Below are 57,671 nucleotides of genomic sequence, written 5' to 3' on the forward strand. Positions count from 1 at the left end.
AAAGCCAGCCGAAAAAGAAAAACAAAAATAGCAAAACAAGCTGAAAAGCCTATAAAAGAGAACTCAGGGGATTAATTGGTAAGATAAAAGCACTACTCATCCTGTACTTTGGAATCAAAGTTTATCATAAAAAATCATTGCCGACGTAAGTCGGCAAAAAAATGAGGAAAATTTAAGATACGGTCCAAAACCCAGTTATATTAACTTTATCCTGCTGCAAAACAGCACGAATAGGCATTTGATTAACATCATTATTTTTTTCGGCTTGTTCTAATACACACAATTTGCTTTCACCAACTAAATGTAGGTAGATATTTTTGCTATTTAAAATAGCTGGCAATGTTAATGTAATACGATCTAGTGGTGCTGTTAATGGTGTCATACCAACAACTTTCCGTCCAGATTTCATATCTAAACCGTTAGCCAAATTAGCTGCGCCTGGGAATAATGAGGCAGTATGCCCATCTTCTCCCATACCTAAAACAATTACATCAAATGGCATCGGAACTTTATCTAAAAGTTTATCTGTAACTTCTGCACCATCAAATGGATTATTACAACTGTTTTTTAAACCAACAAAATTAGCCAATTTAGCATTATTTTGTAATAGATAAGTGTTCACTAACTTTTCGTTACTAGCATCATCAGTATCATCAACCCATCTATCATCCACCAACGTAATAAAAACTCGGCTCCATTCTATATTTTGTTTACTTAGTGAAACAAATAATGGAATAGGTGTTTTACCACCAGAAACCGCAATTGAAGCATGTCCTTTTTGTACAATGGCCTGTTTTAATTCATTGACGATATGTGAGGTTAAATCTTCGATCAATAATTGACTATTTTGATATTTATTTAACGTAAACATAGTTATTTTTCCTTTATTCAAATTCGTGCCATGAATGCCCATCTTTAGTGATTAAGGCAACGGATGCGACTGGTCCCCAAGTTCCGGCTTGGTAGGTTTTTGGGGCATCATTTTCTGATTCCCATGCACTAATAATTGAATCAACCCATTTCCATGCAGCTTCAACTTCATCACGATGAACAAATAATGCTTGGCGACCACGCATAACTTCAAGTAATAAACGCTCATAAGCATCAGCACTTTGTTGGTGAAAAGTTTCGCTGAAACTTAAGTCAAGTTTAGTGGTTTGTAAATTATGATTACTATCCAACCCTGGTACTTTATTTAGGATTTCAATATCCATACCTTCATCAGGTTGTAAACGAATCGTCAATTTATTTTGTGGCAATTCTGGATAAAATTCACTAAATAAATTAAGCGGTAATGGTTTGAAATAAACTACAACTTCAGAACATTTACTTGGTAAGCGCTTACCAGTGCGTAAATAAAAAGGAACACCTGCCCAGCGCCAGTTATCAATATCAACTCGAATTGCAACAAATGTTTCGGTATTACTTTTTGGGTTTGCGCCATCTTCTTCTAAATAGCCTGGCACATTAACACCATTAACAAAACCTGCTGTATATTGCCCTCGAACTACTTTTTCACGAATATTGGATTTGTTAATTGGTCTAAGCGCATTAAGTACTGCTATTTTTTCATTACGCAAACTATCATCTTCAAGATTAGCAGGTGGGGACATGGCAATCATGGTTAATATTTGTAATAAATGGTTTTGTACCATATCACGCATTTGACCGGCTTTATCAAAATATCCCCAACGGCCTTCAATACCTACTTGTTCAGCTACCGTAATTTCAACATGATCAATTGAATTACGATCCCAAAATGACGCAAACACTGTATTAGCAAATCGTAAGGCTAATAGGTTTAATACTGATTCTTTACCTAAGTAATGATCAATACGATAAACTTGCGACTCACTAAAGAATTTAGCCACCGAATCATTGATTTCACGAGATGACTTGAGATCTGTTCCAAGTGGTTTTTCCATCACAATGCGGTTTTGCGATTGATTTAATCCTGCAGCAGCTAAACCTTGACAAATAGTCCCAAAAGCACCCGGGTGCATTGCAAAATAGAAAATAGCTGGATGATTCAAATCAAGTTTATTTTTCAATCCTTCAAAACCAGCACTATCATTAACATCTAGTTTATGAAAGTCCAATCGTTGGCTAAATCGTTGCCAAATATTATCGTCTAACGGTTCTGGCATAAACGAGATTAGTGCTTCTTTTGCTACCTCACAATAAGCGGCATGATCCCAATCAGCACGCCCTACGCCTAAAATCTTTGTTTGTTCTGGTAGTTTTCCGTACTTTTCTAATTGATATAAAGACGGTAATAATTTACGTCTTGTCAAATCCCCTTTAGCACCAAAAATAACTAAATCGCAAGCTGGGATATCAGACATGGTTTTCTCCTACGATGGTATAATGTAATTATTCTATTATGTTGAATGGTTGGTGTACACCCGATTAATAGGATAAATCATAGTAATAGGCATTATCCTTTGTTTACTCTAAAACAAAAAGGCCACCTCTGGGTGACCTTTTGCTTGAAACAAGTTATTGGGTAATTTCCCAATAAGCAAATTATGCTCGTACAAAATCCATATGAACTAATTTTGGTTTAAATGCATGACGTTGTACTGCTTGCACTTTTACTTTAACTGCTTTTCCGTCAACTTCAATAGTTAACACTTCAGAATAAAATTCTGGTTTTTCTTGCATATTAAAAACTTGGTTGTGATCAAGCACAACAGAGATTGCAGGTTCAGTTCCACCATAAATAATGGCTGGGAATTTACCAGCGTGACGCAGGCGGCGGCTCGCACCCTTACCATGCTCTTTTCTAACTTCAGCTTTGAATATAAACATATTAATTTCTCTTAATTATTTAAAATAGAAACCAATTACAGGCGACCCAGTAATTGGCTATCAAACTAGTACTTTAAAAAGCGTTGGAGATTATAAAGTGTTATCCCTCTAAACGCAATCAATTAATCATATTACAAATCAGTAAAATATTGATTACGTATATGGAATATTATATGCACACTTAGATCAATTCTATTTTAAAACCATAAGTTGATTTTTTATTCGGTAATAACTTTAATGGTTTTGTGATACAACCTGCTTCGACACAAACCATAGATTTATACTCATCATCACCAAAATCTCCCATTGATTTAGCTTTATTTATCCATGGATTCCAAGTAACAACATCACTTACATTAGTATTGGTTAATTGAATTATTCGAGTGCCATCAGTAACAGTGATTTGATTACTTGCATTGGTATAAATACGATCGACCTCTTGATTAAATGTCAATTGGCCTACAGTCGCTGGTTTGTTTTCAGCAGCAAGTCGTTCTTGATAAGCTTCACCTAAACCTTTGACTACAACACTATCAATATTATCAACTCCAAAATAAGTATGTAGAGCACTAGTTACATCAAAGTCTGCTAAGCAGCTTAAAGAAACTTCACAAGTTTTACCTAGATGAAGATTTAATGATACCGAGAAAGGTTTGCTACAATAAGATTCTGTCTGCGGATTATTAGTGAGCGATAAAACAAGGGTAACACCTTGCTCGTCCTCTTTACATGAATCTAATGTCCATTCGACAATGCGTGCAAAACCATGAGAAGGATTGCCTAACTGACCAAACCAAGGCCAACAAACAGGCACTCCACCTCGAATAGCTACGCCTTTTTTAAAATTTGTTTTGTTACTCAGCCAAACAACTGGTGTTTGTTCAGTAGATGGTTGCCAAAATAATAAGTGTGCACCTTGTAATGCAACGGCAGCACAACAAGTGCTATGATTAATAACTAAAATTGGCAGTTCACCATAAATTGATTGTTTAATTGATGGGCTTAAGGATACACCTGATAAGCTACTATCTAAAATCTCTTTATATATACTCATATTTACTCCTAAATAATAAATTTAACAACTTATTGATAATTGTATACTTCTTAAGTTAATAATAAAAACATAATAGATTGCAAAAGCATTTTTTAAAGAATTGGAGTAAAATAAAGCACTATAAATAGTGAAACAACACTATAATTTTTTAGTCAAAAAGTTTCAGGTAACACTACATTTATGTATAAAATCCCATTAAGTTTATATATTCATATGCCATGGTGCGTACAAAAATGTCCCTATTGTGATTTTAATTCACATACCATAAAAAAAACGCCAAATTATGAATCTTATGTAGAGCATTTGCTTAAAGACCTACAAAACGATACTATTTTCTGTTCAAACCGCTCAATTCATTCAATCTTTATCGGTGGAGGTACACCTAGTCTATTTTCAGCCGAGTTGATTGATAAATTATTATCAAATATAAATAAGATCATCCCTATACATAAGGATGCTGAAATCACCATTGAAGCTAACCCAAATTCTGTTGATATAGAAAGATTTAATGGCTATCAGCAAGCGGGTATAAACCGAATATCAATTGGCGTGCAAAGTTTTCAAACCGATAAACTTGTTAAATTAGGACGGGTACACGATCCCAAAGAAGCAATCACAGCCGGAAAAATTGCCAAAACATTAAATTTAAGAAGTTTTAATTTAGATTTAATGCATGGTTTGCCAAATCAAAGTATTGATGATGCTCTATATGACCTAAAACAAGCCATTGCTATTGCACCACCGCATTTATCTTGGTATCAATTAACGATTGAGCCAAATACGCTATTTGGTTCAAAACCACCTGTTTTACCTGATGATGATAAACTTTGGGAAATTTATCAACAAGGTAATCAATTATTAACTAAAAGTGGTTACCAACAATATGAAACTTCTGCTTATGCTAAAGAAGGATTACAATGCCAACATAATTTAAATTATTGGCGATTTGGAGACTATTTAGGCATTGGATGTGGCGCTCATGGTAAATTAACGCAACCTGATGGAAAAATTATTCGCACTATAAAAACTCGTCACCCAAAAGGGTATTTAGATGGCCGTTATTTAGATAAATATTATACAGTTCCAAAAGAGGAATTACCTTTTGAATTTTTTATGAATCGTTTTAGACTTTTTGAACCAACACCTAAACATGAATTTGAACAACGAACTTATTTACCTTTACACTCAGTTGAAAAACAAATAGCGATTGCCATTGAAAAGAACTATTTAATTGAGGATAAACAAAACTGGCTGGTAACTGATCATGGCAAGTTATTCTTGAATTCGTTATTAGAGATGTTTTTATAGATAACATTTTGAAATACCTATATTTATCTAAAAAAACTTATCCTTTACGTTTATTTAACATGATAGATACGAACTATTTAATCAATTATTCACATATCTTTACAGACTTTCTTCAAAAAAAAGTACATACTATGTCTCGACAATGCATTATTTCATTGTTTTCCTATTCCTTATGTTTTCCCAATAACTTTTGTTATTGGGTTTTTTTTGCCTATAATTCCGATAATCACATTAATTTTAATAACTATTCAATTGAAGTATGAAAAAGGAAATGTTTTAGTTCAGCTAATGTAGAAGTTCCTTCCATCGGACCCTTTTTAGATACGGCTAAAGCACCACTAGCATTAGCATATTGCAAAGCTTGTTCAACAGAGTAACCTGCTAACATTAAACTGACAAATGTTGCTCCGAAACAATCTCCCGCACCGGTTGGATCTATCGAGTTGACCTTGTATCCATCAACATGAAGTTTTTGTAAATGCCCTTGTTCATCAAGTCCATAATATTTAGCTCCTTTAGCCCCCCCTTTTACCACAATATGTTTAATACCTTTTTTAAGCAACTTAAACATGGTTTGTTGTTCATTTTCATTATTGTTAATAAAATAGCTAACTTCGCTTTCACTAGGTAAAAATATATCGGTATACTCCATAATATAATCGAAAGATTGTTCCATTTCTGGTATATCAAACATTTCTTTGCGTAGATTAGGATCAAATGAAATTGTACCACCTTTACTTTTGATGATATCCAATGCTTTTCTCATAGCATCAATCACACGAAATGAATAAAGCGATGACCCCATTACATGCAAATGAGTACAATCTCTTAATAAGTTTTCATTAATATGGTTAAACGAAAGTAAACCACATGCACTATTTGGAATGTTAAAAATAAAATCTCTTTCATTAGAACCTTTATAAGTAACAAACGCACTACCTGTATTGGCCTTATTATGTGGAGTAATACCATCAATAATGACACCATCACTTTTAAGACGATGGGTGCACATTTTTCCAAAAATATCTTTTCCTACACAACTAAAAAAAACAACAGGAAAACCTAATTTTGCAACTTGATCTGCAAATATTGCAGGGGCGCCACTAACAAAAGGGCCGATAAACTCCCCAGCTTGATCGAAACGCTGATTTTGTTCTTTTGCTAAAAACTCAACTAGCAGTTCGCCTATCGTGCAGATTTTAAAACGCATATTATGTCTCCAATTTGTTTTGATAAGTTACACAATATTTATTTGAAATAAGCTGCTCAAAATTAGCATCTAATAATTGTTGATGATACTCGGTTACAGCAGATCTTGATAACATCACCATATCAATATCAACTAAAGTTCCAATACTATTATCATTATTATGAATAATACGTTGCGGTAATATGCCAATTGTATGTGCTGCTTTTTTCATTATTTGTTGATAAATTCTAACCTGTTCTAAACTTTCAATAATCAATTGATTATCAGTATTGATTGAACTTAATTCGATAACAAAATGCGATATAGAAAATTGGTTCAAAATAAAATTGATCATTTTGTTATCTAACAAAAGATTCCCTTCCAGTATGGCTCCACCAACAAGCACTACTTCAGCATCGGTAAACTCTTTCGCTAATTGTGCATTGCTAATGTCATTCATAATAAGTATTAATGATTTTTTGCAATGTAAAAACGGAATCAACTTTCTTATCAAATTTCCATGGCTTAAAAACAATATATCGCCATCACTAATATAACTTAAACAGGTTTTAACTAATTCAATATCACAACTATTACTTTGTATATAACTTGGTGTATTAACACTTAGCTGATTAAACACACCTTCAGGGGTAACATAAATTGCACCACCAAAAGAACGCTTTAAATATCCTTGCTGCTCTAAATAAGTTAAATCTTGACGAATAGTCACATTTGAGACCTGAAGCAATTCAGATAATTCATCAACTTTAACTTCACCTTGCTTACGAACAATTTCTGCAATTTGTAATCGTCGTTTTAATAAACCTGAAGATGCTCTAGCCAATTTTATTTCCTACGCCATAGATAAAAATTAAGGATAGTGATAATAGAATTAATCATATATTAGGTCAACATCAAACTATGATTAGAATTTTATCTTATAAATCATACCATTAATAATTAGCATTTTTTATCCCACAGCGTTTTACATATACATGTTAACTATCAAAACGAAAATTTATCAATCTTTTTTATTTCGTTTTAAAAGTAATGTTAATTTTTGTGATCTAACTCACGCGATTATTACTAGCTTAACTTTCGTTTTGAAATCATAATTAATGGAAATAATTTTCAAAACAAAAGTTACTAACATAATACAAAGTGAATTAGATTATTAAGGAGAAGTTATATGACTATTATTTCAAGTAATAACATGCTAAAAAAGGCTCAAACAGAACATTATGCTGTGCCTGCCTTTAATATCCATAACTTAGAAACTATGCAGGTCGTTGTTGAAACAGCAACAGAATTACAATCGCCCGTTATTTTGGCTGGTACACCTGGTACATACAGTTATGCAGAAACAGAAAATATACTTGCTATAGCAAATGCTTTATCAAAAAAGCATAACATTCCATTAGCTGTCCATTTAGATCATCACGAAGAATATAACGATATCACCAGTAAAATTAATGCTGGAGTAAGATCGGTCATGATTGATGGATCCCATTTTCCATATGAAGAAAATATCGCCATTGTCAAACAAGTAGTTGAATATGCTCACCGTTACGATGTTAGTGTTGAAGCTGAATTAGGTCGCCTTGGTGGCGTTGAAGATGATTTAATCGTTAATGATAAAGATGCTTTATATACTAATCCAAAACAAGCTTTAGATTTTATTGAAAAAACAGGAATTGACTCCCTCGCTATCGCCATTGGTACAGCACATGGTCTTTATAAATCAGAGCCAAAACTGGATTTTGATCGTTTATCAGAAATTCGCTCAATGGTTGATATTCCTCTCGTATTACATGGCGCTTCGGGTGTTCCAGAGAAAGACGTGCGTGAGTGTATTAAGCGTGGAATTTGTAAAGTAAATGTTGCGACAGAATTAAAAATTGCATTTTCAGATGCATTAAAACAATACTTTATTGAACATCCCGATGCCAATGATCCCCGCCATTATATGAAACCTGCAAAAGCAGCAATGAAAGACATTGTCAAAAAAATTATTACAACATGTGGATGTGCAGGCAAATTATAGAGGCCAAGATAATGATCTATACATTAACACTTAACACTGCAATCGATATGAATATTCATTGTCAAGGGCTTAACCCTAATGCAGTTAATCGAACCTCTCATACTGAATATAGCCCGAATGGCAAAGGAGTCAATGTTTCAATCGTATTGCATAAATTTGATAGCCCCACTTGTGCATTAGGATTCTTTGGTGGATTTTCTGGTAAATATATTATTGATGAACTAACGAAAATACAGGTCAAGACAAAACCCTGTTTTATTGATGATATCACGCGTATTAATGTTTTTATCAATGATAATGAAAACGAATATAAATTAGTCAGTAAAGGTCCGTTTATACCTAATGATAAAAAAACAGAAATGCTAACTATTATTGAATCACTGGTTAACAATAGTTATTTAGTCATCAGTGGTAGCTTGCCAAATAATATTGAATCTGAATATTACGAGGCTATTTTAAATTTATGCAACAAAAAAAATATTCAAGTTATCCTTGATATTAGTCACCCAAAATTAAGTGATTTACTCTCCTATAAACCACTATTAATTAAACCTAATGATGATGAAGTAAAAGAGATTTTTGGCTTTGAAACGAAAACAAAACCACAAGTCATTGCTGCATTAGAAAATATTCATGCGCAAGGAGCGAGAAATATTTTATTAACCATGGGCGCTAAAGGGCTTTACTTTTCTAATGGGACAAATATTTGGTTTTGCAATGCTGTAAAAATCAAATTAATTAGCTCGGCTTGTGCCGGTGATGCGTCACTAGCAGCTTTTCTTAGTGAATGGCTACCTGAACAACAACATATTGAAAAAGCCATAAAAAAGGCATCAGCAACAGGCGCTAACGTTGCAGAATCAGACGGATTAGGTTTACTAAATAAAATCAATATTTATATGGATCAACTTGAAGTTACCCTAATCAAGTAAAGGAGATTGTTATGAAAAAAATATTAGCCGTTACAGGCTGCCCAACCGGTATCGCGCATACTTATATGGCTGAAGAGGCCTTAAAATCAGCGGCCCAAAAGGCTGGAGTCGAAATAAAAGTGGAAACCAATGGTGCTGGTGGTATTGATAACGCCATTACTAATGCTGATATTGTCAATGCAATTGGCGTTATTATTGCAGCAGATAAAGATGTCAATCCAGATCGCTTTAATGGTTTACCCGTGCTTGAAGTACCGGTTAAAGACGGTATCCATAAGGCTGCAGCACTAATCGAAAAAATTATGTCAGGTACAGTTCCTGTTCGTAAAGGCGCCCAAAATAGCACTAATAACACAGTTTCATCAAACCAAGTAGAAGTAAAAGAATCGATTGGACGCCAAATCTATAAGCACTTAATGAGTGGTGTGTCAAACATGCTACCATTTGTTGTCGCTGGTGGAGTACTAATTGCTTTATCATTTTTATGGGGAATCTATTCAGCCGACCCTAATAATGCCCAATATAATGAATTTGCTGCATTGTTAATGAAAATAGGTGGGCAAGCATTTGGCATAATGGTACCAATCTTTACTGGATTTATTGCCTATTCAATAGGTGGAAAACCTGGTATGGTGGCTGGTTTTGTTGGTGGCTTAATTGCCAACATTACTGGTGCAGGATTCTTAGGCGGAATTATAGCTGGCTTTGCAGCAGGCTATTTAATGCTTTATGTCAAAAAAATGTTAGATGGATTACCTCGTTCATTTGAAGGACTTAAATCGATTTTTATTATGCCATTAATTGGTGTATTTGTTATCGGTGCAGGTATGTTTTTACTTGGTGGTCCAATTGCAAGTATTAATAATGGAATGAAATCTTTCCTTGAATCATTACAATCTGCAAATCCTGTTTTACTCGGTATTGTTATTGGAGCAATGTGTTCGTTTGACTTTGGTGGTCCTGTTAATAAAGCAGCGTATGTTACTGGCACTATGTTGTTAGGTGAAGGAAATTTCTATTTCATGGCAGGTGTGTCTGCTGCTTGTATAGTACCACCCTTTGTTATTGCATTCTCTACCACTATTTTCCGCAGCAAAGCTTTCACAGAAGAAGAACGTGCTGCTGGACTTGTTAACTATGTTTTAGGTTCGACACACATTACAGAAGGTGCAATCCCATTTGCGGCTAAGGATCCTTTGCGAGTAATTCCAATTATGATGTTATCTTCTGCAATTGCATCAGTATTGACATTCATATGTCAAATTCAAGTTCCAGCGCCACATGGAGGATTTTTAGTTCTGCCATTGGTTAATAAACCATTTTTATGGGTAGGCTGTATCTTTGTAGGAGCACTAGTTGGCGCTATTTTATTAGGTTTAGTACGTATTCATCAAAATCGACAATTAGTTGCCCAAAAATCAGTTTAATCAATCAAGAAATATACCGATTTATTTCGGTATATTCATTTTAGTAAGGAATAGAAATGAGCACATTAAATTTGACAGTACATGATATTTCAATCGTAACTGGATCCTATTCTAAAAAAGAAGCAATTAAAGATGTATCAGAAAAGATGATCCAAGCTAAGTTAGTCAAAGATGACTATACCCAAGCAATGTTTGATCGTGATAAACAAATTTCGACTTTTTTAGGTAACGGAATCGCCATTCCACACGGCACAACGGAAAAACGTGATAGTGTTATCCAAACTGGAATCAAAATCATATATTATCCTGAAGGAATCAATTGGGACGAAGATAATAATATAGCTTATGTTGTCATTGGTATTGCTGCAAAAGCCAATGAACATTTAGATATTTTACGTCAACTAACCCGAGCTGTAATTGCTGAAGATACGCTAACACGAATTCACGCAGTTAAAACTTCGGAGGATTTATTAGCAATTCTTCAAGGTAATTAAAAGATCTTGAGTTTGTAATAAAAAGAAAAGGCATAAAAATGTTGTTATGATATAATCTCGATAAAATCTATTAATAACAAAGCATTATGCCTATAAAATGTTAATAGGCGCCTACTTAAAAAAGCTACAAAAATACATTATTTTAAAAGCATATTTAATATAACGTAATGGGAATAATATTGCCTTTTCAGAATCAGAACGACAGCAGTTGATGGAGCTTAAATTCGTGGATGCCAAAATTATTGAAAGACTTGAAGATATGCACTTCGATTCTTTCGATAAATTGCGTAATGCTAGTTTAGATGAAATTCTTAACAAAAGTACGTTATTATCAGGTTCAACTTGTTGGAAAAACAGTCATCAAGCAAAAACGGTAATAATTCATATTTTGAGTTTAGCCAACAATACATAATATTTCTTTTATGAGTGGTAAGTACATCCAACTTTTCAATTGAACAATGATAATCGTTTTTTTGATTTCTTATCTATTTTCAAGATATTTATACTGAAACGTATAGTTACCTGAAACTTTTTCACAAAAAGATAGCTGTCAATATATCCCAATTTATGTAAGGCATAGTTAATCATATTGAAAAATATAAAATGTATAATTGATTCAATATAGCTTGTTTAATCTAAAAATAACGGTATGCTTTTCGCTAACATTATCATTTTATATAAACTTTATTAATTAGTTTTTGCTCATTTAGTTGAAGTTTGGCAAAATAGACACCCTAGCTAGGCGATGATGATTGTCTTAAATGATTTGAATTTGTTAATAATAAATAAAAAGTAATATAAACATGTTATTGTTAAATAAAAGCAGGAACGGAATTAGGATGATTAGTCGAATTAAACAACCTACAAAAATATTATTCATCTTGAGTTGCCTAAGTGGTATAGCCATTTGTTCTGCACCTGCTTTTGCCGATGAAGAAAAACAAATTTTACCGCAAACAATTTCACCTCAAACTGAGGAAGAAATCGATGTTAATATTCCTGTTCAATCATCTCAGGATAAACAAATTGATATCGTTATTCCTACTGAAAAACGTGAGGTAATTTACCACAAAACCATCTTTTCACTTTCAGGTCAACCAAAGTATCATGTTGACTTTCAACATGTTGATTATGTAAATCCTAATGCACCTAAAGGTGGAGTAATTAAACTGGCTGAAGTTGGCTCTTTTGATAATTTGAATCGCTATGCTAGCCGTGGAGCACCTGAGCGAAATTCGGGAGCGTTATATGACACGCTTTTTACCAATACGGCTGATGATATTACTAGTTTTTATCCACTTATTGCGACATCAATAACTTATTCTGATAGTTATCGTTGGGCTGAGGTTACTATTAATTCCAACGCTCGTTTTCAAGATGAGAAACCAATAACTGCCCATGATGTTGAGTTTACCTTTCACAAATTTATGACCGAAGGCGTGCCTCAGTATCGTGTTTATAATAAAGGCATTACAGTTAAGGCAATAGATGATCACCATGTGCGTGTTGATATTCCCGATTCCGATCGGGAAAAACTCTTTTCATTCGTTGGTAGTATGCGAGTTATGCCGAAACATTTTTGGAAAGATCATGATCTTTCTGAACCACTAACTACACCACCAGTTGGTAGTGGTCCATACTACATTAGCGAATATAAATTAGGGCAATATGTTGTTTATCGACGTAATCCGAATTATTGGGCACGTAATTTACCTATTAATAAAGGCTTAGATAATTTTGACGAAAAACGTATTGATTATTATATGGATGATAACGTTTCGCTAGAAGCCTTTAAAGCTGGCGAATATGATTTGCGTGCTGAAGATCAACCTAAAAACTGGTTTACTCAATATCAAGGTAGATATTTTGATTCTAACCATATTATTAAACAAGAAAAACCAGTTCAAACAGCTACCGACACTAGATGGCTTGCGTTTAATTTACAAAAAGATCTATTTAAAGATATTAAAGTTCGTGAAGCCATTACCTTGGCATTTGATTTTGAATGGCTAAATCATGCCTTTTATTATGACAGTTACAAAAGACCTTATAGTTTTTTTGAAAATACCATTTATGCCGCAATCGGCACACCTAGTGAGCAAGAATTAAAATGGCTTAATGCTTATAAAGATATTATTCCAAAGCGTGCTTTCGGCAATGCCTATTATGTGCCAAAAAGTGATGGTCAGGGCTTTAATCGTGATAATTTATTAAAGGCAGCAGAATTATTAAAACAAGCGGGCTGGGAAGTTAAAGACGGTAAGCTGATTAACACTAAAACACAGCAACCATTTGAATTTGAACTGATCAGTTACCTCGGTAGTGATATTAAATATGCCATTCCCTTTCAACAAAATTTAGCACGTTTGGGGATCACCATGAATATTACCTTGCTAGATTCAGCACAACAATTACGACGTGTTCGTGAACGTGATTATGATATGGTTGCACGTGATTATTATGCCGTAAATTACCCAAGCTCTAATTTGCTAGTGCTTTGGGGAAGCGAGTATCTTAACTCATCATGGAATGCTTCGGGTTTGCATAATAAGGCTATTGATGCCATTATTGCTGAAATCACCAAACACGTGGATAATCAAGAAGAGTTAGTCCCGCTAGGACGAGCGCTTGATCGTATTTTAACGCAAGAATATCCAATGATTCCAATGTGGTATAACAGTAAAACGTATTATGCATACTGGAATAAATTTGGGCAACCAGCTATACAACCTACTTATGCAATCGGAGTTGATAGTTGGTGGTATGATGCAAACAAAGCAGCTAGCCTACCTAAAAATCGGAAACATTAATATGATCAATTACCTTATTCGTCGACTGTTGCTGATTATTCCAACATTGTTTGTGATTTTAACTATCAACTTTTTTATTGTACAAGTTGCGCCAGGTGGACCCGTTGATCAGGCGCTTGCTATGATTGAAAACGGACCGCAAGCAGGGCAAGGGCTATTGCCTGGGAGTGGTGGCTCATCTACGCCAGTGCAGCAATATAAAAATGAATCAAATTATCGCGGTTCACGCGGTCTTGATCCCCAAGTTGTCGCAATGATAGAAAAGCAGTACGGCTTTGATAAACCGATATTTGAACGTTATATCGAAACACTAAAGAAATATATATTATTTGATTTTGGTAATAGTTTTTTTAAAAGTGAATCGGTACTAGGTTTAATTGCCAAAAGTTTACCTGTTTCAATTTCATTAGGATTATGGAGTACTTTGATTGTTTATCTAATTTCAATCCCGTTAGGCATTCGCAAAGCAGTGAAGGATGGCTCTGCATTTGATTTTTGGTCAAGTACCTTAATTATTATTGGCTATGCGATACCTGCTTTTTTATTGGCAGTTTTATTTATTGTATTATTTGCTGGCGGTAGTTATTGGGATATTTTTCCTCTACGTGGGCTAATATCGAACCATTTTGATCAACTCGATTTTTGGGGCAAAATAAAAGACTACGCATGGCACATCTGTTTACCTACTATCGCAATGGTCATTGGCGGTTTTGCATCACTCACCATGCTAACTAAAAATTCATTTTTAGATGAAATCCGCAAACAATATGTAATAACCGCACGTGCTAAAGGATTAAGTGAAAGAAAAATTTTATATAAACATGTTTTTCGCAATGCAACATTGCTGATTGTATCAGGCTTTCCTGCAGCTTTTGTTGGTATTTTATTTACTGGTTCATTATTGATTGAAATTATCTTTTCGCTTAATGGACTTGGGCTATTGGGATATGAGGCAATTATACAACGTGATTACCCGGTGATTTTTGGTTCATTGTATATTTTTACATTAATCAGCCTTATTACTAAATTATTATCTGATTTATCTTATATGATGATTGACCCACGTATTGACTTTGAGGCTCGCAACTAATGACCACCCATTACTCTATTAATCAACAGCGTTGGCAACGATTTAAACAGAATCGTCGTGGTTATTATTCACTTTGGTTATTTATGATCTGTTTTGTGATTAGCTTATTTGCTGATTTTATTGTTAACGATAGACCAATTTTTATTAAATATCAGGATAATTACTATTCGCCGATTTTTCATTTTTATCCAGAAACGGAATTTGGTGGACAATTAGCCACGCAAACCAACTTTCTTGATCCTGTTGTACAAAATAAAATAGAAGCTAATGGCTGGATTTTATGGGCGCCATTTCGTTATAGCTACAATACATTAATTTATGATACATCAAACACGTTTCCAACGCCGCCTTCGGCATCACATTGGTTAGGCACCACCGATGCAGGTTTCGATGTATTAGCCAATATTTTATACGGTTTTCGCATATCTATGTTTTTTGCGATTTTCTTGACGATTTTCACTTCAATTATTGGTGTCATTTTTGGGGCTATACAAGGCTATTATGGAGGTAAAATTGATCTAATCGGTCAACGTTTCATAGAAATATGGAGTGGGTTACCAGAGCTATTTGTTATTATTCTGTTAGCCAGTATTTTACCGCTTAATTTTTGGTGGTTATTAGGTATTACCGTATTATTTGGTTGGATGGCTTTAGTAGGTGTAGTGCGTACTGAATTTTTGCGTACTCGCAATTTTGATTATATTCGTGCAGCTAAAGCAATGGGAGTTAGTGACACTAAAATTATGTTTCGTCATATCTTGCCTAATGCCATGGTGGCAACATTAACCTTTTTACCTTTTATACTTTGTGGCTCGATAACAACACTAACAGCGCTAGATTTTTTAGGTTTTGGTTTACCGATTGATTCGCCATCACTAGGACGATTATTACTACAAGGTAAAAACAATCTACAAGCTCCTTGGCTTGGCATCAGTTCATTTTTAGTTATTGCAACTTTACTGTCACTGCTTATTTTTATTGGTGAAGCAGTAAGAGATGCATTTGATCCAAACAAAGGAGTGTATTAATGAGTTCTCCTTTATTATCCGTTCAGGATTTAAGTGTTGCATTTAAACGTGGTACGCATTTACTATCGCAAGTAGTAAGTAATGTTAGTTTTGATATTAATGAGCAAGAAACACTTGCTTTAGTGGGAGAGTCAGGCTCAGGGAAAAGCATTACCGCATTATCAATTTTACGACTACTACGTAAAGAACAAGTGGTATACCCTACTGGTGATATTTTGTTTGAAGGAAAATCATTATTACATGCGCCAGATAAAGAACTTCGTAAAGTTCGTGGCAATGAAATTAGCATGATCTTCCAAGAACCGATGGTGTCATTAAATCCTCTACATACAGTTGAAAAGCAACTTTATGAAGTGCTGGCGTTACATCGAGGAATGAAGCGTAATCAAGCTCGTGGCGAAATTTTACAATACCTTGATCGTGTAGGCATTAAGAAACCAAAAAGTAAATTATCAGCTTATCCTCATCAACTATCTGGTGGCGAAAGGCAGCGAGTAATGATTGCTATGGCAATATTAACGCATCCAAAGTTACTTATTGCTGACGAACCGACAACAGCACTAGATGTATCTGTACAGGCACAAATTATTCAGTTACTAAAAGAGTTAAAGAAAGAACTCAATATGAGTATGCTTTTTATTTCGCATAACCTTGGTATTGTTAAAAAGCTTGCTGATAAAGTGGCTGTTATGCAACAGGGCCAAATTATTGAATACAATAATAAACAGCGTGTCTTTTTACGTCCACAGCATGAATATACTCAAACACTATTGAATTCAGAGCCAAAAGGTGAACCTGTACCATTGCCCGATTCACCTGGAATATTACTTAATGTTAATCACCTTAATGTTGAAGTCATTACCAAAAAACGTTTATTTAACAGCCAAAAGAAGAAAATTATCAACAATATTGGGTTTGCTGTACACCAAGGTGAAACGGTTGGCATTGTAGGTGAGTCAGGATCGGGTAAAAGCACTACAGCACTAGCTATTCTACGATTGATTAAATCACAGGGCAAAATTGTATTTGACAGCCATCCGATACAAAATTTGACTAGTAAAAAATTATTACCATTTCGAAGCCGTATCCAAGTAGTATTTCAAGATCCGTTCTCTTCGCTTAATCCTCGCCTCAATGTTGAGCAAATTATTAGTGAAGGATTAATGACTCATAAAAAATTAAACAAAGTTCAGCGTGAACAAGCAGTAATCGATATTATGCAAGAAGTTGGGCTTGATCCAGATATGCGTTATCGCTATCCGACCGAGTTTTCTGGAGGGCAACGTCAACGAATAGCTATTGCTAGAGCTTTAATTTTACAGCCTGAATTATTGATTTTAGACGAACCTACTTCATCGTTGGATCATACTATTCAAAAACAAATTATTAATTTACTGAAATCATTGCAAGAAAAGCATCAGCTTAGTTATTTGTTTATTAGCCATGATTTAGCGTTGGTTTACACTATGTGTCACCAAGTGGTTGTTATGAAAGATGGTAGTATTATTGAGCAAGGCTCACGTGAGAAGATCTTCTATTCTCCTGAAGATGAATATACAAAAGCATTACTTTCATTTTTAGATAAGCCACCTCGAAAGAAAAGTAACACTATGATACATAAAGATAAAATTGACAAAACAGAGCAATTTACTCATAAGGATGAATCTCAACAAGATCTACAGCGAGATAAGAAAAAAGATAGAGAGGTCAGTTGGGAAGATGCCTTGTTAATGCGTAGAAAATAAATATGCAACGCAATAATTTAACAATGGTTTATAATATAAACCATTGTTAATAAGTCAATATATCAATTTATTTAGCAGGTTTATTATGCAAAAACGAATACTACCTTTTTTATTAACCCCTTGCTTATCAATAATTCCAATAAATGCCATGGCGATAACCTGTAGTGATAATCCTATTCAGAATATAGTTGAGGCAAATAACTATATCTTTCAAATCCTCGATTATATTGACTCACCAGTAAGAAATATTAAACAAGAGATTCGGACTTCAACTACCAAATTGGGAGCGGATGCTAACAGCTCTACAGCTAAGCACGAACTAGAATATGCTTCTAACGGACTTATCACACAAAGCCATTATGATCTTTATTCAGATAAAAATACCCGTATTTACTCGGAACACCTACAAAAAAATAAATCTGGTTGGGAAAGTATCATTGAAGATGTAGAAGATAAAACTAACAGCATTATCCAATTTAATACCGATGAACAAGGCAAAATTGTCGTATCACAGCAAACTAAAAAAGCGACCGATTTTGTCTTTTTTGAAACAGATAATTATGTATACGACAGTAATAATTGTCTTATCAATAAAAATGTACAATGGCTGCTTAAAGAAACTGATGAGAATGGTAACTATACAGGTAAAGAACAAAAAGGGGCTTCAATTTATACATTTGGATATCAAGAGCAACAGTTAACCAAAGTGTTGTATCAATTTAGTAATAATATGAGAAATGAGAGTGATTTTTCGTATCAATATGATAATGGTCATCATCGATTAACAACCATTGAAGCTACTTATTTGTCATCAGGCAAAGAAGCGGCTCATTATGTAACTAATTTTTCAACCTTTAATGAAAAAAACGATTGGCTAACAGCAATTAAAATTAAAAATAATAACGGTGGTAAACAGACAACTATTACCCGCGAACTTACTTATTATTAGTCTTTAAAATACACAAAACGTGATTTGATTGATAACGTTTTGTGTATTTTTGCCGTTGTTCTTACAATTCAAAAAAATATCTCTTACATTCGAATAAACAATATATAAATAGCATGTAATGTCCATGCTAATGCTAATCCAAACGTCAGTAATTTTTCACGTTTAGGATAGATTTTACGCTCGTGTAAAATGGATAAAATTTGTTGTAATCCACACCAGATAGGTAATGAAATCATCAAAAATAAAAAAACTTTACCAATTTCTTTATTGGCTATTTTAAGAATATAAGAACGTGTTATTGCATCGCCAAAAGGAATAATAAATGCCAAAATGACAAGCACAACTGGTAAAAAAATTGCAGCCCATGTACCGCCTAAAGCAAATAATCCTTTTATGACTTTTCCATCAGTATTTTTAACTTGAATTTGTTGATTTTTCATTAATTCAATACCACTCACTTCAATACAAATAAAAATAAAAAAATCGAAACAGTTAGCATCACCATCCACAGTCCCGCAATCAGTAATAATGCGTTAGATTTTTTATTAAATGTTGTGCAAGGTAAAGCTTTGGGTATTAAATTAAACCAAACTATTGAATGGTAAACACTAATAAATAATGCAATACAATTAAGCACCACAACAAAAGGGCTACGTAAAAAGAAGATAAAACGGTAAAACTCATCTTGTCCAACAGTGTTAGTGTACATACATATTACGCCATACATTAAAACTAAACTTACCCAAATCATCGAAAAAGGAACTAATTTATGCATAATTGAAATTATAAAAGAGCGTTTTACATCGGTTTGAGTCGTATCAAGGCAATTATTGGTATTTTGTTGATTCATAAATCTCTCTTGGTAGCATTGTGTTTTATGCTAGTAATAGTTTGGTAGTTTTTTACTTGGTTATTACAAGTGTTAATCTGCTTTATCTTGCTAACTTATAACAATTCATAATATAACCTTTTAATACAGCAATACTATAAAAAAGTACGTCTAATTTTAGTGAGTAGTCATGCTTGGATAAAAAAGAAAGCCCAATATAAAGTAAGTATCAGAATTATCATTGCTATATTACTTATATTTTTAATAATGCATAGCAAGGTAAATCCATCTAACTAAGGCGATCGAAAATATAAATATAATAAACCTAGTGGAGCAAGTAACCAAGCAAAACCAAAACACAGCGCCATTGTCCATATTTTTACTATTAAGAACAATTCTGTTCGTACAATAAATAAATTATCCCCAACTATGTAATTCACAACACCTTCATAAACAAATCTAGAATATGGATATAATCCCCATTGTATTAAAATACATACACCTAAATATATACTTTCAGGATTTTTAAACTTAAATATGATTAAACAAAAAAGCGGTACAACAAATATTAAACAAAATAGATATTGTCGTATCAAATAACCTAGAGTTAATGCCCCAAATGTTTTTTTTAGAAAATTAGCCATAAAACCCATTCTTAATATTTATCTTTTATTGTACTTTGATTTAAGAGATCATTTTTATAATTTTTAAATTCCAGAATCATACAAACCAGCCATATTTTTATAAATTAAAAATAATAATATTATATCGTTTTTGAATAATGCTTTAATTTGCTTCGGGTTTATTTTAACAAGGTATTTTTATAATGCAAATTAATGAAATTATAAAAGGGCCTTTACATCGGTTTTAGTGGTATCAAGGCAATTATTGTTACTTTATTGTCATAAGTGTTAATTTGCTCTATGTCGTTATTCTAAAAGCAAATCATAAAGAGTTTTAATATATCATATGCTAAACAAAAGTACGCCAAAAACAACATTAATGTGATCTCTGTTTTATTGATATATAGGATCTTTATTAACACAAATGAAAACAATAAAATCAATTATATATCCAAATTTTTATCAATTATTTGTAAAAAAGAATTGAGCTATTCACACTTCATGATTGAAATAATCCTCTAAAAACATCATAAGATGTTTCACCTGAAATTGCTTTATATAATTTAACCGTATTATCAACTTAATATTAATAATTAATTGTTTTTATTTATTAAGCTATTTTTTCCTGATTGAGAAAAATAACGCATATGATTCATTGCTTCTTGAATATATTGATAATTTGGCACTTCATCAACTTCACGATTATGTAAATCCATATAATGACTAATACCTAATCGATTAACAAGATAAATATTATCAGATGTTCTCACCGCATAAGAACTATAATTAGACATCAAAAGCCAGTTACGGTCAGTTATAGGATTAAATAAATCATAACCTGTCGAATAATCACTTATATCATTTTTCACATATAAATAATGTTTCATTAGGGTTGGAACGACATCTTCATGGCTTGTTATTTTTGTACTATTATTTTTAAGGCTCTCTAATTCTTTACCACCAATAATAATAAAAGGCACCTTTGTTTGTGCATCTGTGTAATTACCATTATGCCCCCAAAATCCTAATTTATTATCATTCATCTCTTGAGCATGATCACCTGTAATAATCAATATTGTATTATCTAACGAACCTGATTCTACAAGCTCATCATAAATATTTTGTAGTAAATAATCATCATAATAAACACTTTGCTTGTAACGATTAAAAATAGGCAAAGGATCGGTGTCATTACTCAATGTCATATAATTAAGATCACCAACAGGTTTGAATTTCACCGAAAAATCGTCAGGAAAGTCATAAGCATGAGGAGCATCATAAAATAAAAAAGAAAATGTCGGTCTAGATGTATCTCGTAGTTTATACCATGCAAGCCAATCATCAGTAATTTGTTTATCTCGATTAGATGCCGAACCATCTTTACTACTAATTCTTAAATTTTTAATGGTAACAAAGGCTGTTCGATCAAATTCTGGAGCAGTCACTTTAGCTGACGTAAAAATCCCAATATTATAGTTTTCTTTCTGTAGTGTTGTGATAAAGAGTGAAGGAACACTATTTCGTAAAAATGAATCCCAATAAGTACCAGGAATACCATAAAACAAACCAAAAATACCTGTACGTGTTGCATTACCAGTTGAATAATGGTTATCAAAAATGACCCCATTATTCTGCTTAACAAAACGAAATGTATTAGGCGAAATTTCTTCACTAAACGTATCATATCGCCAAGAATCCAAAACAATAAACATAATATTTTTAGTTTTTTTATTTTCTGGATTAATCACCAAAGGATTTTTCGGGTAATCAACACTAGCATTACTATTATCTTTGTTATACACGACTTTTCGTTGCCCTTTTTCGTCAAAAAAATTCATGATTTTTTTCGACGTAAATGGTCGATAAAGTGGAATATATTCTTTCACTACCATAATAGGCGAATAAGCATAATAAAATGCAATCATGTGCACAACATGACTAATTAAAAATGAACTAAAAAGAAATATTGTTGATAATAAAACAATTCTTGAATTTTTATGCAATGAAGTTAATTTGTTATTGAGCAAGTAAAGAATAAAATACTCGGTGCAAAATACAACAACAATAAGCGTAAACATTAAAAAATAGGTAATTATCGAAAAATCGACAACCTGGCCAGACAAAACCATGGATAAGACAGATTGATTTACGTGAAATCGATACTGTTGAAATACAATAGTATCGATATATAATCCAATTTGAATAAAGCTAAATATTGCAGCTAAAATAATATTGCGAATAGCTTGTTTAAACCATAAAAGAGGTATACAAACAACCAAAAGTAATAAATAAGCCGAGAAAAAATGCCCCAATACAGCAAATATTGAAAATGTCACACTCGGCCAATTAAATGATGCCTCAGGGACAAGAAAAAAACGAATTGATAGTATTGATGAAATAAATAGATTAATTAAGGCAAAATAGTATAATTTTTTCATAGTGTTAAGTAAGTTATTAATTCATTATAATAAGAATTTTACTGTATTTTATATTGAAACATAGTCTTTCCTGAAACTTTTTAACAAACTAGCACTAAAAAAATACGATTCTAATAAAATTTTAATAAAAAAGGCTCAATTTAGAGCCCTTTTAGTTGAATGAAATACAGTTATCGACGATCTGCAAAAATTCTTAACAACATAATGAATAAGTTAATAAAATCAAGATAAAGGGTTAGTGCACCTAAAATAACAAATCGCCTAAACATATTAGGATCATCCTGCGATAATTGATCGCCTAACTCTTTCAGTTTTTGTGTATCATAAGCTGTTAATCCAGCAAAAACAAATACACCAATATACGTAATAGCCCACATCAACGGCTGGCTTTGCATGAAGATATTAACGAGCGAAGCGATTATAATACCCACTAATCCCATAAATAAAAAGCGTCCAAAACCAGACAAATCACGTTTAGTGGTATAACCATAAAGAGCCAAAGCTGCAAACATTCCAGCAGTAATAAAAAATACACTTGCTATTGATGATGAAGTATAAACAATAAAATAAATCGAAAATGTGCAACCATTTAAAACCGAATAAAGCATGAATAATGTTGTCGCAACAGCTCCAGAGAGACGATTAATCAATCCAGAAATGGCAAAAACTAAAGCAAATTCAGCAATAAGCAATACCCACATACCTTGATATAAAACGTTCAAAAGCTCATAGTTATTGGATGCAAACCAAGCAACCAGAGCTGTTAATAGTAATCCGACGGTCATCCAACCATAAACATGACTCATGTATGTTTGCACGCGATTACTAGATTGTTCAATAATCGAACCATTAGGTGAATAATTTCTCATTAATTACCTCTCGTTAAAAAAGAATGACATAACTTAATATCATTATATACTAAATAAATACTAATACCATTTTCTCAAAGCTTCTTTATCTGTTTTTTTTGCTTCAACCCAAGTTTCGCCTTGGGGCGTTCGTTCTTTTTTCCAAAAAGGCGCTTCGTTCTTTAATACATCCATAATGAACTCTACTGCTGCAAACGCATCTGAACGATGTGCGCTACTTGCTCCCACAAAAACAATCTTTTCGTTTGCGCTAATTTCACCTACTCGATGAATTACCGCAACTCGACTTAATTGCCACCGCTCTCTAGCTTGGGCTATGATATTAGCCAAGACTTTCTCTGTCATTCTTGCATAATGTTCTAAAAATAAGCTTATCGTTTGTTTTTCATTACTACGAACTTTGCCCATAAAAGAGACAACAGCACCATCTTGTGGTAATTGTGAAAGCCAATCGTTTAACTTATTAATATCAATCGGCTGCTCACTAACCTTGATAAGATCCATAATATTATCCACCTGTTACAGGAGGAAAGAAAGCGATTTCATCGCCTTCTTTCACAATATAATCAAAATCAACCAACGTTTGATTTACAGCGCATAAAACAGAGTTTTCCTTAAATGCCAAAAACCATTGTTCACCACGTTCACTTAACTGATCGATAAGATAGGAAACTGGAAGTTGATTAGCATCTAACATAACACTCTCAGTCCCAACTAATTCTCTAATTTGAGCGAAAAAAATAACTTTATTCATTTTCTATCTATTAAACCTTTTGAGCAATAAACTCCCCTGACCTACCACCACTTTTCGTCAACAATCTTACTTGAGAAATCACCATATCTTTTTGAACCGCTTTGCACATGTCGTAAATGGTTAATGCTGCAATAGATGCGGCAACCATTGCTTCCATTTCAACACCTGTTTGCCCATTCAATCGACAAAGCGATTGAACTCGGACACAATTTTTTATTTGATCTACTTCTATGTTAATTTCAATTTTACTCAAAAAAAGTGGATGACAAAGCGGAATAAGCTCCCAAGTCTTTTTAGCAGCTTGAATCCCTGCAATTCTTGCTGTTGCAAAAACATCGCCTTTATGATGTTTACCCTCAATAATCATCTTCAATGTTTCAGCATTCATTAAGACTAATGACTCAGCTCTTGCTTCGCGTGTTGTTATTAGTTTTTCTGAGACATCAACCATACAGGCTTCACCTCGCTGATTAATGTGCGAAAATGATTCACTCATCCTTTAATCCCTACTATTTTATTAATTATCAATTTTTACCAAGATAGCAAATTTTATTAATAGTTACTACTAATCCTTTTAAGGTTATTAATGTAATAAATCTAGATGAATAAAAACTAGATTGTTTTTATAACTTTTGCGGGTTATGTAAAAACTGCGTACAATATAGCTTTATATAAATTATAATATCTGTGATTTTTTAATGCTTATCGCTCATATAGCCTTACCTGTACCACTTTACCAAATATTTGATTATCAATTAACTAAACCAGCTCAAGTTGGAATGCGGGTTAAAGTTCCTTTTGGTAAACGTGACGCAATAGGAATTATTGTTAGTATTGACGAAAAAACCGAATTTGATATTGAAAGCTTAAAAACGATTACAACTGTTATTGATACTGAACCTGTTTTTACACCTTCTATTTGGCGGTTGTTAAACTGGGCTGCTAGTTATTACCATTATCCTATTGGCGAAGTTCTTTTTCATTCTATACCTGTTTTATTACGACAAGGGCGAAAAGCAATCAAGGAAGACATAAAACAATGGCAATTAACTCAATTGGGTAAAAATATTGATTTAGAATCGTTAGCACGGACTCCAAAACAAAAATTATTATTATCATCATTCAAAAATAATACTCTTTCTGAAAATGACGTAAGTAACACTATTTATAAAGAATTACAGAAAAAAAATCTTATAGAACAAGTAAACTGCCAATCAGATAGTATTCAATGGCAAACCAATTTTTCAACAAATACTAGTTCAATTCAGCTAAATAAAGAGCAAACCTATGCTATAGAAACAATCAACAAAAAAAATCATCAATTTGAAGTATTTTTATTAGAAGGAGTGACTGGTTCGGGTAAAACAGAAGTATATTTAAATATACTATCTAATATATTAGCTACAGGTAAGCAAGCATTAGTACTAGTTCCAGAAATTGGGTTAACACCACAAACAATTGGACGTTTCAAAAAACGCTTTAATGGGCCAATTGATATTTTGCACTCAGGATTAACGGATAAACAAAGACTCACTGTTTGGCTAAGAAGTAAACATGGTGAAAATGCTATTGTTGTTGGTACTCGCTCATCACTTTTTACTCCCTTTAAAGACTTAGGGATAATTATTATTGATGAAGAGCATGATAGTTCCTATAAACAACAAGAAGGTTGGCGTTATCATGCCCGAGATCTAGCAATTATCCGAGCAAAATTTAATAATATTCCAATTGTTTTAGGTTCCGCAACACCGTCACTTGAAACACTCAATAATGCACAAAATCACAAATATCATTTATTACAATTAACCGAAAGAGCCGGTAATGCAATGCTAGCCAAACAGTCAATTTTGGATCTTCGTGGGTTAGTACTTACTGCAGGTTTATCTCAACCATTAATTGAACAAATAAAAAAACATTTATCAAATAATAATCAGGTAATACTATTTTTAAATCGCCGAGGTTTTTCACCATTATTAATATGCCATGATTGCGGTTGGATTGCTGAATGTCCTCGCTGTGATAAACCTTATACATTACATCAAAAACAACATAAACTCATATGTCATTATTGCGATACACCAAGAACAGTTCCTAAACAATGCCCAAAATGTGGATCAACACATTTAATGCCTATTGGGTTTGGGACAGAACAACTTGAACAACAACTTAAAATCCTTTTTCCTAATATCAAGATTAGTCGCATTGATCGAGACACAGTGAGTAAAAAAGGTGCATTAGATAACTATTTACAAAGTATCCAACAAGGAGGTGCACACATTCTAGTTGGTACACAAATTTTAGCTAAAGGACATCATTTTCCAGATGTAACCTTGGTTGGAATTGTTGATGTAGATGGTGCTTTATTTTCAAATGATTTTCGGGCAACTGAACGATTTGCCCAAATTTATACTCAAGTATCAGGAAGAGCGGGGCGAGAAGCTAAAGTTGGGCAAGTTATTTTACAAACATATCATCCAGATCACCCTTTGCTCAATATTTTACTAACTCAAGGTTATGAAAAATTTGCCAAATTAACGTTACAAGAACGGCAACATACACAATTACCTCCGTTTAGTTACCAAACATTAATTCGTGCAGCTGATCGTAACAATCATTACGCTCCAGCATTCTTACAACATGTGCATGATTGGCTAAAAGAACATAGTAATAATACTTTATGGCAGTTGGGGCCAATGCCTGCAAGTCAACCGAAAAAAGCAGGATATCATCGTTGGCAATTACTACTTCAACATACAAGTAGACAACAATTACAGAAAATTTTGGATCAACTATTAATCGTAATAGGAAAATGGAGTGAAACATCAAAAGTAAGATGGAGTATTGATGTCGATCCCATTGATAATTAAAGTGATATTATCTCCACCAATACTAATTAGTGGAGATAATAAATTATAATATTATTTTACCAGCATTTTTATCCAATGTTGCCTGTCCAATACCTGAAACTTCCTTTAGCTGCTCAACTGAAACAAAAGGGCCAAACTTTTCTCGGTATTCTATTATCTTCTGAGCTTTACTTGCCCCAATCCCAGTTAATACTTTTGATAATTCTTCTGCTGTTGCAGTATTGATATTTACTTGAGCAACTTGTTTTTGTTCTTGTTTAACGGAAGTTGGTGTTTCTGGAACCGAATTAGCAAAGCTTATGTTCGAAAAAATAAAACTTGATAATATAATACATAATAGTGAAAATACTTTCATTTGATTAACCTCATAAAATAGTTACGCAATTAAATTTGCTTTATAACTATCTCACTTCATCAAATAAAAAAATTTCATTAATAATAAAAATGAGAAAAGCCACCTAAGTGACTTTTCATTTTTTCAATTATTTCTACTATTTTGGGAGTTAAATCACAAATTGGAATCAGGCATAATTTCTATCTTAGCCTTAGAGCGTATGTCAGCAGCAAGATAATAATGCATATTATTAATAAATAAAGGTAATAACTCAGAAGAAATATCTTCATATTCTTTTGGGGTATCTACCTTAGTTAGCGCAACAATATAAGCATTTTTATCATCTAAAAACTCCACACCATAAACAGTCTTCCCAGATACTGAAGGATTTAAATTAAAGACCATATTAACAACTTTTTGATCAAGTTCTGTTGAATTTCGATTCAAAACATATTTTTTTGCAAATTGGACATTTTTGGCTTTTCCAGTTTCGTTAAGTTGAGTCAATATATTATCAACACTAGATTTAAACTGGCTTTGAGCCATCTCTGTAAAAAGTTTATTATGGATATCTTCTTTAACTTCATCAAATGGAGCTATACCTTCAGGACGATAATCAACTGTTTGTACAACAAAATCATACTTCCCAAAACTTCTATCTACAGGTATTAAATCAGAAACTTTATCCGTTGCCTTACCATCGACTATCATTTCTTCACTAAAAATCACATCCCTAACCTCTGGATGAGCAGCAAGTGAAAACTTATCGTTGAAAGATATCCAATTTGAGGTCTTTACTTCAAATCCAAGTTTGTTGGCAAGATCTTCAATACTTTTAGGAGAATCATGTAATGCAGTTTTAATTCTATTTTCTTCATTTTCTAATGCTTTTTGTATTTTTTGTTCAGTAAGCTTTAGCCTGATTTGGTATTTAGCATAATCAAAATCCATAACTTTTTTAGGTTGTATACCATCTAATTTCACTATTGCGTAACCATCATCAACGGCTATTGGCGATGAAATTTTCCCTACTTTTTTCAATTGAGCATCTTTAAAAACTTGAGGTAATGAATCATCATCAGCAAACCAGCCTAATGAACCATTTTTGCCATAAGGTGAAATATCATGATTCTGATTAACAGTTTTAGCAATAGTATCAAAATCAGATCCAGACAAAAGATCCTTTGCAATTTCATTAACTTGTTCTTTATTAGTCACAAAAATTACACTATAAGCTCTCTTAGCAGGATATGAATAAGTTTTAATATTTTTATCATACTCATTTTTAATTTCTTTTTCAGTGACACTAATTGTTTTTCTCACGATATCATCAGAAGTAACAATATATTTAACTTTTACACGCTCATTTTTAAAAAAATCTTTTAAATGTTCGTTATAATATTTTTGTTCATCATCTAACGTAATATTCAACTCATCAACATCACTTACAGAAGCATTAACTGAAGTAGCATATACACTTCTAGTTTGATTTTTAAGAGAAGCTATTTCAGAATCAATTGGCAAAATAAAATTACTATTTGTCAAAGCATTAATCACCTGTTGTTGCTGCAATACAGTTCTTATAATTTCGGCATAAGTACCTGGAGTGATACTATTTTCAGCTAGAAGTCTTAAATATTTTTGATTATCAAATTTACCATTTATAAAAAACTCTCTTTGTTTTTTAATAAACTTTTTAATTTGATCATTACTGGCAGTTGCACCAATATTTTTAGAAAATTTATAAGCTAAATAATTATCAATTTGATCTGATAATACACCTCGACGTACCCGTTTTATGAAAGAACTATCCCCTCCAGCATTCTTTGTTGCTCGTCTAGTTTGAGCTTCAAATTCGGCCCGACTAATACCTTCACCATCAACTTTTGCGATATATTCCTGTTGATCTTGAACACTTACACTGCCACCAAAACCTAAGAATCCGACGCCAGTGAAAATAAAACATAAAATAATTATTGCAAAAATAATCTTAACAACAATATTATTTGCTGCTGTTCGGATTGTCTCCATCATTTATTGCGATTCTCCATACCAAATGTTGAATTATAAAAGTATAGCATATTTAACTAAATTGGCTATTGTCCGAATGTTATGTAGCATAAAAAAAAGATCAACATAGAGTTGATCTTTTATTAAATTAATAAATAACTAGTTTAATATAGCTGAATTATCGACGCTATTTTTTAATTTCTTAATAGCTTTTCTAGTTGTTGGTACTGGCTCTATACCAAATGGATTATTCTGCAATGCAATTGTAAGCACATCATCAATCCATTTTACTGGATGTATATCAACTTCAGATTTTACATTATCAGGAATATCTTCCAAGTCTTTAACATTATCCATTGGAATCAATACAGTTTTAATTCCTCCTCGGTGTGCAGCTAATAATTTTTCTTTTAATCCGCCGATAGGTAAAACTTCACCACGTAATGTTATTTCGCCAGTCATAGCAACATCAGAACGAACTGGATTACCCGTTAAGGTTGAAATTAGTGAAGTACACATTGCGATACCTGCACTCGGTCCATCTTTTGGCGTTGCTCCATCAGGCACATGTACATGGATATCGCGTTTTTCATAAAAATCACTATTAATACCCAATTTTTCTGCACGAGATCGAACAACTGTTAATGCCGTTTGAATCGATTCTTGCATAACATCACCTAATGAACCAGTGTAAGTCAATTTTCCTTTACCTAGTACACTTACTGATTCAATAGTAAGTAAGTCTCCACCAACTTCTGTCCACGCAAGACCAATAACTTGCCCAATACGGTTTTCATTATCTGCCTTACCGTAATCAAAACGCTGTATTCCCAAGAAATCTTTTAAGTTATCTTGTGTTACCTTTACTTTTTTCAATTTGCTATTTAATGCTAATTGCTTAACAACTTTACGACAAATTTTTGCAATCTCTCTCTCTAAGCTACGAACTCCAGCTTCCCGTGTATAATAACGAATGATTCCAATAATAGCTGAGTCATCAATACTAATTTCTTTTGATTTCAAACCATTATTTTCTATCTGCTTAGCAATTAAGTGTTGTTTTGCTATATTCAATTTCTCATCTTCTGTATAGCCAGAAAGACGAATAACTTCCATCCTATCCAATAATGGCGCAGGAATATTCATAGAGTTAGCCGTTGCAACAAACATCACATCAGATAAATCGTAGTCAACTTCTAAATAATGGTCACTAAAAGCATTATTTTGTTCAGGATCAAGCACTTCCAATAATGCAGATGCAGGGTCGCCACGCATATCCGATGCCATCTTATCTATCTCATCTAATAAAAATAACGGATTCTTAACCCCCACTTTTACCATACGTTGAATTAATTTACCTGGCATTGAACCTATATATGTACGCCTATGTCCACGTATCTCAGCTTCGTCACGTACACCACCAAGCGCCATTCGTATATACTGACGTCCTGTCGCTTTAGCAATTGATTGTCCAAGTGAGGTCTTCCCCACACCAGGAGGACCAACTAAACATAAAATTGGACCTTTAACTTTATTAACACGCCCTTGAACTGCTAAATATTCTAAAATTCTATCTTTTACACGTTCAAGTCCATAATGATCTTTATCTAAAACTTTTTGTGCAGCTTCAATATCTTTTTTAACGTTACTACGTTTATACCAAGGAACTTGAAGCATCCAATCAATATATCCCCGAACAACCGTTGCCTCAGCAGACATCGCTGGCATCATTTTAAGTTTATTAAGCTCAGCTAATGCTTTGTCTGTAGCTTCTTTTGGCATTTTAGCTTTAGTAATTTTTTCTTTTAATTCTTCATATTCATCAGGTTTATTATCTATATCGCCTAACTCTTTACGAATCGCCTTAATTTGCTCATTGAGGTAATACTCCCTTTGAGCCTTTTCCATTTGTTGTTTAACTCGGTGTCGAATATTTTTTTCAACTTGTAGTAAATCAATTTCTGATTCCATCAATGAAATAAGCAATTCAAAACGCTTTATAAGATTAGCGGTTTCTAAAATCTCTTGTTTTTGTTCAACTTTCAAAAATAAAGTTGCAGCAATAGAGTCGGCTAAACGTGAAGGTTCCTTCAAAAAATGTATAGAATCAACAATTTCCTGAGTTATTTTTTTGTTTAGTTTTGAGTATTCATCAAAGTTAGATAAAGTCAAGCGTATCATGGCTTCACTTATATCCGCGGCTTTTTTTACTTCACTTAATGGTTTGACTTTTGCAATAAAATATTCATTGTCGTTGTTCTCAACAATGTCATTCATTTTAGCTCTTGCAATACCTTCAACAAGAACTTTTACTGTTCCATCTGGCAATTGAAGTAATTGTAAAACATTAGCCACAGTTCCGACATCATATAAATCATCTATATCAGGATCATCTTGAGAAGGATTTTTTTGGGTTACAAGAAAGACTTGCTTATCCATTTCCATTGCACCTTCTAAGCAACGTATTGATTTACTTCTACCAACAAAGAGAGGAATTACCATATGTGGAAATACAACAACATCACGCAATGGTAAAATAGGCATAATCATTTGTTTAGTTCGTTTTATTTTCATTTTATTCTCTCTAGTAGTACAAATCTATTAGATAGATATTGGGTTCATTTTTAGATATTCAAGCCTATCTTTTTTGTTTTAACATACATTAATTCTAGAACATCTTGACAGTATTTACTGAAATTTTGCTTTAATATTAATTTGAGGTATAGCTCTTGCCATCATATTTATGATGGCAAATATATATTTCAAGCCGAGATTTCAGCATCTTCACGATGGATTAATTTCGGTGCTAGAGATTGTTCAACGGTGTCTTTTTCAACAATTACTTTGTTAATAGTATTCATTGATGGTAAGTCATACATTATATCTAATAATATATTTTCAACAATTGAACGCAAACCTCTCGCTCCTGTTTTTCTTTGCATCGCTTTTATAGCGATAGCATCCAAGGCTTCTCTCGTAAACTCAAGCTCAACACCATCTAACTCAAACAAAGTTTGAAATTGTTTAGTTAAAGCGTTTTTAGGTTCCGTTAGAATATTAATTAAGGCATTTTTATCTAGTTCGGATAATGTTCCTATAACAGGTAATCTTCCGATAAACTCAGGAATTAAACCAAACTTAACTAAGTCTTCTGCTTCAATTTTTGCTAATAGCTCCGACTCAGAAAGTTTATTTTTAGTGCTTGTTACCTCAGCACCAAAACCTATTCCTGTATTAATTGATACACGATTCTCAATGACTTTATCCAAACCACTAAATGCACCACCACAAATAAATAGAATTTTTGAAGTATCTACTTGCAAAAACTCCTGCTGAGGATGTTTACGTCCACCTTTTGGCGGAACAGAAGCGATAGTGCCTTCAATAATTTTCAATAAAGCCTGTTGAACTCCCTCACCAGAAACATCTCTAGTAATAGATGGGTTATCCGATTTTCGTGAAATTTTATCGATTTCATCAACGTAAATAATCCCCCTCTGAGCTTTTTCAACATCATAATCACAATTCTGTAATAACTTTTGAATAATATTTTCTACATCTTCACCAACATAACCAGCTTCAGTTAGTGTTGTTGCATCAGCCATAGCAAAAGGTACATCTAAAAAACGAGCTAATGTTTCAGCTAATAATGTTTTACCGCTACCAGTAGGTCCTATAAGCAAAATATTACTTTTGCCTAATTCAACATCACTACGACTAGCATGGTTACGTAAACGCTTATAATGATTATAAACAGCAACAGATAAAACTTTTTTAGCTCTTTCTTGACCAATTACGTATTCATCAAGATGCTCTCTAATTTCGTGTGGTGTTGGTAATGGTTTACTAATAAACTCTTCATGAGAAAGAAAACTTTTTTTCTCTTCTTTTAAAATATCATTACATAATCCTATACATTCATTACAAATATAAATAGATGATGGACCAGCAATAAGTTTACGGACTTCATGCTCACTTTTACCACAAAAAGTACAATAGAGTAATTTTTCTGAACTTTCTTTATTCACGTTTATCACCTACCCAACATTAAGATCGTTTACTATATATGGCATCAACTAAACCATATTCAACTGCTTTATCGGCAGACATAAAATTATCACGGTCGGTATCTTTTTCAATCACACTAATATCTTGACCTGTGTGCATTGCTAAAATATTATTTAGCCGGTTTTTTACCTGTAAAATCTCTTGTGCATGTATTTGGATATCAGAAGCCTGTCCTTGAAAACCACCTAATGGTTGGTGAATCATGACACGTGCATTTGGTAAGCAATAACGTTTACCTTTAGCTCCAGCTGTTAAAAGCAATGACCCCATTGAACAAGCTTGTCCCAAACAAATTGTACTAACATCTGGTTTTATAAATTGCATTGTATCATAAATAGCCATGCCAGCTGTAACAACCCCACCAGGTGAATTGATATACAAATAGATATCTTTATCAGGATTCTCTGCTTCTAGAAATAACATTTGAGCAATAATAAGGTTTGCCATATTATCTTCAACTTGACCCGTCAAAAATATAACTCGCTCTTTTAATAACCGTGAGTAAATATCATAAGCTCGTTCACCCCGAGAGCTTTGTTCAACGACCATTGGAATAACACCCATATATGATTCAAAAGGCATTTTTATCTCCTAATTAACAAAATAGCCCAAACAGATAATACATATTTGGGCTTAAAAGTGAGCGTTTTTAAATTAAATGAAAAAGCTAATAGATTAAGCTATCTGCTGATTCATTAATTCAGAAAATGAATAATTCTTTTCTGTTACTTTCGCACTAGCTAACAACAGATCTACAACTTGATCTTCTAATGCAACAGCTCGAATATTCTCCATCGCTTTTTTATCTTTATGATAATATTCTGAAACTTCTTTTGGATCTTCATATGCAGTCGCAATTTCATCAATTAATGCTTGAACACGCGATTCGTCTGCAGTTAATTTATTACTTTCAATTATTTCACTAAATAATAAGCCTGTAGCAACACGTTTTTTAGCCTCAGCTTCAAATAGTTCTTTCGGTAATTCCATACCTTGTTTGACATTACCGCCAAAGCGAGATAAGGCTTGTTGACGTAACACATCAATTTCACGATCGATTAATGCCACAGGTACATCAATCTCATTATTTTTAACTAAACCATCAATAGCTTGTGTTTTAACTTTGTTACGAATTGTTGCGTTGAGTTCTCTTGTCATATTTTTACGAACTTCAGCTCTCAAACTTTCAACGGTACCATCTACAATACCAAAGCGTTTAACAACGTCTTCGGTAAGTTCAGGTAATTCAAGTTCTTCAACCTTTTTAAGTGTAGATGCAAATACAGCAGGTTTACCTTTTAGGTTTTCAGCATGATAGTCCTCAGGGAAAGTCACATTAATATCAAACTTATCACCTACTTTATGACCAATAATTGCATCTTCAAAACCTGGAATCATACGACCTTGCCCTAACACTAAAGCAAAATCATTAGCCTTACCACCTTCAAACTCGGCACCATCAACTTGACCGACAAAATCCAAAGTAACACGATATTGCTCTTCAGCTGCTTTTTTAACTTCTTTCCAAGTACCTTGTTGTTTGCGTAATGTTTCAATCATTGTTTCAACATCTGCATCAGCAACTTCTGCAACTGGTTTTTCAACTTCAATTTTATCTAAATTTTCAACTTTTATTTCTGGGTAAACTTCAAATTCAACAGTAAATGTATAATCTTCACCATTTTTATATTCTTGTGGAGTATAAGTCGGAGCTCCAGCTGGATTTAATTTTTCTTGAATAATAGCGTCAACAAAATTCCGTTGCATCAAATCGCCTAAAGCATCTTGTAAAATAGAAGCACCATAACGTTGTTCAACAATTTTTAAAGGCACTTTTCCTTTACGAAAACCATCAATGCGTACTTTTTTTGCTGTATTAATAAGCTCTTTATCAACCGCTTTTTTAATATCTTCAGCTTTAATTGTAATAGATAAACGTCGACCTAATCCTTGTGTTGTTTCTACCGAAACTTGCATGTTTATACCTCGAAATTATTGAATATTATTTGCTCATAATTATATAAAAACGATAATTGAGCTAAAAAATTAAAAAATAGGCATGCATTATACCGACCGCAATCGTCTACGTCGAGACATTTAATAGTTTCTTCTCAAGCGCTTTCAAGCGTTTATTCATTTCGTCAATATGTAAAACTAATGATGCCGTTTTTCGCCATACTTTGTTTTCTTGCAATGGAATACCTGATGAATAAACACCTGGCTGTGTAATTGGGCGCATTACCATACCCATACCTGTTACTGTAACTTGGTCACATATTTCCATATGTCCATTAATAACACTTGCACCACCAATCAAACAATGTCGACCAATAGTTAAACTTCCAGCCATAATAACGCCACCAGCAACGGCCGTATGATCTCCAATTACATCGTTATGAGCAATCTGACATTGATTGTCAATAATAACACCATTACCAATAATAGTATCATCAAGAGCACCGCGATCAATTGTCGTTGAGGCACCAATTTCAACGTTATTGCCAATGACAACACGCCCTAATTGAGGAATTTTAACCCACTTCCCTTTATCATTAGCATAACCAAATCCATCTGCACCAATTACAGTCCCAGATTGAATCAGGCAATTTTCTCCAATAATACAATTATGATAAATAGAAACATTAGCCCATAATTTTGTACCTGCACCTATTGTTGTATTTTTTCCAACAAAACACCCTGCACCAATGATACAATCGTCTCCTAATATCACACCGCTTTCGATAACAGCGTTAGCGCCAATAGAAACATTACTACCTAATTGAGCAGTCGAATCAATCACTGCTGATGTAGCTATATCCTTAGCTGGAGCTGGAGTAGTATCTAGGTATTGTGCTAATTTTGCATATGCAAGGTATGGATCTTTTACAATAAGGGCTGCACCATTCCAATGCTCAAGACCCTCTTCTGTCATTACCACAGCAGAAGCTTTGCATTCTAATAAATTCTTTTGTAATTTCTTATCAGATAAAAATGTAATTTGACCTGATATAGCACTATTCATTGATGCTATACCAGTGATGGCTAAATCACCATCACCATATAACCTAGCATCAAGTTGCTTAGCTAATTGCTCTAAACGAAAGGAAAACATTATTTTTTAACCTTTTCCAACACTTTGTCTGAAATGTCAACCGCATCTGAAGCTGATAAGGTGGCTTCTGCTTTTAAAATAATATCGTATTTTTCTTTTGCGACTATATCTTTAATAGCTTCTTGTATTTTAATTAATAATTTCTCTGCTTCTTCTGTTTCACGCTTACGATAATCTGCAGAAAAAGCCTTAGCTTTATTTTCAAAATCAGAAATTGTTTTATTTAATTTCGTTTTTTCAGATGAAGACAATGTTAAACCATCTTTTTTTAATCGTGCAGCAGCTTCATTTGCTTTCTTTTCTTCAGCTTGTAATGATTTAGCTCTTGCTTCAAATTCACTATCCAATGCTTTACCAACCGATTCGCGTTGCGGCATACGTTGTAATACTGACATAACATCGACTACACCAATTTTTACTTCAGCATTTACAAAGCTTGCAAAAAGTAATGCCGTACTAACACTAAGAAAATATATAATTTTTTTCACTTTAATCACCTATTTGTTTTCTATTTTATAACATGGAATTACCATGTAGAACCTATATTAAATTGAAACTGTTGAGTTGAATCACCATCATATTTCTTAAACGGTTGAGCATAAGAAAAGACTAAAGGACCTAATGGAGACATCCATTGCACAGCAAGCCCTGCAGACATCCTAATATCCGATGGGGAACTATAATCAGGGATATTTTTTCCTTTTAAATTCCATTCAGTATCCCATACAGTACCTGCATCGAAAAATAGTGATGTTCTAATATTATCAGCATATTTTTCGCTAGCAAATGGCGTTGGAAGTATTAGCTCTGTACTTGCAAAAGCTATAGCATTACCACCTACAGCATCTTTTGATTTTGTACATCCAGATGTATTATCTAAGCTATCGCAAACTCCACTTTTATTAAGATATACCGCTTTAGGACCTACAGTATTTGATTTAAACCCACGTAGCACAGAGGCACCACCAGCATAGAAGTTTTCATAAAAAGGTAACTCTTTTCCACCTAAACCGCCACCATAGCCTAATCGAGCACGAGTTAAAAAGATCCAGTTATGGTCATTGTCAATAGGATAATAGTAAGACGCATCTGAGACTAGTTTATAGAACCTATTTTCAAATAATGGTGCTGTAACTTTAGCATTAGCTGTTATTTTAAGTCCATCAGTAGGGAAAAATCCACGATCTAAAGAGTTATATGTCCAATAAGCATTTAACAATAAATCATTAGTATCAAATGAAATAGAACTTTTATTGTTCACTTTTTCACCCATAGAGTTGAAATAACGCCACATTCCATATTGCGCTTGCATACCAGATAACTTATGGTTAGCAAATTCAGAACCAAAACGAACAAAATTATTTTCACTAATTGGGAATCCTAAATTAGCTGATGCGCCCCAAGTCTTACTTGAATATTCTGATTCATCATCTTTATCGTCATTTTTATAGGTATTATAATAAATACTACCCCCTAAACTTACACCATCAACAGTAAAATAAGGATCAACGATAGAAATAGATGCAGTTTTATCTGTATCAGTTGTGTTAACATCAAATGAGACACTGTTACCTGTTCCCAACCAGTTATCTTGAGAAATACCGGCATTGAAACTAACACCACTATCAGAACCAACACCAATACCAAATTTGATACTACCAGTATTACGTTCAGCAACTTTATAAATAATATCAACTTGATCATCAATACCAGGCACACGTTCAGTATTAGCTTCAACAGTATCAAAAAATCCAAGTCGGTTTAAACGTTCTTTACCTAATTCAACTAATCCATTACTTAACCAAGCCCCCTCCATTTGTCGAAGCTCACGGCGAATTACACTTTCGCTGGTTACAGTATTGCCAACTATTTTAATTTTACGAACATAAAAACGTTCACCCACATCAACAAGAACAACTAATTTAACCGTATGTGCGACATCATCCATTTCAGGCTGAATTGATACTCTAGGGTACGCATAACCGAAATTAGCAAGTAGACGCTTAACGCCATCTTCAATTTCAGTAATTTTTTTACCATTATAAAGTTCACCAACTTTTACTTTTTCATTAGCAATTTTGGAAATCTCGCCTTTATGGCCAGCAAAATTACCCATAAATTCAAGTTGAGATAACTTATACTGTTCACCTTCATGAATATTAACTGTAACGTATATGCCTTTTTTGTCTGGCGTTAAACTAACTTGCGTTGACTCAATGTTAAAACGAGCATAACCACGATTTAAATAAAAACTTTGTAATTCATCTAAATCTGCTGCCAATTTTTGTTTTTGATATTTGCGATCTCCAAACATATTCCACCAAGGTACTTCATCACGCAAAGTAAAACGCGAAATAAGTTCTTCAGATGAAAAAGCTTTAGCACCAACAATATTAATCTGATCAATTAGTGCCGATTTACCTTCAGCTACAACTAATTTTAAATCAACACGATTACGTGACAACGGAGTTACAACAGCTTTGATTTGAGCATTATATTTACCAACACTATAGTAAAAATCTTCTAAGCCTTTTTCTATACCAGAAAGCATAGTACGATCTAATGCTTCACCTTCACGAATACCTGAACTATCTAGGTTTTTTTTCAGCATCTCATCTTTAACAGACTTATTACCAGAAAAAGTTATGCTAGCAATAGTAGGGCGTTCTTGAACATGAACAATTAACCTATCACCATCACGAGAAACGGTAATATTATCAAAGTTTCCACTAGAATATAGTGATTTAATGATACGGCCTAAATCAGCTTCATTAACATAATCACCGACTTGAATAGGCATTTCAAGTAATGCTGCTCCAACAGTAACACGTTGCAAACCTTCAAATTTGATGTCTTTTACTACAAAATCATCAACACAAAATGCATTGGAACTATATACTGCTGTAGTACTAAACAACAAAGATGCTATAAGTAATTTATTTATTTTCATCGTAAATGTTTATAACCTCATCCCATCACAATCGTAAAATATCATTAAATAGTGCAATTCCCATTATTACCATCAATAAAAAAAAGCCAATACGAGAAAATCGTTCTTGTACTTCATTTGATAAGGCTTTACCTTTTATCTTTTCAAATAATAAAAAAACAAGGTGCCCGCCATCTAACATAGGTAATGGAACAAGATTGATAACGCCCAAACTTATACTAATAAAAGCTAGAAAATATAAGTAAGAGGTAAAACCATAACTTGCTGTTTGCCCTGCGCTTTTTGCTATTGTTATTGGTCCAGACAAATGTTTTAGACCAATAACACCTGTTACTAATTGATAAAGCGAACGAATCGTTAACTTCGTGGTTAACACTGTTTGCGCCATACCTTTATTAAAACTTTCTAAAAAACCATACTGCATAATTCTTGCATCAGACTTGGGATACAAACCAGCGACACCTTTTCCATCTATTCCAATAGTTGGCACGAGTTTAAGATAAATATCTATATTTCCTCGATTAACCTTTAACATCATTGCTTGAGCTGTTTTAATTGTATTGGAAAAATCATTCCAATCAACGTATGAGTGATCATTATAACCAATAATTTTATCCCCAACACGCAGACCTGCTTTCTCAGCAGCCGAACCCGATACAATTTTACTCACAATTGGATAAACTTTCACCTTTTCAGGAACAAAACCAAATGCGGTAATTATCGAATCCTTTTCTATATCAAAATGCCAATTACTGATATCTACATTTTTTTTAACTTCTTTCTGGTTATCATCAGCAAAGCTATCGATATAAGAAAAAGACACATTAGCTTTTCCCATTGCCGCAATTAAGGCTAAATTTACGTCATTCCATGTTTCTACTTTTATATTATCAATAGTTTTCAATTCTGCACCAGCTGGAATTATTACTTTAGAAGCTGGTGTATTAGGTATAACTTCTTTTATTTTAACAGGATAAACAACTACACCCATCAAAAAAATGATCCAATAGATAATTAAGGCTAATATAAAATTAGCAAATGGACCAGCAAAAATAATTGCAGTTCTTTGCCAAATTTTTTTCCTATCAAATGCAAAGTTTTCGTTATCGCTTGATAATGTTGTTGCTCTACCGTCGAGCATTTTAACATAACCACCAAGCGGAATCATAGCAATTACCAATTCGGTTCCGCTTAAAAATTTATGAGACCATATTTTTTTACCAAAACCAATTGAGAAACATTCAACTTGAACCTTGCACAAGCGAGCAACACAAAAATGTCCAAACTCATGAATAGTAACTAATATACTCATGGTAATAACAAACAATAACAGCGACCACAACAAAATCTATTACCTTTTATAATAAGTAAAAAGCTAATGTAGCAAAAACAGGAACGGCAGCAGTTAAGCTATCAATGCGATCTAAAATTCCACCATGACCAGGAATTAAGTGACCACTATCTTTAATATTTGCTTCACGCTTAAACATACTTTCAGTTAAATCACCTAAAACCGAAACTAAAATCGCTAACAAAGAGCTAATAAAAAATGTACTGAAAGTCATGTCAAACATGTTAAGCATGTAAGCAATTAAACTAATTGCAATTGCTACACTAATACCGCCTATGAATCCTTCTGTAGTTTTACCTGGGGATACTTTTGCCGCTAATTTTCGTTTACCAAATGATCGCCCAACAAAATAAGCTCCAGTATCTGTCGCCCATACTAGCACAAAGACATAAAGCAACCAAATTGCACCCATATAAGAATTAGAATTGTAGTTAATTGCTCTTAATTCGACCATACTAATAAAAAACGGTGCTAGCGTAAAAAAAGCAAATAGTAACTTTATAAAGATTGAATTACACCAATACTTTGTCGTGGTTGGATAGCTACTTACTAAAAACAAAGCAGTTAACCACCATATGATTGATAAAAATAAAATTATACTATATAAATTCATTTTAAATTCAATAGAATCTGGAATCAAATAAAGTATGCCCAATAAAATAACTGTTGAAAAAGAAAAAATTAATTTTAAATATTTTTTTCTAATATGAAGAAACTGAGTCCACTCCCATGCGGCTAATCCACAAACCAGAATAATAGTGAAAGAAAACACGGGTAATGGAACAAAAAAAAGAACTGCTACCACAAGCGGAATAAGCACAATTGCAGCAAGTATGCGATGGATTAACATGAATGCTCCTTATTATGAATACCACCAAAGCGTCGTTCTCTGGCATTAAATGCATTGATTGCTTCATCGAATAAAGATTGATTAAAATCAGGCCATAAGGTATTGGTAAAATAGAGTTCAGAATAAGCAATTTGCCATAACAAAAAATTACTAATTCGATATTCTCCGCCAGTACGAATAACTAAATCAACTTCAGGAAATTCGCTCATACACATTGTTGAGCCAAAACGATCCTCAGTAATATCATCTAAACTGATTTCTCCGTTAGTAACTTGCATAGCAATTTTTTTTGTTGACTGCAAAATATCCCAACGTCCGCCATAGTTAGCTGCAATATTTAGTACTAGTCCAGAATTGTTTTTCGTTAAATTTTGCGCATGAATAATCATATTTTGTAAATGTTCACTAAAGCGAGAAATATCACCAATAATATTCAAACGAACATTATTTTTATTTAAACTTTTTATCTCACGATTTAATGCATAAATAAAAAGGGAAATTAGGGCAGAAACTTCATTGTGTGGACGTTTCCAATTTTCACTACTAAAAGCATATAAAGTAAGGACTTTTATCTTTATTTTTGCCGCATAAGCTACAATTTTTCGAACTGCTTTCAAGCCTGCTCGATGACCAATAACTCGTAACTGATTATGTTGCTGTGCCCAGCGACCATTACCATCCATAATTATAGCCACATGACTAGGAATAGATCTTTCTTGTGTCATGCAATATCTCATATTGTCGCAATCATTATATTAATTATATTATTTTGTCCAATTAACGCGTACCATAAACTACAATTGTTTTACCATGTGCAGAAATCAAATGTTGATCTTCAAGCATTTTTAAAATTCGACCAACTGTTTCACGCGAACAGCCAACAATTTGACCTATTTCTTGACGCGTAATTTTGATTTGCATACCATCAGGGTGTGTCATTGCATCGGGTTGTTTAGCAAGATTTAGAAGTGTTTGTGCTATACGCCCTGCAACATCTAAAAATGCTAAATTACTAACTTTTTCAGATGTTACTTGTAATCGGCTAGCCATTTGACTGGCAAGACGCATTAAAATATCAGGATTAACTTGAACAAGTTGCTTAAATTTTTTGTATGAAATTTCGGCTACTTCACAACTTGTTTTAGCTTTAACCCAAGCGCTTCGCTCTGTGTCTTCTTCAAAAAGACCTAATTCGCCTAAAAACTGATTTTGATTTAAGTAAGACAAAATCATTTCGTTGCCTTCATCATCTTTAATCAATACCGCAACAGAGCCTTTCAAAATATAATAGAGAGTTTCTGCTTTTTCGCCTTGATGTATAAGGGTACTCTTAGCTGGATATTTATGAATATGGCAATGAGATAAAAACCATTCTAACGTTGTATCCGACTGTTGTTTACCAATCATTAATCCTACCTCTCCATTTTATTTACAACACTAACACTATAACAAAGTTACGCACTAAATCATATACAAACAATCATTTTAACTGCTATTTAATTAGTTTAATATCAATTGTTTCATGTAATTGAGACCAAAAAAGTGCTGCCGAACCATTCTCTAATTGAAGTTTAACATCATTAACTTTTTCTTGGAGTGATTTTTCTTGTAAACCGTAGTCAGTGCCTTCACGTAATACAAAATATTCAATTAGGTTATTTAATGTTTGTGGATCAAGATTTTGCCAAGGAATAATCATATTTGATAATAGTAAATTAGATTTGTGATTATTTTATAACAGCATTTAAATAATATAAAGCATCACTAAGTTATGCGTATAATCAATAAAAAACCACTCCGAAGAGTGGTTTTTGGTAGCAACATGGTTTAACTTACTTTGATCTAACTTCAAGTTTATAACCTTGAATACCTGCCTTATGACTTGTAAATTTGTTGTAGATGCTATTATGCTTAGCTCCAGAATCTGAACCTAATAAGATAGCATCGTGAACTTCTTTCTTTTCATCTTTCTCTACTCTATTATATACGTTAGGAAGAGGTATAGATTCTGCAGGTACAGCGTCGTCGTCTGAAGAATTACCTGTTACGTACCATTCATAAGTATAGAGCTGGGTAAGGTCTTTGCCAGTTGCCGTGTCTTTTACTACTACAGTAAATTTTTCGCCATATTTAGGGATAGCTTTTTCGCTTTCATCTTTAGTATAGTCAAGCCCTTCTATTGGATTACCATCTGCATCTAGTTTGTAAATATAAACTTGATATTTTTCAGGTTCAATTGGCCCAGGACGAGGGATATTACCAGGATCTATCAGACCAGGTCCTGTCGGTGTTGCTGGATTACCTGGGTTACCTGGTTCATTTTTGCCAGGGTTATCCTTATCAGCTGGAGTTTTGCTTGGTTCACCATTAGCAAAAATATCACTTACAGTTAACCATTGGTTTGCTACTGGATAACCAAAGTCTGTTCTTTCTAAAATTTTAAAACCAATTTGAGTTTTACCAACAAAACCATTAGTAATAGTGAATGAAATTTCACCTACTCCGTCATCACTATACGTCGGCTTACTGGCATCTATATCTACAGGTTTCCATTCACTTCCTTCTTTAACAAAGACTTGTAAAGACTTGCTTATTCCTGAAGTATCAGTATCACCATCTGCATCGACTAATTGATATTGAATGTGAACTGTATCGCCTACTTTAAGCGTATCTTCGTTAGTAAGAAGATTACCACCACGTTTGAAAGAGACTGCCATTGTATGATCTTCAGCTGAGCTGCTAGCTTTCATTACAGGTGCATTACCTTCAATAAATTTTTGAGTTGTCCCTCCTATTGCAAATGCACTGCTTGCTGCATAACCAGCTAAAAATAAGCCTAATGCAACTTTTTTAATTGTAAAATTTTTCATGTTTAACTTCCTATTTTTCTCTATAAATTAACATGTTGTATTTATATAAATACACCATTTTGTTGGTGTTCCCTATTATAGGCTACCGAATTCATTCGCTAGCCTAAAATCTATTACTCTACTAGCCTTTTAATCACTATTAGTTAACAACTACTTGCAGTTTAAATCCTTGATCTCCTGCACATGCTAGCTGTGATACATTTATTGGTTCTAAATTTAAATACGTTGGTGCTCCAGCAACCTTATCGATACTTTTGCCCAATGAAGCATAACTATTTGTTTTTAAGCTTTTTATTGTGTAGTGTGCATTTTCTCCCATGGCAACATTAAACCATGGACCATTGGCATTTGATAATGAGTCTGGCAACTCAGCTGTTGCAGCTTGACCTGGACATGCCTTTTCATTTGAACCAACCAATGACCAGATAACGAAAGGATTCACAATTTCGGTTATGCCATCAGAAGCATAAGCTTTAACGTAATATTCACTATCGACTTTCCACTCTTTTGGTCCTTGAGGATCAAATACAAGTAAATGACCGTTTTGTTGAGCAACTAATGTACCATCCTTACGATAAACTTCTAATAATCCAGCTTTACCGCCAGAAAAATCTACAGACGCTTTATTAAATGAGGAGCCAAACTGCTCAATCTCGATAGAAAAATCAACAATACCCTCAACATTTGAGGCAACATCTAAAGTATAACTATCACCAATTACTTCAACACCAGCTGCAGTCGAGGCCTTAGCTGATACTTTTTGGCCTTTTTTGACTTTTTCAAAAGACTTTACAATAACGCATGCTTCTTGAGCAGGACAAGCAGTAACATTTCCAGATGTACCATTAATCAGTGTTAATTTTTTACCATTACTTGTTGCTGTCCAACCTTTTAGTACTGATTCAAAAGTATTTGGTATACGTTCCATAAGTTCTTCGTCACTAAAACCATCTACATCTTGCCCTGATGCAATTGAACCATTCGGAACCTTAGGTTTAACCAATGTCGCCAACACTGTGACTGTACTTACACCATCGGCTGGATTCATCGCCATTGCTGTTTTATTTCCACCTTTATCAATTGCCCATACACCAATTTTACGCATTGCTGGGTCGGGTAACACTTCAAAACTTACAGCATTAGATGTTGCAGATTTTCCTCGGCTATCAGTGACTGATACTGATAAAGAATATTTGCCATTTGTACTAACTGGGCGACGCTGACCATCTTGATCAACATAACTAGGAGCAACAATTTGCCAATTATTTACATCGGCTGGTGGATTAAGCCATGAAGAAGCCGTACACCCACCTGTAGCAATACATAAAAAACCACCTCCAGCGTCAATTTCAAGCATATCACCAGACCATACTAAACTTGATAAGTTCTTAGCATTGTGAACACTGATATTTAGCGGATAGGCTTGTCCTTCGATTAACTGAGTTTGCTCAAGCCCTAAATCGACCGATATTTTCTTTTCTTTATATTCAAGAACGATATAGTTATTACGATCAACTAAATCATAACGACTACCTTTTAAGGAACGAGCAGATTGAACCATATCTGGATCTAACTGATCTTTTAACGGTGTACCTATACGATAGTTCATTGTAAGTTCAGCTTTAGTTGCCTTTTTATTGTCTTGACCTCGTTTATGCTCAGCCTTAATAGTGAAAAGTGGAACTGGTGTATAATCAAGACCGACAGTAATTGCTCGCGGGTCTTTTTGTAAATTATCTTTACCAAATAAAGCAACTTTATCACCATAGTATTGTTCATACATCAGTGATCCGCCCAAATGTGGATATTGCGGTAAATATCCTTGGAATCGAACATCAAAGCCTCTTGCTGCTCGTTCTAAATAATCATCAAAATCTTTAGAATCCTTCCAGTCTGATAACGGATGATAATAGTTAGCAGCAAATTTCATATAATCAGTCCAAGCTTCGGCACCAATACCTAAACGATTGTGTGAACGCTGGAAATCATGGTCAAAAAATACGTTATAACCAAGTAACCATTTTTTATCAGCAACATCCCAACGCTGACCAATACCAAAGTTACCTATTCGACGGTTGTGTTCATATTCCTGAAATGATATTTGGCTAAATATTAATGTATCTTCTGTGTCATACCATGGGCTAAATAACTTCAAATTGACATTGTTAAATTCGCCTTTATCACTTAAATCAAATTGTAACTGAGCAGTACCAAAACGACCTAAAAAATCCTGTACAGCATTACGTACTGGATCAACAACTTGGTTTTTAACCCCATTTCGTACATAACTTTCTGCGTAATCTTTACCCTTGTTTTTTAAATGTTGGGATAGACCACCATTGTCTGGCGAAGTTATTTGTTTCCAGTCTTGGCTAGCTAAAGTTTGTAATGTTGAAGCTATTTGAGTTGATAGTGCGTCTTTATCCTTTTTTACATCGTAATTATCATCTGATCCTAATTGAGGCAAATTGGCGTGTTCATCTTTTTTATCATCGTTTAATTTAATTGCAGGTAACAATGGTGAATTCTCAGGCAGAACAATACGCTCACCAATCTCAACAACATCTTTTTTATCAAAACGCCCCGCATTCATTGCACGTAATTCTGAAATAGAGATACTACTTAAAAGTGCAATTTGATAAAGACTGCGTTGCTGATTGTTAAGCATCTCACGAGCTTTCGTACCATCTTTTAACTCAATTATTTTATTACTATCTATAGGACCTTGCGATACTTGAGCTTCAGAAGCAAAAGCAGATTGCCATCCTAATGTAGCTATTACAAATGCAGAGATAATCGTTAAATTAAGATTCTTTCTCATCTTAATATTCCTTATATTTCACCGATAAAGCGCATAATATGAAATCTATTGCCAATATCAATTTCTAATTTTAAATAGCAATATAATTATTTCTTATTAACTTTTACTATTTAGATTTTTACAACTATTTTTTAATTTTTGCAATTCTATTACAAAAATGTCATTTATCAAAATAATTTATTACCTTTTTGTTATGTTTTTTGTTGAGTTTTTTATATATTTTTTATTTATCATTATTATTCAATTTATTAAGTAAAGATTTATTAAGATTTGTAAAGTTTTGTAAATTTAATAGTGGATGTAGATCTAGTTGAGTAGTGAGGAATTGCTATTTCTTTTGATATTAAAGAATTTATTGTAGGTAACTAGCTAAATAAATTATAAAATTATTCTCTAAATAAAAAAAGACCTAATTGATAATTTTAGGCCTTTATATTGTATTTTATATTTTCACAATTTATTAACCTTCATTATAAATCTCTAGGTTTTCTGATTCTTTAATGTCTGAAGATTTTTTAGTTTCATTTCTTTTCTGTTCTAATAATGATAAATAGCTATCATCAATTCCTTCAGTAACATATTTTCCATCAAAAACAGAACACTCTAAATGATGAATGTTGGAGTTTTGTTCTGTAATTGAATTAATTAAATCAGATAAATCTTGAAATATAACCTTATCAGCACCGATATTTTTTGCTATTTCATCAACTGTTCGGTTATAAGCAATAAGTTCACGGGCAACCGGCATATCTATCCCATAAACATTTGGATGCCTGATTTCTGGCGCAGCAGACGCTAAATAGACTTTTTTAGCTCCAACAGAACGTACCATTTCGAGAATTTCTTTTGAGGTTGTTCCTCGTACAATCGAATCATCAACTAATAAGACATTTTTACCTTCAAATTCAATACGGTTAGCATTGAGTTTTCGTCTTACAGACAATTTACGTGCGCTTTGCCCTGGCATAATAAAGGTGCGTCCAACATAGCGATTTTTAACAAACCCTTGCCGGTAAGGTTTATTTAAAATACGTGCAATTTCAAGAGCGGCATCACAAGATGTTTCGGGAATAGGGATGACTACATCAATATCAACATCTTTCCATTCTCTTGCTATTTTAGCCCCCAATTTTTGCCCCATTTGAATACGTGATTGATAAACTGAGACACCATTCATTAAAGAATCAGGTCTTGCAAAATAAACATATTCAAAAATACATGGATAATATTGAGGGTTATCCGAACATTGCTGAGAATATAATTGTCCATCTTGAGTAATATAAATTGCCTCACCTGGTTCGACATCACGTATAAACTCAAAATCGAGAATATCTAATGCTACACTTTCAGAGGCAACCATGTACTCAATTTTCTGATTCTCAAGTACCCGTTTACCAATAACTAATGGCCGTATTCCATAAGGATCACGAAAAGCAACAAGACCATGCCCAATAATCATTGCAACACAGGCATATGCGCCTTTAATTATGTTATGAACATTATGTATTGCTGTAAAAATATTGTCGGCAGTTAGTGGATAGGTGGGAAATTTGTCAAGTTCATTAGCAAGAATATTGAGTAGCACCTCTGAGTCGGAATTGGTATTAATATGACGCCTTGCAAGTTCGAACACTTTATTACGCAACTGATCAGTATTGGTTAAATTTCCATTATGAGCAAGCGCAATACCATAAGGTGAATTGACATAAAAAGGTTGCGCTTCGGATGGGCTTGAGCTACCTGCGGTAGGATAACGAATATGTCCTATGCCCAAATTACCTTGCAACCGTTGCATATGATGCTCTTGAAACACATCTTTGACTAAACCATTCGCTTTGCGTAAACGAAATCGATTTTGATTATCGATAGTCACAATACCTGCTGCATCTTGCCCTCGATGTTGCAAAACAGTCAATGCATCATAAATAGATTGATTAACAGAACTATTCCCAACAATACCAACAACACCACACATACTATGGTTACCCCAAATTTATTGTATTAAAAACGAAGAAGACTGTTGTATAAAATCAAAAAACCAGCGAATAATAAAACTAAAATGCGGGATTAGCTGAGATTGAATCCAGTAAGGTGATTGTGATAACGGCGTAAAAGTATCAACTAAAAAAAGAATAGCTGCAACAACTAAAACGCCTCGTAATACACCAAAACAGATACCTAATAAACGATCAGTACCAGATAATCCCGTTTTTTTTAATAATTGTCCAATAACATAAGACACAATCGAACAAACCAATAAGGTAGCAATAAATAAAATAACAATTGCTACAGCAATACGTATAACATCACTATCAAAATAAGTTAAATAATCAGTAATATAAATATAAAATTGACTGGAAATAAAAAAAGCTAATATCCAGCTAACTAATGATAACGCTTCTCGAACAAAACCTCGAACAACGCTAATTAATGCAGAAAAAGCAATTACACCAATAATCGTAAAATCAGCCCAGTTCATCATAATAACTCACAACTTTTTATTAATAATAATTATTCTTTACAACTTAAAAACAAGTAGCACAACGGTCAATTAGTAATAATAATACCTTCTAATTTTGTTAGGTTATTTAAATTAATAATGACTTGTTCAGCTTGCTCTTTTTTAGCATAAGGGCCAACCTGTAACTTAATTAACTGATTAGGTTCTGGGTTATCAGGTATTGTTCTAACGCTATAATTATTTAATCGTAATAATGCAATTAACTCTTCTATTTTTTGTTTATTTTTTAAAGCCGTAAGTTGGATCATATAAGGTTTAGATTCTTGCTGTGACATTGAAGGTTGAATTATATTTGTTGAATCGTCAGTATCATCAACAATATCAGATGAAGCTGATGAATTTAGATCTTGATCTGAGCCAGATAGGTAAGGAACATCTGATATATTATGGGTAAAATTGTCATCAACATCATCAGATGGTACTACCACTTGATTTTGCTGCGTAACCACTTCAGGTTGCAAAATTGGTGTTGTTGTCGTTCGTAAGTTAGGTTTATCCGTTATAATCCACGGGACTATTGCTGCAATAATAAGTAGTAATGTAGCAAAACCTACAAGGCAATTTCTTACTCTATTGGGATTATTTTCTTGATTGTCTACCATGACTAATTCCACTTAATGCTCAATTTCAGTTAACACATCCGATACAGTATGAAATGAGCCACATACCACGATGATATCATCTTCTTTAGCATCTTGCATTGCCTTTTGATAGGCTTTAGATACAGTATCAAATGCTGATACATTAAACTCACCTTCATTAAATAAGTGCTGTTTTAATACTTCAGCACTACAACCTCGTTCACCATAAAGTGAAGCACAATACCATCTATCACCTTTTAAGATGGATAAGGTACTTTTAATATCTTTATCCTTAAGCATACCAACAACAAATCTAACTTTGCCTACTTGCAAATATTCTGCTTTTAGTTTTTCTAATTGTTGTGTTAAATAAGCTGCTGCATGTGGGTTATGTGCTACATCAAGAATAACCAGTGGCGATGTTTGAATAATTTGAAAACGCCCGATTAAATTTGATTTTGCCAATCCTTTAGTTATTTCATCTTGTGTTATTTTAAGTGATGAATAACTTATAGCTGCAATTGCAGTTGCTGCATTAGCTAAAGGAACATTGGCAATAGGTAAATTTTTATACTGTCTTATTGCCGATTCAAATGACCATAAATCTTTATTAAGTTGTTGGTAACGCCAATCACAATTTACCCTATAAATAGAGCAATTCACAGATTTAGCCACATTTAAAATAGATGCTGGTACATCTGGCTCACCAACAATAGCAATACTTTTAGGTTTAAAAATGCCTGCTTTTTCACGTCCGATACTTTCACGGGTATCACCTAAATAATCAACATGATCAATACCAATAGTTGTAATAACTGCCACATCAGCATCAACGATATTAGTTGCATCAAGTCGCCCACCAAGACCAACTTCTAATATAACTACATCTAATTTTGCTTGTTTAAATTGATAAAGTGCAGCAAGTGTTGCATATTCAAAATAGGTAAGCGATATATCACCTCTGGCTTGTTCTATTTCTACAAAGGCTTTTACGGTTTGTTGTTCACTTGATTCTTGATTATTAATACGTACCCGTTCAGTAAAACGTAATAAATGGGGAGAGCTATAAACACCAACTTTTAAATTCGCTTCAAGTAATATCATTTCAAGCGTTCGACAAGTTGTTCCTTTGCCATTAGTGCCAGCAACGGTAAAAATATAAGGCGCTGGTTGTAATAAATCTAGGCGCTGAGCTACAGCTTTTACTCGTTCTAAACCTAAGTCAATAGTTATAGGATGTAGTTGTTCTAAATAATAAAGCCATGTCTTTAGATCTGACATGGCATTCAGTTGGTTATTTGTCATACTCAATTAAGCTGTCTCGTTAAGAGTAACTTCATTAAACGGATCAGGTAGTTTCATTAATTTTGTTACTAAACTGGCAATTTTAGAACGCATATCTTTGCGATGAATGATCATATCAATTGCCCCTTTTTCAAGTAAAAATTCACTACGTTGAAAACCTTCTGGTAATGTTTCACGAACAGTTTGTTGAATCACTCGAGGACCAGCAAAACCAATTAGTGCTTTAGGTTCAGCAATATTAATGTCACCCAACATTGCCAGACTTGCCGATACACCTCCCATGGTAGGGTCGGTCATTACTGAAATATATGGTAAACCTTCATCTTGCATTTTAGCAAGAATAGCGCTCGTCTTTGCCATTTGCATTAATGAGAATAGCGCCTCTTGCATTCGTGCACCACCACTTGTTGAAAAGCAAATTAAAGGGCATTTATCCTCAATGGCCTGCTCTGCGGCGCGAGTGAATAATGCACCAACAACAGAAGACATTGAACCACCAATGAAAGCAAATTCAAAACAAGCAACAACTACTGGTACGCCAAGCAATGTTCCCTTCATGACAACCATTGCTTCTTTTTCGTGAGTTTCTTTTTGAGCTGCTGTTAATCGATCTTTATATTTTTTAGTATCTTTAAATTTTAAGATATCTTTAGGCATAAGATCTGCACCAATTTCGATATCCGAACCTTCGTCTAAAAAACGATATAAACGCACTCGGGCAGGGATATGCATATGGTGATCACATTTTGGACAGACCTCTAAATTAAGATCGAGTTCAGCTTGATAAATGACTTGATCACAGTTAGTGCATTTTGTCCAAACGCCACCAGGAATATTCGCCTTTTTATGATCTGACGATATATTATTTTTACTAAGAATTTTTTCAATCCAGCTCATTATGATTCTCTCATTCTGGCACTTTTTACAAATTTGAAGGTATTGTACAATACTTTGCACTAATTCTTAATAGCTGTTTTTATTTTTATGTTATTTTGCAAATAACCTTATAAAATAAAAAAATATTTTGATAAAGATTTAGAAATAAAATCTGCTTAAAATCGAATTTAAAATAGCTAACACTCAACAGATAACTAATCTACTGAAATATCATTTTGTTTAAAAATATAATTAATATGATCTTAAAAAATTATTGGTATATAATTGGTAAAAGTTTATTTTCCATTTTTTGAAATAAGGGGTTATAGATGGACAAGGAAAAAACAACCGCACCATCGTTTCAAGATGTATTAGAATACATTCGTTTATCACGCCGTTTGAATAAATTAAAACGTGAAATATCAGATAACGAAAAGAAAATTCGTGACAACCAAAAAAGAGTACTGCTACTTGAAAACTTGAGCGAATATATTAAACCAGATATGACTTATGAAGAGCTTCAAGCAATTATTGCGAACATGAAAAGCGATTACGATGATCGTGTTGATGATTACATTATTAAAAATGCTGAAATTTCAAAAGAACGTCGAGAGATCAGTAAAAAAATGCGTAGTTATCGTTCTAATTAAAATCTATTGTGCTGTAATTAGCGTCCATTTTTATTGTGGGCGCTAATTTTATAAACTAAATCAGCCACCTGCTAGCTTTACTTTAAATCCTTTATCTTCTAGCAATGACTTTAATAAATCACGTTTATCACCTTGTATTTCAATAACATCATCTTTAACTGCTCCCCCACAACCACAACGTTTTTTTAATTCTGCTGCTAACTGTAATAATTGAGTATGATCGATATCAAATCCAGTAATAACACAAACACCTTTACCTTTACGGCCTGATGTTTGTCGTTGAATTCGAATAATACCATCCCCCTTAGGGCGTGAGATAAGTGTTTGGGTCGGTTTAATTCGACCTTTATCGGTCGAGTAAACAATTGAATTATCAGACATAATAATATTATTAACTCTTACTTGTATCTAGTGTTGCTAAAATTGTTTGTAAAGCTTTAGCAGGATCTTCTGCTTGGGTAATTGGGCGTCCAATGACTAAATAATCAGAACCTGCAGCTTGAGCTCGCTGAGGTGTCATAATACGCCTTTGGTCATCAGAATTAGTACCCACTGGTCTAATACCTGGTGTCACCAATTTAAAATCACTACCCAAACGGGTTTTAAAACTTTGTACTTCTTTCGCTGAACATACTACACCATCAAGCCCGCAGTTTTTAGCAAGTATTGCTAATCTGGTTGCTTGCTCTAAAGGTGATACGTTAATACCAATTTCTTGTAGATCTGCTAACTCCATGCTAGTTAATACTGTTACTGCAATCAAAATAGGGGCATCTTTACCATATGAATAAAGCGCATCTTTAGCAGCTGTCATCATGCGTGAACCACCGCTAGCATGAACATTGGTCATCCACACACCAAGGTCAGCAGTTGCAGCAATTGCTTTTGCGACAGTATTTGGAATATCATGGAATTTAAGATCTAAAAAAACATCAAAACCTTTTTTCATAATTTGCTTGATAAAGTCAGGTCCTGCATGTGTAAAAAGCTCTTTACCAATTTTAATGCGACAATCTTTGGGATCTACACGATCAATAAAATTCCATGCCGATTTAACATCTGGAAAATCAACTGCAACAATAATTGGTGATGCCATAACTCATTTATTCCTTCTAATCAAAATTCTTAGCTATTCTTTCTAACAAATTCATTCAAATCAGCATAAAAAATACGAGCGCTTTCTTTATAACCTCGTAAAGTTTGATGCACTAAATCTGGGCGTGCTAACCCCCGTTTTCGCCACTGCTTAATAGAATACTTTCCCCCCATTGCCACTTGCCAATCCCAAAATAATGTTTTTTCAGATTTAGCAACTTGTTTTTGAATATCCATTATCTTTGCAAAAGACTTAGGCATATTTGTTTCATTTGCCATAGTATCAGGCGGTGTCATTATCAAGATCGTAGCATTGGGTAATGTTTTACGAATCAGTCTAATATTATTCACTAAATTTTTTCGATATTGATTAGCATCTAATGCTCCATCAAAACTTTCATTTGTCCCGTATTCTAAAATAATTAAATCACTTTGTGATATAGACAGTTCTTTAAACCAATCTTTCCCCCACTTTTGCCAAATTGTCTGTTTAGCTCCATTAGTGGCAATAGATGAAACAATAACACCTGGTTGTTGATAACGAGTCAACCAAATTCCACCAAGCTCTATATCTTTTTGACCTTTTATAACCAATGGCATTTTAGAAACAACCGAAGCTGTTTGCCAAGTATTTGATTTTGGAGTATTGCTTAAATTAATTTTATGATTATTAGCATCATAAAGCGCTAATGAATTTGTGTTATTTTTAAGTGCTTTAAAGGTTAACTTAACTTGCCAATCTTTATTATTAGAGCCTCTTGGTGTAATTCGGATAGTGGCTAAATCTTTATTTGGTTTAGCAATAAAACCACCCATAGGAAAATCTAAGTTACTTAAAGTTCGGCTACTTAGCACATTCCAATTTTTAGAACTCCACGTAACAGCTGCATGGCTTTGTCCTTTTATAGCTACAGGCGTTATCCAGCCAATACCAGCATTACCATACTTTTGTTGCATTAATGTTCTTAACTCACCAGTAAAAAAATCAGCGGCTGAATGCGAATCACCAAATTGAGTAATATTGACCACTTGATCCGTTTTTTTATTATCCTCTAACGATTTTAAACGCATTGCAAATTGTTTAGCATTAGGATCACCAAAATCAACAATAGTAGATACCGTGGTGGTTTTACTTTCAGCTACACTACAACCAACGGTAATTGTTACTGCAATTACGGTTATAATATACTTTAAAGATTTAATCATTAAAGGTATCCTCTAATTCTTTATAAATTATTTGTTCCATAATCGCTTTTGCCAAAATTTTTTGACCAGTTGGTGTAAAATGAACCCCATCATCAACTCTTACTTTAATTTTGGCTTTATCGGTTTCTATGAAATTACTGAACTTTTCGTATGTGCAACCCAATAATTCGTTTGTTGTTAAGAAATGTTGTTGAGTTTTTTCTATTTCAGATTTATATAAATTATTTAGATAAACCATTCCATTATTTAATTTGTGTTTACGCATACAAGGCGCAGCAAGCCAAAGTACTTGAACATCATTTTCTATAGCACTATTTAAAATAGATGCAATACGCAAACGGTAGTGCTCTTCCCATAATTCAGATTTAAATTTAGCGTATTTGGCATAACCTTTAACAGGAAAATCCCAAGGATCATTAGCACCAAGAAAAACGACCAATAATTTTATTGAAGGATCAGCAATTAAATTATCATTAATTGTTTTTGGCCAATCGAAGGCACTTGGATAAGCAAGTCCTGTACTTTGTTTGCTCAAATCAATACTTTCTATTTTATACTGCTTAAACAACATTTTTTTTACATATGGTGCAACGCCTTGCATTAAAGAGTCACCTGCAAAAAATACCTTATCATTACTTGTTAGAACAATCGGTAGTGGTTCATGGATTGATTCAATATCCTTATGAACTTCATCATTCCTATCTTGAAGTACAGATACTATTTCTTGCTTATTTTGATTAGTAGTATCAGAATATATCTCTAAATTGTAATCCGCACCAGTATCTTCACTTTTTAGATTTTTGTCTGTAACTACTTCTTCGATTTTTTTATTTTGTTTTATCTCATCAAACTCATCCGTTGCTAACTTGGATGTTTTATTTTCAGTAACGGGTAAAGCAACATCAATCGGTTGAGTAAGTGAAGTTGATGCTTGTGTGATTATATGTTCTTGATCATTTTGCTCATCAATGTAGTTTTTTTCAATATCTTGTGATGAAATTTCTTGGGAAGCAATCGTATTACCATCAAATAAATCAGTATGGTATGCTTGCTGGCAATAAATCAATATAGATTTATAATAAATCGCAATTAATGCAATAGCAGTAACAGACATTATAACTAATATATAACGAGCTGATAAAGGGCTGCCAGTAAAAACGAGAGGTGTGTTTGTTTTTTTGTGAAGATTTTTTTTAATTACACTTTTATTCAGCGATTTATGACGTTGCCGTTTCAAACTAGATTTTGGTTTTTTATTATTTTTTGAGAACGATTTTTTATATATCATCATAATTAAATTAATATAATTAAAAATTAGCGTAAATAAAGTTTGGCATACCTGATGGTGCAATATAAATAACCAACCACAGAATTAAAATAAAAATCAATGGTAAATATAAATGCGGTATTTTGGTTAACTGCATAATAAACCAATCAGTAAAAGTTTTACACATCGGGTAGGCAAAGTAAATGAAACAAATCACTAAAAATGCCCCTGCATGATGTGGTTCTATCAAGAAGTTATGCATTAATGCTGTCATATAATCTACTGAATCAGGTAAACTGTCACTATTAAAAAATAACCATGTGAAACAGACATAATGCCATGTTAATAACCGTGCTATCCATGGTGAACGTGTAGCTATCCAATCTTGCCCAAAATAACGATCGCCAATGTTGAGTGCCACAATACCAATGCCGTGACATGCCCCCCAAATAATAAAATTAATGCCAGCGCCATGCCATAATCCAGATAGTAACATTGCCAACATGACATTGATTTGAGTCCGAATAAAACCTCGACGACTTC

The 57,671-nt window shown here is 33.4% G+C and carries 52 protein-coding genes and 1 pseudogene (1 of these 53 running past the window's edge); 13 read left to right on the forward strand and 40 right to left on the reverse strand.

Translation table 11 applies throughout. The annotated features are described in order from the left end of the window. Positions 1-172 precede the first annotated feature (172 nt). The 4 genes from pgl to ACGH6Q_RS06230 form a co-directional block, all read right to left on the reverse strand. Positions 173-871, reverse strand: coding sequence for a 6-phosphogluconolactonase (pgl, locus tag ACGH6Q_RS06215; protein ID WP_411592357.1), 699 nt, complete (start codon positions 869-871; stop codon positions 173-175). Positions 872-884: 13 nt separating this feature from the next. Continuing rightward, the gene (gene zwf, locus ACGH6Q_RS06220; protein ID WP_065590363.1) at positions 885-2,345 is read right to left on the reverse strand and encodes a glucose-6-phosphate dehydrogenase; all 1,461 of its coding nucleotides are present in this window, start codon (positions 2,343-2,345) and stop codon (positions 885-887) included. Between the two features lie 181 nt (positions 2,346-2,526). Continuing rightward, a complete protein-coding gene (rplY, locus tag ACGH6Q_RS06225) occupies positions 2,527-2,811 on the reverse strand; it encodes a 50S ribosomal protein L25 (RefSeq protein WP_411592359.1) in 285 nt (94 codons plus the stop codon). 181 nt (positions 2,812-2,992) lie between these two features. Further along, positions 2,993-3,865 carry a D-hexose-6-phosphate mutarotase gene (locus ACGH6Q_RS06230; RefSeq protein WP_411592361.1) on the reverse strand — a complete coding sequence of 291 codons (873 nt, stop codon included), beginning with the start codon at positions 3,863-3,865 and terminating at the stop codon, positions 2,993-2,995. 180 nt (positions 3,866-4,045) lie between these two features. Between ACGH6Q_RS06230 and hemW the strand changes: the two genes are divergently transcribed. After that, positions 4,046-5,173: a radical SAM family heme chaperone HemW gene (gene hemW / locus ACGH6Q_RS06235; RefSeq protein WP_411592363.1), complete on the forward strand. Its 1,128-nt coding sequence runs from the start codon at positions 4,046-4,048 to the stop codon at positions 5,171-5,173. Positions 5,174-5,417: 244 nt separating this feature from the next. Here hemW and ACGH6Q_RS06240 read toward each other — a convergent pair whose 3' ends face one another. Further along, positions 5,418-6,383 (reverse strand): sugar kinase, encoded by a 966-nt coding sequence (locus ACGH6Q_RS06240; RefSeq protein WP_411592364.1) that lies wholly within the window; start codon positions 6,381-6,383, stop codon positions 5,418-5,420. 1 nt (position 6,384) lies between these two features. Next, complete coding sequence (locus ACGH6Q_RS06245) at positions 6,385-7,206, reverse strand: DeoR/GlpR family DNA-binding transcription regulator (RefSeq protein ID WP_085165617.1); 822 nt, start codon at positions 7,204-7,206, stop codon at positions 6,385-6,387. Positions 7,207-7,551: 345 nt separating this feature from the next. Between ACGH6Q_RS06245 and ACGH6Q_RS06250 the strand changes: the two genes are divergently transcribed. The 10 genes and pseudogenes from ACGH6Q_RS06250 to ACGH6Q_RS06295 all read left to right on the forward strand — a co-directional run bounded on the left by ACGH6Q_RS06250 (position 7,552) and on the right by ACGH6Q_RS06295 (position 18,881). Beyond that, positions 7,552-8,406, forward strand: coding sequence for a tagatose bisphosphate family class II aldolase (locus ACGH6Q_RS06250; protein WP_034910211.1), 855 nt, complete (start codon positions 7,552-7,554; stop codon positions 8,404-8,406). Between the two features lie 11 nt (positions 8,407-8,417). Further along, a complete protein-coding gene (gene pfkB / locus ACGH6Q_RS06255; protein WP_065590357.1) occupies positions 8,418-9,338 on the forward strand; it encodes a 1-phosphofructokinase in 921 nt (306 codons plus the stop codon). Between the two features lie 11 nt (positions 9,339-9,349). After that, positions 9,350-10,765: a PTS fructose transporter subunit IIC gene (locus tag ACGH6Q_RS06260; protein ID WP_411592366.1), complete on the forward strand. Its 1,416-nt coding sequence runs from the start codon at positions 9,350-9,352 to the stop codon at positions 10,763-10,765. Positions 10,766-10,821: 56 nt separating this feature from the next. Next, on the forward strand, positions 10,822-11,259 hold the full coding sequence (locus ACGH6Q_RS06265; RefSeq protein WP_411578345.1) for a PTS sugar transporter subunit IIA: 438 nt from the start codon (positions 10,822-10,824) through the stop codon (positions 11,257-11,259). Between the two features lie 211 nt (positions 11,260-11,470). After that, on the forward strand, positions 11,471-11,671 hold the full coding sequence (locus tag ACGH6Q_RS06270) for a hypothetical protein (RefSeq protein ID WP_218056962.1): 201 nt from the start codon (positions 11,471-11,473) through the stop codon (positions 11,669-11,671). A 427-nt stretch (positions 11,672-12,098) separates the two neighbouring features. Continuing rightward, positions 12,099-14,069 carry an extracellular solute-binding protein gene (locus ACGH6Q_RS06275; RefSeq protein WP_411592368.1) on the forward strand — a complete coding sequence of 657 codons (1,971 nt, stop codon included), beginning with the start codon at positions 12,099-12,101 and terminating at the stop codon, positions 14,067-14,069. 1 nt (position 14,070) lies between these two features. Beyond that, entirely contained in the window at positions 14,071-15,159 is a 1,089-nt protein-coding gene (locus ACGH6Q_RS06280) for a microcin C ABC transporter permease YejB (protein WP_034910220.1), read from the forward strand. Further along, positions 15,159-16,187, forward strand: a complete 1,029-nt coding sequence (locus ACGH6Q_RS06285) for an ABC transporter permease (RefSeq protein WP_411592370.1) — start codon at positions 15,159-15,161, stop codon at positions 16,185-16,187. The genes ACGH6Q_RS06280 and ACGH6Q_RS06285 overlap by 1 nt, the downstream gene beginning before the upstream one ends. Then, positions 16,187-17,770, forward strand: a pseudogene (yejF, locus tag ACGH6Q_RS06290) (microcin C ABC transporter ATP-binding protein YejF); the annotation flags it as partial. The gene ACGH6Q_RS06285 and the pseudogene yejF, both read left to right, overlap by 1 nt. A gap of 247 nt (positions 17,771-18,017) precedes the next feature. Then, a complete protein-coding gene (locus tag ACGH6Q_RS06295; protein WP_411592372.1) occupies positions 18,018-18,881 on the forward strand; it encodes a hypothetical protein in 864 nt (287 codons plus the stop codon). Between the two features lie 83 nt (positions 18,882-18,964). On the opposite strand, the gene frdD is transcribed toward ACGH6Q_RS06295, so the two are convergent. The 8 genes from frdD to moaC all read right to left on the reverse strand — a co-directional run bounded on the left by frdD (position 18,965) and on the right by moaC (position 24,890). Further along, on the reverse strand, positions 18,965-19,321 hold the full coding sequence (frdD, locus tag ACGH6Q_RS06300) for a fumarate reductase subunit FrdD (protein ID WP_065560802.1): 357 nt from the start codon (positions 19,319-19,321) through the stop codon (positions 18,965-18,967). 14 nt (positions 19,322-19,335) lie between these two features. After that, the gene (locus ACGH6Q_RS06305) at positions 19,336-19,731 is read right to left on the reverse strand and encodes a hypothetical protein (protein WP_065574464.1); all 396 of its coding nucleotides are present in this window, start codon (positions 19,729-19,731) and stop codon (positions 19,336-19,338) included. Between the two features lie 272 nt (positions 19,732-20,003). Continuing rightward, complete coding sequence (locus ACGH6Q_RS06310; protein WP_065590373.1) at positions 20,004-20,354, reverse strand: hypothetical protein; 351 nt, start codon at positions 20,352-20,354, stop codon at positions 20,004-20,006. A 572-nt stretch (positions 20,355-20,926) separates the two neighbouring features. Continuing rightward, complete coding sequence (locus ACGH6Q_RS06315) at positions 20,927-22,771, reverse strand: sulfatase-like hydrolase/transferase (protein ID WP_411592374.1); 1,845 nt, start codon at positions 22,769-22,771, stop codon at positions 20,927-20,929. Between the two features lie 170 nt (positions 22,772-22,941). Further along, positions 22,942-23,640, reverse strand: a complete 699-nt coding sequence (locus ACGH6Q_RS06320; RefSeq protein ID WP_065590349.1) for a Bax inhibitor-1/YccA family protein — start codon at positions 23,638-23,640, stop codon at positions 22,942-22,944. A 60-nt stretch (positions 23,641-23,700) separates the two neighbouring features. Then, the gene (gene moaE / locus ACGH6Q_RS06325) at positions 23,701-24,144 is read right to left on the reverse strand and encodes a molybdopterin synthase catalytic subunit MoaE (RefSeq protein ID WP_296300277.1); all 444 of its coding nucleotides are present in this window, start codon (positions 24,142-24,144) and stop codon (positions 23,701-23,703) included. A gap of 4 nt (positions 24,145-24,148) precedes the next feature. Next, positions 24,149-24,394 carry a molybdopterin synthase sulfur carrier subunit gene (gene moaD / locus ACGH6Q_RS06330; protein WP_065590347.1) on the reverse strand — a complete coding sequence of 82 codons (246 nt, stop codon included), beginning with the start codon at positions 24,392-24,394 and terminating at the stop codon, positions 24,149-24,151. A 10-nt stretch (positions 24,395-24,404) separates the two neighbouring features. Continuing rightward, a complete protein-coding gene (gene moaC / locus ACGH6Q_RS06335) occupies positions 24,405-24,890 on the reverse strand; it encodes a cyclic pyranopterin monophosphate synthase MoaC (RefSeq protein ID WP_065590346.1) in 486 nt (161 codons plus the stop codon). Between the two features lie 202 nt (positions 24,891-25,092). Here moaC and priA point away from each other — a divergent pair, with 202 nt between their 5' ends. Continuing rightward, positions 25,093-27,261: a primosomal protein N' gene (priA, locus tag ACGH6Q_RS06340; protein ID WP_411592376.1), complete on the forward strand. Its 2,169-nt coding sequence runs from the start codon at positions 25,093-25,095 to the stop codon at positions 27,259-27,261. A 43-nt stretch (positions 27,262-27,304) separates the two neighbouring features. On the opposite strand, the gene ACGH6Q_RS06345 is transcribed toward priA, so the two are convergent. The 21 genes from ACGH6Q_RS06345 to accD form a co-directional block, all read right to left on the reverse strand. Continuing rightward, complete coding sequence (locus ACGH6Q_RS06345; RefSeq protein WP_065590344.1) at positions 27,305-27,616, reverse strand: ComEA family DNA-binding protein; 312 nt, start codon at positions 27,614-27,616, stop codon at positions 27,305-27,307. A gap of 153 nt (positions 27,617-27,769) precedes the next feature. Then, the gene (locus ACGH6Q_RS06350) at positions 27,770-29,629 is read right to left on the reverse strand and encodes a SurA N-terminal domain-containing protein (protein WP_411592378.1); all 1,860 of its coding nucleotides are present in this window, start codon (positions 29,627-29,629) and stop codon (positions 27,770-27,772) included. Between the two features lie 135 nt (positions 29,630-29,764). Next, entirely contained in the window at positions 29,765-32,179 is a 2,415-nt protein-coding gene (lon, locus tag ACGH6Q_RS06355; RefSeq protein WP_411592381.1) for an endopeptidase La, read from the reverse strand. A 188-nt stretch (positions 32,180-32,367) separates the two neighbouring features. Further along, a complete protein-coding gene (gene clpX, locus ACGH6Q_RS06360) occupies positions 32,368-33,642 on the reverse strand; it encodes an ATP-dependent protease ATP-binding subunit ClpX (RefSeq protein ID WP_065590341.1) in 1,275 nt (424 codons plus the stop codon). A 10-nt stretch (positions 33,643-33,652) separates the two neighbouring features. After that, positions 33,653-34,255 (reverse strand): ATP-dependent Clp endopeptidase proteolytic subunit ClpP, encoded by a 603-nt coding sequence (gene clpP / locus ACGH6Q_RS06365; protein ID WP_065590340.1) that lies wholly within the window; start codon positions 34,253-34,255, stop codon positions 33,653-33,655. 93 nt (positions 34,256-34,348) lie between these two features. Next, a complete protein-coding gene (tig, locus tag ACGH6Q_RS06370; RefSeq protein ID WP_411592383.1) occupies positions 34,349-35,650 on the reverse strand; it encodes a trigger factor in 1,302 nt (433 codons plus the stop codon). A gap of 106 nt (positions 35,651-35,756) precedes the next feature. After that, on the reverse strand, positions 35,757-36,785 hold the full coding sequence (gene lpxD, locus ACGH6Q_RS06375) for a UDP-3-O-(3-hydroxymyristoyl)glucosamine N-acyltransferase (protein ID WP_174798760.1): 1,029 nt from the start codon (positions 36,783-36,785) through the stop codon (positions 35,757-35,759). Further along, the gene (locus tag ACGH6Q_RS06380; RefSeq protein WP_065590337.1) at positions 36,785-37,273 is read right to left on the reverse strand and encodes an OmpH family outer membrane protein; all 489 of its coding nucleotides are present in this window, start codon (positions 37,271-37,273) and stop codon (positions 36,785-36,787) included. The genes lpxD and ACGH6Q_RS06380 overlap by 1 nt, the downstream gene beginning before the upstream one ends. A gap of 38 nt (positions 37,274-37,311) precedes the next feature. Beyond that, positions 37,312-39,735 carry an outer membrane protein assembly factor BamA gene (bamA, locus tag ACGH6Q_RS06385; RefSeq protein ID WP_174798761.1) on the reverse strand — a complete coding sequence of 808 codons (2,424 nt, stop codon included), beginning with the start codon at positions 39,733-39,735 and terminating at the stop codon, positions 37,312-37,314. A 25-nt stretch (positions 39,736-39,760) separates the two neighbouring features. Then, a complete protein-coding gene (rseP, locus tag ACGH6Q_RS06390; RefSeq protein ID WP_411592385.1) occupies positions 39,761-41,080 on the reverse strand; it encodes an RIP metalloprotease RseP in 1,320 nt (439 codons plus the stop codon). 13 nt (positions 41,081-41,093) lie between these two features. Beyond that, positions 41,094-41,936, reverse strand: coding sequence for a CDP-archaeol synthase (locus ACGH6Q_RS06395; RefSeq protein WP_411592386.1), 843 nt, complete (start codon positions 41,934-41,936; stop codon positions 41,094-41,096). Beyond that, entirely contained in the window at positions 41,930-42,661 is a 732-nt protein-coding gene (locus ACGH6Q_RS06400) for an isoprenyl transferase (RefSeq protein ID WP_411592387.1), read from the reverse strand. The genes ACGH6Q_RS06395 and ACGH6Q_RS06400 overlap by 7 nt, the downstream gene beginning before the upstream one ends. A 52-nt stretch (positions 42,662-42,713) precedes the next feature. Next, positions 42,714-43,343, reverse strand: coding sequence for a cAMP-activated global transcriptional regulator CRP (crp, locus tag ACGH6Q_RS06405; protein WP_034910269.1), 630 nt, complete (start codon positions 43,341-43,343; stop codon positions 42,714-42,716). 85 nt (positions 43,344-43,428) lie between these two features. Then, complete coding sequence (locus tag ACGH6Q_RS06410) at positions 43,429-43,635, reverse strand: YheU family protein (RefSeq protein WP_065575078.1); 207 nt, start codon at positions 43,633-43,635, stop codon at positions 43,429-43,431. Positions 43,636-43,768: 133 nt separating this feature from the next. Continuing rightward, positions 43,769-44,806, reverse strand: coding sequence for a hypothetical protein (locus tag ACGH6Q_RS06415; RefSeq protein WP_411592388.1), 1,038 nt, complete (start codon positions 44,804-44,806; stop codon positions 43,769-43,771). Positions 44,807-44,945: 139 nt separating this feature from the next. Further along, entirely contained in the window at positions 44,946-47,627 is a 2,682-nt protein-coding gene (locus tag ACGH6Q_RS06420) for an inverse autotransporter beta domain-containing protein (protein WP_411592389.1), read from the reverse strand. A 460-nt stretch (positions 47,628-48,087) separates the two neighbouring features. After that, positions 48,088-49,602: an amidophosphoribosyltransferase gene (gene purF / locus ACGH6Q_RS06425; protein WP_065590331.1), complete on the reverse strand. Its 1,515-nt coding sequence runs from the start codon at positions 49,600-49,602 to the stop codon at positions 48,088-48,090. 18 nt (positions 49,603-49,620) lie between these two features. After that, positions 49,621-50,106 (reverse strand): CvpA family protein, encoded by a 486-nt coding sequence (locus ACGH6Q_RS06430; protein ID WP_085165571.1) that lies wholly within the window; start codon positions 50,104-50,106, stop codon positions 49,621-49,623. A gap of 68 nt (positions 50,107-50,174) precedes the next feature. After that, positions 50,175-50,750, reverse strand: a complete 576-nt coding sequence (locus tag ACGH6Q_RS06435; RefSeq protein WP_174798765.1) for an SPOR domain-containing protein — start codon at positions 50,748-50,750, stop codon at positions 50,175-50,177. Positions 50,751-50,762: 12 nt separating this feature from the next. Then, positions 50,763-52,034: a bifunctional tetrahydrofolate synthase/dihydrofolate synthase gene (gene folC / locus ACGH6Q_RS06440; protein ID WP_065590329.1), complete on the reverse strand. Its 1,272-nt coding sequence runs from the start codon at positions 52,032-52,034 to the stop codon at positions 50,763-50,765. Positions 52,035-52,040: 6 nt separating this feature from the next. Continuing rightward, on the reverse strand, positions 52,041-52,931 hold the full coding sequence (gene accD, locus ACGH6Q_RS06445) for an acetyl-CoA carboxylase, carboxyltransferase subunit beta (RefSeq protein WP_065590328.1): 891 nt from the start codon (positions 52,929-52,931) through the stop codon (positions 52,041-52,043). 308 nt (positions 52,932-53,239) lie between these two features. On the opposite strand from accD, the gene tmaR reads away from it, so the two are divergent. Further along, entirely contained in the window at positions 53,240-53,560 is a 321-nt protein-coding gene (tmaR, locus tag ACGH6Q_RS06450) for a PTS system regulator TmaR (protein WP_085165540.1), read from the forward strand. Between the two features lie 60 nt (positions 53,561-53,620). On the opposite strand, the gene yciH is transcribed toward tmaR, so the two are convergent. The 5 genes in view from yciH to ACGH6Q_RS06475 are tightly spaced (at most 29 nt apart) and all read right to left on the reverse strand, a layout consistent with a single transcriptional unit that may run on beyond the window. Further along, the gene (gene yciH / locus ACGH6Q_RS06455) at positions 53,621-53,941 is read right to left on the reverse strand and encodes a stress response translation initiation inhibitor YciH (protein ID WP_174798766.1); all 321 of its coding nucleotides are present in this window, start codon (positions 53,939-53,941) and stop codon (positions 53,621-53,623) included. 10 nt (positions 53,942-53,951) lie between these two features. Beyond that, the gene (gene pyrF, locus ACGH6Q_RS06460) at positions 53,952-54,656 is read right to left on the reverse strand and encodes an orotidine-5'-phosphate decarboxylase (protein WP_034910287.1); all 705 of its coding nucleotides are present in this window, start codon (positions 54,654-54,656) and stop codon (positions 53,952-53,954) included. A gap of 29 nt (positions 54,657-54,685) precedes the next feature. After that, entirely contained in the window at positions 54,686-55,861 is a 1,176-nt protein-coding gene (locus ACGH6Q_RS06465) for a GDSL-type esterase/lipase family protein (RefSeq protein WP_174798768.1), read from the reverse strand. Next, positions 55,854-57,152 carry a DUF459 domain-containing protein gene (locus ACGH6Q_RS06470; RefSeq protein ID WP_174798769.1) on the reverse strand — a complete coding sequence of 433 codons (1,299 nt, stop codon included), beginning with the start codon at positions 57,150-57,152 and terminating at the stop codon, positions 55,854-55,856. The genes ACGH6Q_RS06465 and ACGH6Q_RS06470 overlap by 8 nt, the downstream gene beginning before the upstream one ends. A 16-nt stretch (positions 57,153-57,168) precedes the next feature. Beyond that, on the reverse strand, positions 57,169-57,671 hold the 3' portion of the coding sequence (locus tag ACGH6Q_RS06475; RefSeq protein WP_065590324.1) for an MBOAT family O-acyltransferase. 898 nt of this gene lie beyond the right edge of the window; the window shows 503 of its 1,401 coding nt (coding positions 899-1,401); the start codon falls outside the window, past its right edge; it ends in the stop codon at positions 57,169-57,171.

The sequence above is a fragment of the Gilliamella sp. BG2 genome (assembly GCF_046635645.1).
GTDB classification, from domain to species: Bacteria; Pseudomonadota; Gammaproteobacteria; order Enterobacterales; family Orbaceae; genus Gilliamella; species Gilliamella bombi.

What these genes read in the sequence shown, in the direction of transcription:
- pgl (WP_411592357.1), bottom strand. Translation starts at nt 871, where the DNA reads ATGTTTACGTTAAATAAATATCAAAATAGTCAATTATTGATCGAAGAT.
- zwf (WP_065590363.1), bottom strand. Translation starts at nt 2,345, where the DNA reads ATGTCTGATATCCCAGCTTGCGATTTAGTTATTTTTGGTGCTAAAGGG.
- rplY (WP_411592359.1), bottom strand. Translation starts at nt 2,811, where the DNA reads ATGTTTATATTCAAAGCTGAAGTTAGAAAAGAGCATGGTAAGGGTGCG.
- ACGH6Q_RS06230 (WP_411592361.1), bottom strand. Translation starts at nt 3,865, where the DNA reads ATGAGTATATATAAAGAGATTTTAGATAGTAGCTTATCAGGTGTATCC.
- hemW (WP_411592363.1), top strand. Translation starts at nt 4,046, where the DNA reads ATGTATAAAATCCCATTAAGTTTATATATTCATATGCCATGGTGCGTA.
- ACGH6Q_RS06240 (WP_411592364.1), bottom strand. Translation starts at nt 6,383, where the DNA reads ATGCGTTTTAAAATCTGCACGATAGGCGAACTGCTAGTTGAGTTTTTA.
- ACGH6Q_RS06250 (WP_034910211.1), top strand. Translation starts at nt 7,552, where the DNA reads ATGACTATTATTTCAAGTAATAACATGCTAAAAAAGGCTCAAACAGAA.
- pfkB (WP_065590357.1), top strand. Translation starts at nt 8,418, where the DNA reads ATGATCTATACATTAACACTTAACACTGCAATCGATATGAATATTCAT.
- ACGH6Q_RS06260 (WP_411592366.1), top strand. Translation starts at nt 9,350, where the DNA reads ATGAAAAAAATATTAGCCGTTACAGGCTGCCCAACCGGTATCGCGCAT.
- ACGH6Q_RS06265 (WP_411578345.1), top strand. Translation starts at nt 10,822, where the DNA reads ATGAGCACATTAAATTTGACAGTACATGATATTTCAATCGTAACTGGA.
- ACGH6Q_RS06270 (WP_218056962.1), top strand. Translation starts at nt 11,471, where the DNA reads ATGGAGCTTAAATTCGTGGATGCCAAAATTATTGAAAGACTTGAAGAT.
- ACGH6Q_RS06275 (WP_411592368.1), top strand. Translation starts at nt 12,099, where the DNA reads ATGATTAGTCGAATTAAACAACCTACAAAAATATTATTCATCTTGAGT.
- ACGH6Q_RS06280 (WP_034910220.1), top strand. Translation starts at nt 14,071, where the DNA reads ATGATCAATTACCTTATTCGTCGACTGTTGCTGATTATTCCAACATTG.
- ACGH6Q_RS06285 (WP_411592370.1), top strand. Translation starts at nt 15,159, where the DNA reads ATGACCACCCATTACTCTATTAATCAACAGCGTTGGCAACGATTTAAA.
- ACGH6Q_RS06295 (WP_411592372.1), top strand. Translation starts at nt 18,018, where the DNA reads ATGCAAAAACGAATACTACCTTTTTTATTAACCCCTTGCTTATCAATA.
- frdD (WP_065560802.1), bottom strand. Translation starts at nt 19,321, where the DNA reads ATGAAAAATCAACAAATTCAAGTTAAAAATACTGATGGAAAAGTCATA.
- ACGH6Q_RS06305 (WP_065574464.1), bottom strand. Translation starts at nt 19,731, where the DNA reads ATGAATCAACAAAATACCAATAATTGCCTTGATACGACTCAAACCGAT.
- ACGH6Q_RS06310 (WP_065590373.1), bottom strand. Translation starts at nt 20,354, where the DNA reads ATGGCTAATTTTCTAAAAAAAACATTTGGGGCATTAACTCTAGGTTAT.
- ACGH6Q_RS06315 (WP_411592374.1), bottom strand. Translation starts at nt 22,771, where the DNA reads ATGAAAAAATTATACTATTTTGCCTTAATTAATCTATTTATTTCATCA.
- ACGH6Q_RS06320 (WP_065590349.1), bottom strand. Translation starts at nt 23,640, where the DNA reads ATGAGAAATTATTCACCTAATGGTTCGATTATTGAACAATCTAGTAAT.
- moaE (WP_296300277.1), bottom strand. Translation starts at nt 24,144, where the DNA reads ATGGATCTTATCAAGGTTAGTGAGCAGCCGATTGATATTAATAAGTTA.
- moaD (WP_065590347.1), bottom strand. Translation starts at nt 24,394, where the DNA reads ATGAATAAAGTTATTTTTTTCGCTCAAATTAGAGAATTAGTTGGGACT.
- moaC (WP_065590346.1), bottom strand. Translation starts at nt 24,890, where the DNA reads ATGAGTGAATCATTTTCGCACATTAATCAGCGAGGTGAAGCCTGTATG.
- priA (WP_411592376.1), top strand. Translation starts at nt 25,093, where the DNA reads ATGCTTATCGCTCATATAGCCTTACCTGTACCACTTTACCAAATATTT.
- ACGH6Q_RS06345 (WP_065590344.1), bottom strand. Translation starts at nt 27,616, where the DNA reads ATGAAAGTATTTTCACTATTATGTATTATATTATCAAGTTTTATTTTT.
- ACGH6Q_RS06350 (WP_411592378.1), bottom strand. Translation starts at nt 29,629, where the DNA reads ATGATGGAGACAATCCGAACAGCAGCAAATAATATTGTTGTTAAGATT.
- lon (WP_411592381.1), bottom strand. Translation starts at nt 32,179, where the DNA reads ATGAAAATAAAACGAACTAAACAAATGATTATGCCTATTTTACCATTG.
- clpP (WP_065590340.1), bottom strand. Translation starts at nt 34,255, where the DNA reads ATGCCTTTTGAATCATATATGGGTGTTATTCCAATGGTCGTTGAACAA.
- tig (WP_411592383.1), bottom strand. Translation starts at nt 35,650, where the DNA reads ATGCAAGTTTCGGTAGAAACAACACAAGGATTAGGTCGACGTTTATCT.
- lpxD (WP_174798760.1), bottom strand. Translation starts at nt 36,785, where the DNA reads ATGTTTTCCTTTCGTTTAGAGCAATTAGCTAAGCAACTTGATGCTAGG.
- bamA (WP_174798761.1), bottom strand. Translation starts at nt 39,735, where the DNA reads ATGAAAATAAATAAATTACTTATAGCATCTTTGTTGTTTAGTACTACA.
- ACGH6Q_RS06395 (WP_411592386.1), bottom strand. Translation starts at nt 41,936, where the DNA reads ATGTTAATCCATCGCATACTTGCTGCAATTGTGCTTATTCCGCTTGTG.
- ACGH6Q_RS06400 (WP_411592387.1), bottom strand. Translation starts at nt 42,661, where the DNA reads ATGACACAAGAAAGATCTATTCCTAGTCATGTGGCTATAATTATGGAT.
- crp (WP_034910269.1), bottom strand. Translation starts at nt 43,343, where the DNA reads ATGATTGGTAAACAACAGTCGGATACAACGTTAGAATGGTTTTTATCT.
- ACGH6Q_RS06410 (WP_065575078.1), bottom strand. Translation starts at nt 43,635, where the DNA reads ATGATTATTCCTTGGCAAAATCTTGATCCACAAACATTAAATAACCTA.
- ACGH6Q_RS06415 (WP_411592388.1), bottom strand. Translation starts at nt 44,806, where the DNA reads ATGAAAAATTTTACAATTAAAAAAGTTGCATTAGGCTTATTTTTAGCT.
- ACGH6Q_RS06420 (WP_411592389.1), bottom strand. Translation starts at nt 47,627, where the DNA reads ATGAGAAAGAATCTTAATTTAACGATTATCTCTGCATTTGTAATAGCT.
- purF (WP_065590331.1), bottom strand. Translation starts at nt 49,602, where the DNA reads ATGTGTGGTGTTGTTGGTATTGTTGGGAATAGTTCTGTTAATCAATCT.
- ACGH6Q_RS06430 (WP_085165571.1), bottom strand. Translation starts at nt 50,106, where the DNA reads ATGAACTGGGCTGATTTTACGATTATTGGTGTAATTGCTTTTTCTGCA.
- ACGH6Q_RS06435 (WP_174798765.1), bottom strand. Translation starts at nt 50,750, where the DNA reads ATGGTAGACAATCAAGAAAATAATCCCAATAGAGTAAGAAATTGCCTT.
- folC (WP_065590329.1), bottom strand. Translation starts at nt 52,034, where the DNA reads ATGACAAATAACCAACTGAATGCCATGTCAGATCTAAAGACATGGCTT.
- accD (WP_065590328.1), bottom strand. Translation starts at nt 52,931, where the DNA reads ATGAGCTGGATTGAAAAAATTCTTAGTAAAAATAATATATCGTCAGAT.
- tmaR (WP_085165540.1), top strand. Translation starts at nt 53,240, where the DNA reads ATGGACAAGGAAAAAACAACCGCACCATCGTTTCAAGATGTATTAGAA.
- yciH (WP_174798766.1), bottom strand. Translation starts at nt 53,941, where the DNA reads ATGTCTGATAATTCAATTGTTTACTCGACCGATAAAGGTCGAATTAAA.
- pyrF (WP_034910287.1), bottom strand. Translation starts at nt 54,656, where the DNA reads ATGGCATCACCAATTATTGTTGCAGTTGATTTTCCAGATGTTAAATCG.
- ACGH6Q_RS06465 (WP_174798768.1), bottom strand. Translation starts at nt 55,861, where the DNA reads ATGATTAAATCTTTAAAGTATATTATAACCGTAATTGCAGTAACAATT.
- ACGH6Q_RS06470 (WP_174798769.1), bottom strand. Translation starts at nt 57,152, where the DNA reads ATGATGATATATAAAAAATCGTTCTCAAAAAATAATAAAAAACCAAAA.